This window comes from Myxococcus vastator (assembly GCF_010894475.1).
Taxonomy (GTDB): Bacteria; Myxococcota; Myxococcia; order Myxococcales; family Myxococcaceae; genus Myxococcus; species Myxococcus vastator.
Genome location: NZ_JAAIYB010000009.1, coordinates 1 through 49,139 on the forward strand (window position 1 = coordinate 1; position 49,139 = coordinate 49,139).

Annotated in this window: 22 protein-coding genes; 10 read left to right on the plus strand and 12 right to left on the minus strand. The window is 70.8% G+C overall.

Going from position 1 to position 49,139, the window contains the following annotated elements:
• Positions 1-76: 76 nt before the first annotated feature.
• Entirely contained in the window at positions 77-508 is a 432-nt protein-coding gene (locus G4D87_RS01885) for a PaaI family thioesterase (RefSeq protein ID WP_163777824.1), read from the plus strand.
• Here G4D87_RS01885 and coaBC read toward each other — a convergent pair.
• The 6 genes from coaBC to G4D87_RS01915 form a co-directional block, all read right to left on the minus strand.
• The gene (coaBC, locus tag G4D87_RS01890; RefSeq protein ID WP_163777827.1) at positions 505-1,725 is read right to left on the minus strand and encodes a bifunctional phosphopantothenoylcysteine decarboxylase/phosphopantothenate--cysteine ligase CoaBC; all 1,221 of its coding nucleotides are present in this window, start codon (positions 1,723-1,725) and stop codon (positions 505-507) included. The genes G4D87_RS01885 and coaBC overlap by 4 nt on opposite strands.
• A 51-nt stretch (positions 1,726-1,776) precedes the next feature.
• Positions 1,777-4,746, minus strand: a complete 2,970-nt coding sequence (locus G4D87_RS01895; RefSeq protein ID WP_163777830.1) for a carboxypeptidase regulatory-like domain-containing protein — start codon at positions 4,744-4,746, stop codon at positions 1,777-1,779.
• Positions 4,747-4,819: 73 nt separating this feature from the next.
• Positions 4,820-5,326 carry a hypothetical protein gene (locus G4D87_RS01900; RefSeq protein ID WP_163777833.1) on the minus strand — a complete coding sequence of 169 codons (507 nt, stop codon included), beginning with the start codon at positions 5,324-5,326 and terminating at the stop codon, positions 4,820-4,822.
• A 107-nt stretch (positions 5,327-5,433) separates the two neighbouring features.
• Positions 5,434-6,717, minus strand: a complete 1,284-nt coding sequence (locus G4D87_RS01905; RefSeq protein WP_163777883.1) for a Stp1/IreP family PP2C-type Ser/Thr phosphatase — start codon at positions 6,715-6,717, stop codon at positions 5,434-5,436.
• A 61-nt stretch (positions 6,718-6,778) separates the two neighbouring features.
• Positions 6,779-7,291, minus strand: a complete 513-nt coding sequence (locus G4D87_RS01910) for an FHA domain-containing protein (protein WP_163777836.1) — start codon at positions 7,289-7,291, stop codon at positions 6,779-6,781.
• Between the two features lie 46 nt (positions 7,292-7,337).
• Positions 7,338-7,943, minus strand: coding sequence for a hypothetical protein (locus tag G4D87_RS01915; protein WP_163777838.1), 606 nt, complete (start codon positions 7,941-7,943; stop codon positions 7,338-7,340).
• A gap of 145 nt (positions 7,944-8,088) precedes the next feature.
• Here G4D87_RS01915 and G4D87_RS01920 point away from each other — a divergent pair, with 145 nt between their 5' ends.
• Entirely contained in the window at positions 8,089-8,292 is a 204-nt protein-coding gene (locus G4D87_RS01920; RefSeq protein WP_163777841.1) for a hypothetical protein, read from the plus strand.
• Positions 8,293-8,305: 13 nt separating this feature from the next.
• Here the strand turns inward: G4D87_RS01920 and G4D87_RS01925 are convergent, their stop codons facing one another.
• Positions 8,306-9,250: an arginine deiminase family protein gene (locus G4D87_RS01925; RefSeq protein WP_163777843.1), complete on the minus strand. Its 945-nt coding sequence runs from the start codon at positions 9,248-9,250 to the stop codon at positions 8,306-8,308.
• A 196-nt stretch (positions 9,251-9,446) separates the two neighbouring features.
• On the opposite strand from G4D87_RS01925, the gene G4D87_RS01930 reads away from it, so the two are divergent.
• The 7 genes from G4D87_RS01930 to G4D87_RS01960 all read left to right on the plus strand — a co-directional run bounded on the left by G4D87_RS01930 (position 9,447) and on the right by G4D87_RS01960 (position 44,738).
• Positions 9,447-17,672 (plus strand): non-ribosomal peptide synthetase/type I polyketide synthase, encoded by an 8,226-nt coding sequence (locus G4D87_RS01930; protein WP_163777847.1) that lies wholly within the window; start codon positions 9,447-9,449, stop codon positions 17,670-17,672.
• Positions 17,669-21,109: a non-ribosomal peptide synthetase gene (locus G4D87_RS01935; protein ID WP_163777850.1), complete on the plus strand. Its 3,441-nt coding sequence runs from the start codon at positions 17,669-17,671 to the stop codon at positions 21,107-21,109. Before G4D87_RS01930 ends, G4D87_RS01935 begins: the two co-directional genes overlap by 4 nt.
• Positions 21,110-21,202: 93 nt before the next feature.
• Complete coding sequence (locus G4D87_RS01940) at positions 21,203-35,443, plus strand: non-ribosomal peptide synthetase (RefSeq protein ID WP_163777853.1); 14,241 nt, start codon at positions 21,203-21,205, stop codon at positions 35,441-35,443.
• Positions 35,436-39,596: a non-ribosomal peptide synthetase gene (locus G4D87_RS01945; RefSeq protein WP_163777856.1), complete on the plus strand. Its 4,161-nt coding sequence runs from the start codon at positions 35,436-35,438 to the stop codon at positions 39,594-39,596. The genes G4D87_RS01940 and G4D87_RS01945 overlap by 8 nt, the downstream gene beginning before the upstream one ends.
• A gap of 20 nt (positions 39,597-39,616) precedes the next feature.
• Complete coding sequence (locus G4D87_RS01950; protein ID WP_240357943.1) at positions 39,617-40,921, plus strand: MFS transporter; 1,305 nt, start codon at positions 39,617-39,619, stop codon at positions 40,919-40,921.
• 61 nt (positions 40,922-40,982) lie between these two features.
• Complete coding sequence (locus tag G4D87_RS01955) at positions 40,983-42,707, plus strand: fatty acyl-AMP ligase (protein ID WP_240357944.1); 1,725 nt, start codon at positions 40,983-40,985, stop codon at positions 42,705-42,707.
• Positions 42,708-42,917: 210 nt separating this feature from the next.
• Entirely contained in the window at positions 42,918-44,738 is a 1,821-nt protein-coding gene (locus G4D87_RS01960; RefSeq protein ID WP_163777865.1) for an AsmA family protein, read from the plus strand.
• A gap of 21 nt (positions 44,739-44,759) precedes the next feature.
• On the opposite strand, the gene G4D87_RS01965 is transcribed toward G4D87_RS01960, so the two are convergent.
• Positions 44,760-45,662, minus strand: coding sequence for a LysR family transcriptional regulator (locus tag G4D87_RS01965; RefSeq protein ID WP_163777868.1), 903 nt, complete (start codon positions 45,660-45,662; stop codon positions 44,760-44,762).
• A gap of 76 nt (positions 45,663-45,738) precedes the next feature.
• Here G4D87_RS01965 and G4D87_RS01970 point away from each other — a divergent pair, with 76 nt between their 5' ends.
• Positions 45,739-46,572: an NmrA family NAD(P)-binding protein gene (locus tag G4D87_RS01970; protein WP_163777871.1), complete on the plus strand. Its 834-nt coding sequence runs from the start codon at positions 45,739-45,741 to the stop codon at positions 46,570-46,572.
• A gap of 23 nt (positions 46,573-46,595) precedes the next feature.
• Here G4D87_RS01970 and G4D87_RS01975 read toward each other — a convergent pair whose 3' ends face one another.
• From G4D87_RS01975 to G4D87_RS01990, 4 genes are all read right to left on the minus strand, one after another.
• Positions 46,596-46,997, minus strand: a complete 402-nt coding sequence (locus tag G4D87_RS01975; RefSeq protein WP_163777874.1) for an arsenate reductase ArsC — start codon at positions 46,995-46,997, stop codon at positions 46,596-46,598.
• The gene (gene arsB / locus G4D87_RS01980) at positions 46,994-48,052 is read right to left on the minus strand and encodes an ACR3 family arsenite efflux transporter (RefSeq protein ID WP_163777877.1); all 1,059 of its coding nucleotides are present in this window, start codon (positions 48,050-48,052) and stop codon (positions 46,994-46,996) included. The genes G4D87_RS01975 and arsB overlap by 4 nt, the downstream gene beginning before the upstream one ends.
• A gap of 15 nt (positions 48,053-48,067) precedes the next feature.
• Complete coding sequence (locus G4D87_RS01985) at positions 48,068-48,433, minus strand: ArsR/SmtB family transcription factor (RefSeq protein WP_163777880.1); 366 nt, start codon at positions 48,431-48,433, stop codon at positions 48,068-48,070.
• Positions 48,434-48,519: 86 nt separating this feature from the next.
• Positions 48,520-49,139: chromate transporter (locus G4D87_RS01990; RefSeq protein ID WP_240357945.1), on the minus strand; the 620-nt coding region annotated here is incomplete at its 5' end.

Below are 49,139 nucleotides of genomic sequence, written 5' to 3' on the forward strand. Positions count from 1 at the left end.
CCCTGCTCCCCGTCTTCCGCCCCTGGCCCACGCTATCTTGCGCTCCGAACCCGGTGTCACGCAGCGAGGAGCCGCCATGGAGCACCAGAACCCGGATTACCGCCTGGACACGGAGGCCCTGTTCACCTCGGCCGCCTTCGTCATGGACCTGGGCATCCAGCCCGTGGACATCCGCCCCGGCGAGGTGGAGGCCCGGCTGGTGGTGCAGCCCCGCCACCTCCAGCAGGACGGCGTCATCCACGCCGGTGTCCAGGCGACGCTGGCGGACCATACGGCGGGCGCGGCGGCCTTCTCCGTGGTCCGCAAGGGCCAGCGGGTGTTGTCCACCAGCTTCACCGTCCACCTGCTCCAGACGGCGTCCGGTGAGGAGCTGCGGTGCAAGGCCCGGGTGCTGCGCGCCGGCCGCCGGCTCATCGTCACGGAGTCGGAGGTCCACGCCGTCTCCGGCGGCACGCCCCGGCTCGTGTCGAAGACCACCGTCACCCTCGCGGTGATGGAGCCCCGTTAGGACGGCGACACGAGCAGCAGCTGGATGAGGGCCCGCGCCACCTCGTGCTTGCTGCCCTGGAGTTCATGCTGCGCGCCCGAGCGCGTGAGCACCGTCACCCGGTTGGTGTCTGTTCCAAAGCCCGCCCCAGGGGCCGTCACGTCGTTGGCGACAATCGCGTCCAGCCCCTTGCGCTCCAGCTTGTCGCGCGCGTGCGCCACCACGTGCTCCGTCTCCGCAGCGAAGCCCACCAGCACCGGCCGCTTCGGCTGTCCCGCCACCTGGCGGGAGGCCTCCGCGAGCACGTCCGGCGTGCGCACGAGCGCCAGCGCCTCGGGCGAAGCCGAAGCGCCCTTCTTCACCTTCTGCGGCGCGCGCGTCTCCGGGCGCCAGTCGCTGACGGCGGCCGTGGCGATGAACGCATCCACTGCGCCCACCCGCGAGAGCACCTCGCGCGCCATGTCGTCCGCGCTCACCACGTCCACCACGTCCAGGCCGCCGCGCTCCACGGGGCCCACGGGGCCGAGCACCACCGTCACCTCGGCGCCCAGGCTCCGGGCCGCGTGCGCGAGCGCCATCCCCATCTTCCCCGTGGAGGGATTGGAGATGAACCGCACCGGGTCCAGGAACTCGCGCGTGGGGCCCGCCGTCAGCAGCACCCGCTTCCCCGCCAGCGGGCCGGCGCCGAAACGCGCCGCGACCGCCTGGACGATGGCCGGGACGTCCGCCAGCCGCCCCTCCCCCACGTCACCGCAGGCCAGCATCCCCGCGCCCGGGCCCACGCGCGAGAAGCGCGGGTAAGCCAGCAGGGCCGCCAGGTTCTCCTGCGTCAGGGGGTTGTCCCACATGGCCACGTTCATCGCCGGCGCCAGCACCACCGGCCCGCGGAAGGCGAGCAGGGACGTCGTCACGGCGTCGTTCCCCATGCCGGCGCGGATGCGGGCCAGCAGGTCTGCGGTGGCCGGCGCCACGACGAAGGCCTCGCCCCAGCGCGCCAGGTCCAGGTGGCCGAAGTTCCCCTCCTGGGCGGGGTCGAAGTAGTCGGTGAGCACAGGGTGCCCGCTGAGCGCCTGGAAGGTCAGCGGGGTGACGAACTGGCGCGCGGACTCCGTCATGGCCACCCGCACCTCGGCGCCCGCACGCGACAGTTCCCGCACCAGCTCGCAGGCCTTGTACGCCGCGATGCCGCCCCCCACGCCGACGACCACCCGGCGGCCTCTCAGTGTCGTCACGTCCATGCGGCTTCCTAATGCGCGGGGAGGCGGGCTCGCAACCGTCGCTGCAGGGCCTCAGTGCCCCCTCATCACGACGTCACCACTCGAAGGCACATCCACGACGCGGACCTCCGGTCCGCCCGGGGTCTCCACGTGGAAGTGGGCCCACACCAGCGTGTACCGCCCGGGTCGCAGGCCGCTCAGGCGGACCTGCTCCGACCGGGGCTGGTACACGAGCTGCGCCCAGCGCGAGCGCATCAACGCCGTCGCGGGAGGATTGCCTACCGCCCCCAGCTCTCCCGCGACGAGCCACAGCGCCCGGCCCCGCTCCGGCTTCACCTGGACGGACAGCGACGCGGTGCCCGGGGCCGGCCCCAGGTCCAGCGACATCTCCGAGCCGCCGACCTGCACCACCAGCGCCGGCTCGCCGGAGAACTCCCGGTTCGCGCCCAGCGCGAAGCGATAGTTGCCCGGGGAGACCTCCACGCTGTAGCCGCCATCCGGCCCGGTGACGATGGTGAGCGGCTCGCCGCGGTCCGCGTTGGCGGCCACGACCTCGACGCCCGCCGCGGGGCTCCCGTCCTGGCGGTACACCCGGCCGCTCAAGCGCGTGGCCTGCCGCAGCTTGAGCTCCACCGGCCCCCGTGCGCCCCGCTCCAACGACTGGGTGGCGCTCAGCCGCCCCTTGCGCGCCGTGAGCGAGTAACGCGTCACATAGGGCGGGCTGGCCACCGTGAAGGTGCCGTCCGGCCCGGAGAGCACGGAGTCGTCACAGACGTCGCACGACACCACGGCATCCGGCACGGGCCCACCGCCCTCGTCGACCACGCGGCCCGAGACACCCGGCAGCTTCTCCAGCACCAGGTCTCCCAGGTCGGGCGAGGCCGGGCGGTCCACCATCTGCGGCTCGTAGCCCGCCGCGTCCACCGACGCGATGACGCGGTCGCCCGCCGTGGGCAGCGGCAGCTCGAAGCGGCCATCCGGTGCATTCACGTCGTGCTCGTCCACGCGAAAGCGCCGCACCGGCTCGCCGTCGTCGCCCATGACACGCCCGCGAAAGACGTCGCGCTTCTTGAGCACCACTCGCACCGGTGGGCCACCGGCCTTGCCCTCTGCGCGCTCGACCTGGTCATAGCCCGGGTGCCGCACCTCCAAGCGGTACCCCCGGTCCGGCCGCAGCGCGCGGAACTCGAAACGGCCGCTCGCGTCAGACTGCACGGGCTCCGCGCCTCGGGGCACCACCACCAGCGTGGCGCCCGCCACCGGCGCGTTCTGCCCGTCCACCACCTCACCACTGAGCGGCGCGCCGGGCCTCAGCTCCGCCTCCAGCTTCAGCGACTGCCCATCCGTCAGCGTCACCTCCCGGCGCTCCGACGGCTGATAGTCGGGGTGGGACGCCATCATCGAATACGTGCCCGCGGGCATCCCGCGCATCGGGACCATGCCATCCGAGCCGGACGGCCGGTCACTCCGGAAGATGCCCTGCTGCTCCACCCACAGCAACACGTCCGCGCCTTCCACGCGGCGGCCCTCGGCGGAGACCGTCACCTCCAATGACGCGCGGGGCTCCAGCGCCAGTTGCACGTCGGTGGCCGGCGCCGTCACCTTGAGCTGCCCGCCGCCCCACTCCGAGTGGTGCGCATGCAGCTCGTACAGCCCCGGCGTGGGCACCTGCGCGATGAAGCGCCCCTCCGCGTCCGCCAGCGTCGACGCGCCCGTGGGCTGCACCAACACGGACACACCCGGCGCGGGCCGGCCGTAGACATCCAGCACCTGCCCGCTGATGACGGTGGCGCGCGCCATCTCCAGCTCGAGCGCCGTCTCCTGGGGCGTCACCTTCGCGGGCAGCTGCGCATCGCGGAAGCCCTCGGCCTGCCCGGTCAGCACATAGTTGCCCACGGCCAGGGGGCCCAGCGTCACCAGCGCGCCGGCGCCACCGCGCTCCTGCCAGACGACCTCCCCCGTCGGCATGCGCAGCAGCAGCTCAGGCTGAGGCACGGGCTGGCCCGCCTCGTCCACCACCGTGACGAGCAGACTCCCCGCTTCCTCCAGCGCCAGCGTCACCTGGGTGACGCGCTTGTCCAGCGTCAACACGCGGGGCACGGACGCCAGGCCCTTGGCCTCCGCGGTCACCACCAGTTCGTCCGGATACAAGCCGGTGAAGCGCACCGGAGCGCCATCCGTGCGCAGCTCCCGCGACAGGTGGTCCGCGCGCAGCCGCACCCGCGCGGCAGCGGGGGCGCCGTTCCGGGTGACGCGGACCTCCAGGGTGCGCTCGGGCATCAGCTTCAGGCGCACGGGCTGGGGCCCCGCCTCCACCTGGGACTCCACCGCGGGCAGGTACCCCTCCGCCGTGGCCAGCACATAGAAGGGCCCTTCGCCCAGGCCCGTCAGGGTGAAGCGGCCATCCGCGCCGCTCGTGGCCGCGAAGGGCAGCGGCGCCCGCCGCGACGTTCCGTGCACGTGTGCCCCCGCCAAGGGCCGGCCGGCTTCGTCCACCACCTGCCCCACCAGGGTGCGCAGCGGAGGCAGGTACAGCTCCACCGGGTCTCCTGGCGCGGCCCGCTCGCGAAGCGCGACGCCCAGCCCTGGCGCGCGGGCCCACACGGAGAAGGACACGCCGGCCAGCTGCTCGAAGCGGAAGCGCCCTTCCGCGTCCGTGTGGACCGTGGCTCTCGGCGTCAGGAAGCCCTGCTGCTGCTCGAAGAACGCCCGCGTGTGCAGCGCCGTCTCACGCGCCGGGCAGGACAGGAGCGCCTGGCCACACGCCTCACAATGGACGCCCAGGAGCGTCCGCTCCGCGCTGGCGGCCAGGAACACCTCCGCGCCCGCGACGGGACGGCCCGAGGCGTCCAGCACCCGTCCCGTGAGCGCCAGCCCCTCGCCCGCGGAGGAGGATACGTCCACGGCGGCGAACGCTGGCAGGGCCTTGCCGGTGGCAGTGTGCGTGTCGCGAGCGGCGGGCGCCGTCTCCGTGCCGGGCCACAGCCACACCCCTGCCGCGAGCAGGGCCGCCATCACGCCTATGACAATCCAGTTGCGCATGCGCAGACGGCGCGGACCTTAGCCCGGGGCCGGGCGCGGAACGGCCGATTCCCCCTGGAAATTCCGGACGCGTCTACAGCTTGTCTTCGAGGTCATCCAGGCGCTTCTCGACTCGCTCGAAGCGCTCGTGGGTCGAATCCGCCATGGAGACCAGCAGCCGGGCCATGCGGCCCGCGTGGGCCTCCATCCGGCTCAGGCGTCCCGACACGGAGCCCAGCCCTACTGTCATGGACTCGATGGTCGACATCATCGTCTCCATGTTGCCCATCATGGAGTCCATGTTCGACTGCATGGTCGTCATGTTCGACTGCATGGTCGTCATGTTCGACTGCATGGTCACCATGTTCGACTGCATGGTCACCATGTTCGACTGCATGGTCGCCATGTTCGCATGCATGGTCCCCATGTTCGCATGCATGGTCCCCATGTTCGACCGCATGGGCCCCATGCTGGCTCGCAGGGTCCCCATGCTCATCAAGATGCCTTCGACCTCCCCCTGCGTCGCCCTCAGCTCCTGGCGCAGCTCGGCCACCTCACCCAGGAACTTCACCACCACGTCGCCGCCCACCGCTCTCGCCATGCGTCGCCCTCCGACAACGGAACGGCGCGAACGTACCTGGGGCGTCTGACGTATATCGGACAGCGAACGAAGCTGCTTCGGGCGACGGGGAGCCATGGCGGTGGAGTCTACTCCTCTGCGAACGGCGCAATCGCCTGGGCCACGGCCAGCTCCTGCCGCGCCTCGCTGAGCTCCGAGTTGGTGGCGCGAAGCCGGTCGCTGAGCACCTGGACGAAGCTCCAGAGCATCTTCACCGCCAGGATGGACTCGCGCTTCATCAACCCCATCAGGTCCGGCCGCGAGATGACCATGGTGCGCGTGGGCTCGGTCGCTCGCACCGTCGCGGAGCGCGGCGCGTTGTCGATGAGCCCCATCTCTCCGAAGTGGCCACCCGCGCGCAATTCGGCGATCTCCACGCCGTTCTTCTCGATGGCCACCCGGCCCCGGATGACGACGAAGAGCTCCTCGCCCGGCTGCCCCTCCACCACGATTTCACGGCCCGCGGGATACGTGCGCGTGGTGGCGATGGACAGCACCGCCGTCTGCTCCTTGTAGGTGAGGTGACGGAAGAGAGGAATCTTGCGCAGCGCCTCCATGCGCGACTGCGCCTCGCTCGACTCCTCGTTGACGGTGGCGCCTTCACCCGCGACCTTCACCACCACCGCGGTGATGTTGTCCTTGCCACCGCGCTCGTTGGCGACGTCGATGAAGCGCTTGGGCAGGTCCGCGGGCGCGATGCCGGAGATGAGCGGAAGGACCTCCTCGTCCTCGACATAGCCGTGCAGGCCGTCCGAGCAGAGGATGAACATGTCCCCAGGCACCAGGTCCACGATGAGCGTGTCGACCTGGACGGACTCCTGGATGCCCACCGCGCGGGTAATCACGTTGCGGTACTGCGAGGTGGCGGCCTGGTCCTTGGTAATCGTGCCGGCCTTGAGCTGCGCGGCGACCAGCGTGTGGTCCTCCGTCAGCCGGTGACACTGGCCATGCCGCACCAGGTAGACACGGCTGTCACCCACGTGGCCGATGACGCCCTTGTTGCCGCCCACCGCGAGGCACACGAACGTCGTGCCCATGCCGCGCTTGGTCGCGTCCGACATCGCCGTCCGGTAGATGTCCGCGCACGCGCGCTGGACGGCCACCTCCACGAGCGCCGCCGCCGCGGAGCGACTGTCCGGCGTCGGGTTGTTGCCCAGGTCCTTCAACAAGTGGCGGTTGGCGGAGATGTGCTGCTTGACGACCTCCGTGGCGCGGTTGCTCGCGACCTCGCCGGCCGCGTGACCGCCCATGCCGTCGGCAACCACATAGAGGCCGAGTGGAGCATCCACCAACATCGCGTCTTCGTTGTGCTGCCGCTTGCGGCCGACGTCGGTCAGTCCAAAAGCTTCTGTGGTCAAGGCCACCGCGAACACTCCCGTGTGTGACAGAGGGCGACTCCGCACGTTACGCAGGCCCACGAAGACGTGGCAAGGCTCAGGGAGCCATCCTCACGGTCAGCATCCGCACAAAACCGCTGGCCGTGTAGAAAGCGACCTCCACCTGGCCGAAGCGCAGCCGGGCCCCATCCGCCACCGGAACCGCTCGCCGGGGCACCAGCCGGACGCCCCCCGCCCAGGAGCCATTCCTGGACCCGGCGTCCGTCAGCAGGAAGCCCGCAGCGCCTTCCTCCCGGCTGAACCAGGCGTGGAACCGGGACACGCTCCCGTCGTCCAGGACCACGTCGTTGTTGCCCGTCCGCCCCACGGTCATCCCCCGCCCGAAGGCGTTCGTCCGTGTCTTCACGACGGGAAACACCAACGGCCCGCTGGCCCCCAGCGTGGGGGCCCCCGCGTTCGTCACCGTCTTCAGACGGTACTCCTCCGCGTCCCCGCCGCAGCCTTCCTCCGCCACCGGAGTGAAGACGAGCAGCGCGGCGGGCAGGTTCCGCTCGAAGACTTCTCGGTTGCGGAGGTATCGCGAGACATGGGCGCTGAGCGGCTCGGGCATACGCGGCGTGTGAACAGGGGCTCCCGAGCCACACTCTACGCAAAGCCTAGCGCCAATCCACGAACAACCCGACCATCGGGCCACCTACGAAGAAACGGCCAAGGCTGCGGCGCTTGTAGCCAAAGGGCTCGGCATAACCCACAGCGAGCCCGCCGCCGACGGCCCCGAACTGGTAGCCCAGGTGGACGCGGCCCTCGATGAGGCCCGCGACGCGCCGGTCGTTCTCCAGCCCATCGTCGAAGTCCGCGCCATAGAAGACGGGACCGCCGGTGACCTGGAAGCCCCAGTGCACCTGGCCGGGCAGGTGGTTCCGGTAGCCCACGCCCACCTGCGGGCTGTGCTGGTAGAAGGAGCGCACCGCGTTCTGCGGCTTGCCCTCTTCGGCATCGGGGAACGCGAGCCCCCACGACAGGCTGCCCTCCAGCAGCAGGGCGAAGGCGTCCTTGCGGTCCTGATAGAAGGTGAACTGCCACTGCACCTTCGTCTGGGAGGCCACCAGTCCGCTCTGGGCGCTGACGCCCAGGAACACGCCGCGAGGCGCCCAGGCGGGCGTCGGAGAGCGGTGCTCCCGAGGCCGCTGCGGCTCCTGCGCGCCCGCGGAAGAGGCCAGACCCAGAACACCCACCAGCACAACGGGAAGCTTGCGGAGCATGGGAGCCACTTCCCGCCATGACGCGGCCCGCTTGTCAACGGACTGTTCATCTGGTTATGACACGCCTTGTTACCTTCGGATGGGCCCAGGCCGGGGAAGTCCTCCCGGAACCGCTCGCCGCGGGGCACAAGGAGCGGGACCCCGCATGCCAGTCGTGACAGTCCGGGCCGGAAACAAACAGCGCCCGGGTAGGTTCGACGTACTCGTCCGCAAGACCACGGAGAAGGTCTCCGACTTGCTTGAGGAGAGTGACCGGGTGCTCGTGGTCTACGAGCAGGGCTGCGCGAGCCTCTACTACGAGCAAGAAGGCGACATGACCCACCCGCCCGGGGTGAACCGCCCTTCCTGAGAGCGGGCCTTGGCTACACCGCGCGCCGGCGCAGGGGCATCGTGAGGCAGCGGACGCTGCCGTTGCCGCGCTCCAGCGCCTCGATGTCGACGCTCGCCACCTCGATGCCGGCCTCCTTCGCCAGAGGACGAAGGCCCACCGAGGCGCTCTCCGAGGCGAGAATCAGGTGGGGCCCCACGTAGATGAAGTTCGACATGAAGCCGCTCTCCCCTTTCGGCTCGAAGGGGATGACGCGGCGGCCCCGCTGGGTGAAGTAGCCGTCGAAGGGCTCCCAGTGCGGCGCCACGCCCTGCGTGAAGACCTGGATGGGCGTGTGGCGCAGGAAGGCGCGCGCCACCACCGCATGGGGCCCCAGCACGTTGAAGGCCAGGTCCAGGTGGATGATGCCCAGGCCCTCCGGGATGCGGACGACGGCGGCCTCGCGGAAGCCCGAACGCCACGCCAGCTCCAGGAAGGGCTGAAGCGCCCGCGCGTCGCTGCGCAGCCCCACGTTGACCAGCAGGCGCTCCGCGTCGAGCACGAAGACGTCCCCGAACTCGATGCGCGCGGACGTCGCGGCGTCGTCGCTCGACAGCTCCGGCTGGAGCTGTGACAGCGCGCGGTGCGCCACGTCGAACTCCGCCAGCCGCACGGGGAAGGCCGCCGTGCCCGTCACCAGCTGACGCCCGAGCACCGCCGCCGTGTCGCGGACGAACACCCGGTTCACCGTGGTGTCGCTCACCGCGCGCTCGCGCTCCGGGAGCAGCTCCCACAGGTCAATCGTCTGGCAGCCCAAGCGCGTCAGCGTGTCCCGCAGCCGGCCAAAGGCGTCCTCCGCCTCACCGCGCGTGACGGGCCGCATGAAGCCGACCGCCGCCGCCTCCTCCGCGCTGGTGACGTCCAGCGCCGCGGGCCGGAACACCGCCACGCAATCCAGCTGGCCTGATTCGGACCAGCACTCGAACTCGCTGAACGCCATCTGCAAGCACCTGTCGTCACAGCGGTGAGTCAGCCCGGACACCTGCCGCTGAGCCCCCACTTGGAAAGCGCCAACCCCCCTGCTTGAGCGCTGGCACCAGAAATTTACCTCAAAATTCCGTCAAGACTAGTCGGATCCAGAACGATTTCATAATAATCACGATCTGCAGGATTACACCCCCGGTCCGTGAGTTTCGATGAAACCATCTTCTGGTGTCTCACAGACCCCTGTGGATTCCCCTCTGGCCTCCGGTGTGTCCGGAGGCCGCACGCGCGATGAAATCGAGGCGTGGCTTCGGGCCTACGTGGCCGAGTCCGCCGAGCTCGCGCCCGAAGCGGTCGACCCCCAGGAACCCTTCGTTCGTTACGGGCTGACGTCGAAGGACGCGGTGTTCTTGTCGGGGGAGCTGGCGGACTGGCTGGGCCGCGACGTCTCGCCCACCATCCTGTGGGAGCACCCCACCATCGACGCGCTCAGCCAGGCGCTCGGACGTGGCACCGCGCCCGTGACGGACGCGCCCGCGACGCCCGTCACCGAGGCCGCGCGGGACGAAGCCATCGCGGTGGTGGCGCTGGGGTGCCGCTTCCCGGGAGCCCCGACGCCAGAGGCCTTCTGGGCGCTGCTCCAGCGTGGCGGAGATGCCATCACCGAAGTCCCCGCGGACCGTTGGGACGCGGCGAGCCTCTACTCGTCGGACCCGTCGACGCCCGCGACGATGAACACGCGATGGGGCGGCTTCCTCGAAGACGTCGGCGCGTTCGACCCGCTCTTCTTCGGCATCTCACCTCGCGAAGCCGTGCGGATGGATCCGCAGCAGCGCCTGCTCCTGGAAGTCGCGTGGGAGGCGCTGGAGCGCGCGGGACAGGCACCGCAAGGACTCCAGGGCAGCCGCACGGGCGTCTTCGTGGGCATCAGCACCAGCGACTACGCGCAGCGGCAGTTCGGCGACCGCTCCTTGCTGGATGCCTATGCGGGCACTGGCAACGCGCACAGCATCGCGGCCAACCGGCTGTCGTACGTCCTGGGCCTGCGGGGTCCGAGCATGGCCGTGGACACCGCGTGCTCGTCGTCGCTCGTCGCGGTGCACCTGGCCTGTCAGAGCCTCCGCGGCCACGAGTGCGACCTGGCGATGGCGGGCGGCGTCAACCTCATCCTGTCGCCCGAGCTCACCATCGCCTTCTCGCAGGCGGGGATGATGGCTGCGGATGGGCGCTGCAAGACGTTCGACGCAGCGGCCGACGGCTACGTGCGCTCCGAGGGCTGCGGCATCGTCGTCCTCCAGCGCCTGTCGGATGCGCTGGCCTCGGGCGCGCCCATCCTGGCCGTCATTCGCGGCTCGGCCGTGAATCATGACGGGCTCAGCAACGGCCTCACCGCGCCCAGCGGCGCAGCGCAGCAGGACGTCATCCAGCAGGCCCTCCGTCAGGCCCGCCTGTCGCCAGCGCAGCTTGGCTACATCGAAGCCCACGGCACGGGAACGCCGCTGGGCGACCCGATTGAGCTGGCGGCGCTGAGCGCCGTGCTCTCACCGGGGAGGACGGCCGAGCAGCGCTGCTTCATCGGCTCGGCGAAGAGCAACATCGGCCACCTGGAGGCGGCGGCCGGCATCGCGGGGTTGATGAAGACGGTGCTGGCCCTGAGCCACGGCGAGATTCCGCCGCAGGTCCACCTGCGCGAGCTCAACCCGCACATCGCCCTGGATGCGACCCGGTTCCCGATTCCCACGCGCCCGGAGCCGTGGCCCCAAGCGCCCGGCGCGCGCGTCGCGGGGGTCAGCGCCTTCGGCTTCGGTGGCACCAACGCCCACGTCATCCTGAGCGAGCCCCCGTCGCGCCCCGCGGATGCACCTCGCGTCCCCGAGCGCGGCAGCCAGGTCCTGACGCTGTCCGCCCGGAGCGATGCGGCCCTGCGGAGCCTGGCCCGGCGGTATCAGGAGCACCTCTCCCGGCCGGACGCCCCCGCGCTGGCGGATGTCTGCTTCACCGCGAACACCGGCCGCAATGCGTGGCCGCATCGGCTCGCGCTCACCGCGAGCTCACCTGGGGAGCTGGCGTCGCGGCTCGAAGCCTTCGCCCAGGGGCACGCCGTACCCGGGCTGCATCAGGGCGAGGTGCAGCGTGGCGCCGCGCCGCGAATCGTCTTCCTGTATCCCGGCCAGGGCACCCAGTACCCCGGCATGGGACGGCAACTGTTCGACAGCGCGCCCGTCTTCCGGGAAGCCCTGGAGCGCTGCGACGCGCTGCTCCGCCCACATCTGGAGGTCCCGCTGCTGTCGGTGCTGTTTCCGACGACGGACGCCACCGCGCAGCTCATCCACCAGACGCGCTACACCCAGCCGGCGCTGTTCGCGCTGGGCCATGCCCTCACGGAGCTGTGGCGTTCGTGGGGCGTGGTGCCAGACGCCGTCATGGGCCACAGCGTGGGCGAGTTCACGGCCGCGCACACGGCGGGCGCGCTCGGGCTGGAGGAGGCGCTGGCGCTGCTGGCCACGCGCAGCCGGCTCATCCAGGCCCTGCCCCAGAACGGCGCCATGGCGGCCGTCCTGACGGATGAAGCCACGGTGCGCATGGCACTGGAGGGCGAGCCCCTGGTGGACGTCGCCGCCATCAACGGGCCACGGCACGTCGTCATCTCCGGTGAGCGCGAAGCAGTCCACCGCATCACCACGGCGCTCCAGGCGCAAGGCATCGAGTCGCGACCGCTCACCGTCTCCCACGCGTTCCACTCGCCGCTGCTGGAGCCGATGCTGGATGGCTTCGAGCAGGTGGCCCGCATCCTGCCCGCCCACGCGCCGCGCCTCCCGCTCATCTCGAACCTCACGGGCGAGCGCATGTCCCAGGCCCCCGACGCCGCCTACTGGCGACGGCACGCGCGCGCGCCCGTGCAGTTCTTCAAGAGCCTCCAGGCGCTGACGCAGGCGGGCCCGGCGCTGTTCATCGAGCTGGGCCCGCACGACACGCTGCTCGGCATGGCGAAGCGCTGCGTGCCCGAGAGCGCGAGCCTGTGGCTGCCCAGCCTGCGGCGTCAGCAGGATGCCTGGGAGACGCTGCTTGGCAGCCTCGGCGCGCTGCACACGCGCGGCGTCACCATCCCATGGAGCGCCGTCGACGCGGACCACCCGCGCCGTCGTGTCCCGCTGCCCACCTACCCCTTCGAGCGTCAGAGGTACTTGCTGGACTCCACGCTCCCCTCTCCTGCCCACACCCCGACGATGATGCCCCAGACCTCCGCCGCAGCGCCCGCCGTGTCACGCAAGGAGCGCATCCTCACCGAGCTCCGCGCGGTCGTCGCCTTGCTGCTCCAGGCGCCTCCCGAGAAGCTCGACCCGCGCATGTCCTTCCTGGAGATGGGCGCCGACTCCCTCGTGTTGCTGGACGCCATCCGCAACGTGGAGAAGCGCTTCGGCGTGAAGCTGGCCATCCGTCAGCTCTTCGAGGAGCTGACGACGCTGGACGCCCTGGCGAGCCACCTCGACCAGACGCTGCCCGCGAGCTTCGCCCTGAGCCCCGCGCCAGCGGCGACGAGCGCGCCCGCGCCGCTCCCCGTGAGCGCGCCGGCCGCCACCGCGAACACGCTCGCCGCGCCTCCGGGGAGCGCCGTCGAGCAGCTCATCCAGCAGCAGTTGCAGCTCATGGCGCAGCAGCTCGCGCTCCTGGGCGGACGTCCCGCCGCGCCGCTGCCGCTCCCCGTCGCGACGCAGGAAGCCCCTGCCCCCAAGGCGGCGCTCGCGAACACCGCGAAGGCTGGAGGCGCGTCACCCTTTGGCGCGGGGCCGAAGTCCGGCGCGCCCGAGCGCGAGCTTCCCGCGGCGCAGCAGCGCCACCTGGACGCGTTCATCACGAAGTACACCGCGCGCACGAAGCGCTCGAAGGAAGCCGCCGTCCGCTACCGCGCGAAGTGGAGCGATGTCCGCTGGCTGATGAACTTCCGCGCCGAGCTGAAGGAGGTCTGCTACCCCATCGTCAGCGTGCGCTCGAAGGGCTCGCGCGTCTGGGACGCGGACGGCAACGAGTACATCGACTTCTCCATGGGCTTCGGGGTGCACCTGTTCGGTCACAACCCGCCCTTCATCATGGAGGCGCTGCGACAGCGGCTGGCGGAGGGCATGGAGCTGGGCCCCCAGTCGGACCTGGGCGGACAGGCCGCGGAGCTGCTCTGCGAGCTGACCGGGATGAAGCGCGTCACCTTCTGCAACTCCGGCACGGAGGCGGTGATGACGGCGCTCCGGCTGGCGCGCGCCGCGACGGGCCGCACCAAAATCGTGATGTTCACCGGCTCCTACCACGGCCACTCCGACGGCACGCTGGTGGTGGGGCGCATGGTCAACGGCGAGCCCCAGTCGCTGCCCATGGCCGCGGGCGTGTCTCCCAAGGTCGTCGAGGACGTCCTCGTGCTGCCCTACGGAGAAGACCGCACGCTGGAGCTCATCCGCGAGCACCTCCACGAGCTGGCGGGCGTCCTCGTGGAGCCGGTGCAGAGCCGCCGTCCCAATCTCCAGCCACGGGCCTTCCTCCAGGTGCTGCGAGCGATGACGCGTGAAGCAGGCGTGCCCCTCATCTTCGACGAAATCATCACCGGCTTCCGGCTCCATCCGGGTGGCGCCCAGGCCTGGTACGGCATCGAGGCGGACCTGGCCACTTACGGCAAGGTGCTCGGTGGCGGCATGGCCATTGGCGCCGTCGCGGACCGGGGTGGCTTCGTGGACCGCATCGACGGGGGCGACTGGAGCTACGGCGACGCGTCCTACCCCGCCGTCGAGACGACCTTCTCCGCGGGCACGTTCTGCAAGCACCCGCTGACCATGGCGACCACGGTGGCCACGCTGAGCCACCTCAAGGCCCAGGGGCCCGAGCTCCAGGAGAACCTGAGCCGCCGCGCCGCGGACCTGGTCGCGCGCCTCAATGACGTCTTCCAGCGCGAGCAGGCGCCCATCGAGGCGATCCACGGCGGCTCGGTGCTGCGCTTCTCCGCCGCGGGCAACACCAGCTACCTGTACCAGTCGCTGGAGATGGACCTGTTCTTCTGCCACCTCATCCAGCGCGGCATCTACATCTGGGAGGGGCGCACGTGCATGCTCTCCACCGCGCACTCGGACGAGGACCTCGACACCATCGTCCGCGCCGTCACCGAGACGGTGAGCGACATGCGCGCGGGCGGGTTCTGGCCACGCGCCACGCCGCCCGAGCCCACCCGCGTGGAAGCGCGCACGCTGCCGATGACGGAGGCACAGCGGCAGTTGTGGGTGCTCGCCCAGATGAACCCCGGCGGCTCCATCTCCTACAACCTGTCGATGAGCCTGCGGCTCGAAGGCGCGCTCCAGCGCGAGCTGCTCCAGCGCGCCATCCAGCACGTCGTCGACCGGCATGAGGCCTTGCGCATCCACGTCCACGAGTCCGGCGAGCAGCAGACCGCCGCCGCTTCGCTGCCGCTGCCCCTGACGCTGCACGACCTCTCCACCCTGCCCGCGCCAGAGCAGGCCGAGCGCCTCTCCGCCTGGTACGAGCAGGAGAGCAACACGCCGTTCGACCTGCACCGCGGTGCGCCCTTCCGCGTGAGTCTCTTGAAGCTGGGCGCGCAGGAGCACGTCTTCGTCCTCACCGCGCACCACGTCTTGGTGGACGGCTGGTCGCTGGGCGTCATCGTCCGCGAGCTCGCCGCGCGCTACACCGAGCTTCTGGGCGGCAAGCGCAGCGCGCCCCCGCCCGCGATGCAGTGGGGCGAGTACGTGCAGTGGCTCCAGCAGCAGACCGGAACCCAGGAGCAGACGGCCCATGAGCGCTTCTGGCTGAGCCGGCGCGTGGAGACGCTGCCCGCGCTGGAGCTGCCCATCGACCATGGCCGCCCCGCGCACCGCAGCTACCGGGGTGCCCGGGAGACGCTGCGGCTGGACCGCGCCACCACCCAGTCCCTGCGGGAGGCGGCGGCGCAGCAGCAGTCCACGCTCTTCATGCTGCTGCTCTCCGTCTACACCACGTTCCTCCACCGCCTGACGGGCCAGGATGACGTGCTGGTGGGCATTCCCACCGCGGGCCGGGGGATGGAGGGCAGCGAGGACCTGGTGGGCTACTGCTCGCACCTGCTGCCCATCGCGAGCCACGTCCAGGGCGAGCAGACGTTCTCCGAACACGTCCAGGGCCTCAAGCAGGTGCTCTGGGAGGCGTATGAGCACCAGGACTATCCCTTCGCCCTGCTCATCAAGCGCCTGGGACTGCCGCGCAGCACCAGCCACACGCCGCTCGTCAGCGCCACGTTCAACCTGGAGCGCCCGCTGGGGAACCTCCAGATGGACGGCCTGCGGACGCACTTCGTCCCGCAGCCCGTTCGCTACGCCGCCTTCGACCTGAGCCTGAACGTCATCGACGCCGAGGACGGGCTCGTCCTGGACTTCGACTACAACACCGACCTGTTCGAAGCGGCGACGCTGGCCCGCTGGGCCCAGGCCTTCCGCACGCTGCTGACGGGCGCGCTCAAGCAGCCGGAAGCGCGCGTGGCCGACCTGCCGATGCTCACCCCCGCCGAGCGCCGCAAGGTCCTGGTGGCGTGGAACCAGAATCAGGTGGGCTACCGGGAGGACCTGCTCACTCACCAGTTCATCGAACAGCAGGCCGCCGCGAGGCCCGGCGTGCACGCGGTGGAGCTGGACGGCCAGAGCATCACCTACGCCGACTTCAACCGGCGCGCGAACCAGCTCGCGCACCACCTGCGTGGACTGGGCGTCGGGCCGGGCATGCTCGTGGGCGCCTTCATCGACCGCTCGCCGGAGATGTTGGTGACGTTGCTGGCCATCCTCAAGGCCGGTGGCGCCTACGTGCCGCTGGACCCCGCGCACCCCGTGGAGCGGCTGCGCTTCCTGCTGGATGACGCGCGCGCGGCCGTGCTGGTGACGAAGCAGGCCCTCGCGGAGCGGCTGCCCGCGCACACCGCGAAGGTCGTCCACCTGGACACGGACGCCGTCACGCTGGCGTCCTGTCCCACGGAGAATCCGCCCAACACCGCGACGGCCACGGCCCCCGCCTACGTCATCTACACGTCCGGCTCCACGGGTGAGCCCAAGGGCGTCGTCATCAGCCACGGGCAGATGGCGGTGCACTTCCAGGACATGCAGCTCCACTTCGAGCTGACCGAGCGCGACCGCGTGTTGCAGTTCGCCTCGTTCAACTTCGACGCGTCCCTGGAGCAGATCCTCCCGACGCTCATGACGGGCGCCACGCTGGTCCTGCGCGGCAACCAGGTCTGGACGCCCGAGGAGCTGGCCCGCCGCGTCGTCGAGCAGCGGCTGTCGGTGATGAACTTCCCCACGGCGTACTGGCAGCAGCTCACGCAGAGCTGGGCCGAATCGCCGCCGGCCATCGGCGCCCATGACTTGCGGCTGGTCATCATCGGCGGTGACACCGTGCTGCCCAAGGTGCTGGAGCTGTGGCAGCAGGGCCCGCTGGGCAACGTGCGCACGCTCAATGCCTACGGCCCCACCGAGACGCTCATCACCGCGGCGACGTTCGACATCCCCAAGGGCTGGAGCGCCACGCGCGTCCCCATTGGCCGGCCGCTGTCGAACCGCCCCTGCTACGTGCTGGACCGGCACGGCGCGCCCGTGCCCATCGGCGTGGCGGGCGAGCTGCACATCGGCGGGCCGCTGGTCGCGGCGGGATACCTCAACCGCCCGGAGCTCACCGCGCAGCGCTTCGTGCCAGACCCGTTCAGCGACGACCCGGCGGCGCGCCTCTACCGGACCGGAGACCTGGTCCGCTACCGCCCCGACGGCGCGCTCGAGTTCCTGGGGCGCACCGACCACCAGGTGAAGGTGCGCGGCTTCCGCATCGAGCTGGGCGAAATCGAGTCCGCGCTGAGCGCGCACGAGCACGTCCAGGAGGTCGTCGTCACCGTCCGCGAGGAGCCGGGCGCGCTGGCCGGACATGACAAGCGGCTGGTGGCCTACGTGGTCCCCTCCGCGCAGGGCAGCGTGACGCCCGCCGCGCTCCGCCAGTTCCTGCTGGAGAAGCTGCCGGACTACATGGTCCCCGCCTTCTTCGTGCTCCTGGAGGCCCTGCCGCTCACGGCCAGCGGGAAGCTGGACCGCAAGGCGCTGCCCGCGCCCGACCCGGAGGCCAGCGCGCCCACGCGCCCCTTCGTCGCGCCGCGCACGCCCACCGAACAGACGCTGGCGGACGTGTGGATGAAGGCCCTGCGCCTGCCGCGCGTGGGCGTCCACGACGACTTCTTCGAGCTGGGCGGTGACTCGCTGCTGGCCACGCAGGTGGCCTCACGGCTGAGGGACGCGCTCAAGGTGGAGCTGCCGCTGGAGCGGCTCTTCAAGCAGACGACCATCGCCGGGCTCGCGGAGCACGTGGACACCGTCCTGTGGGCGTCGCGCGCGGTAGAAGACACCAGCAACGGCGCAAGCCGTGAAGAGGGGGAGCTGTGAACACGATTGATGGACTGTTGACCCGGCTGCGACAGCACGACGTGCGGCTATGGATGGAAGGCGAGCGCCTGCGCTTCAACGCCCCACCGGGCGTGATGACGCCCGACCTGCTCGGGGAGATGAAGTCCCGCAAGGAGGAGCTGGTCTCCTTCCTCCAGCAGGTGGGCCAGTCGCTCCAGAGCGCCGCGGACCTCATCCCCGCCGGCCCTCGCGATGGAGAACTGCCGCTGTCGTCCGGCCAGCAGCGCATGTGGTTCCTGGAGCAGTTCCAGGGGCCCAGCGGCGCGTACAACATGCCCGCCGCGTTGCGGCTCGAAGGCGCCCTGGACGTCGCCGCGCTCCAGCGGAGCCTGGACGAAATCGTCCGCCGCCACGAGGTGCTGCGCACGCGTTATGGCCAGCACCAGGGTCAGCCGTTTCAGCGCGTCTTGCCGCCCGCGTCCGTGACGATGCCCCAGGTGGACCTCCAGCACCTCCCCGCCGACGCGCGCCAGGCCGAGGTCCGGCGGCGCGCGACGGAGGAGGCCGGCCGGCCCTTCGACCTGTCGAAAGACCTGCCCCTGCGGATGTCCCTGCTGCGGTTGGACCCACGCGAGCACGTGCTGCTGCTCACGCTCCACCACGTCGCCTGCGACGGCTGGTCCCTGGGCGTCCTCATCCGCGAGCTGGCGGCGCTCTACCGCGCGTTCAGCACGGGCGAGCCCTCACCGCTGTCCGAGCTGGCCCTTCAGTACGGTGACTTCGCGCGCTGGCAGCAGGAGCGCGCCACCCGGGGTGACCTCCAGCCGCACCTCTCCTGGTGGCGCGACCACCTGGCCGGCGCCCCCGCGCTGCTGGAGCTGCCCACCGACCGGCCGCGCCCCGCGAACCAGCGCTTCCACGGCGCGACCCACCGCTTCACCGTGCCGCCGGAGCTGACCGCCCGGCTCAAGCAGCGGAGCCGCGAGGCGGAGGCCACGCTGTTCATGACGCTGCTGTCCGCGTTCGGCGTGCTCCTGTCGCGCAGCAGCCGGCAGGAGGACCTCGTCATCGGCACGCCCATCGCCAACCGGGTGCCCCAGACGGAGCCCCTCATCGGCCTCTTCGTCAACTCGCTGCCGCTGCGGCTCCAGGTGGACGGCGCGCGGCCGTTCTACGAGCTGCTGACCCGCGTGCGCCAGGACACGCTGAGCGCCTACGCGCACCAGACGCTGCCCTTCGAGCAACTCGTCGAAGCGCTCCAGCCCGCGCGCGACCCGAGCTACGCCCCGCTGTTCCAGGTGCTGTTCACGCTCCAGAATACGCCGTCCGAGGTCCTATCGCTGTCCGGCCTCACGCTGGAGCAGCTGGAGTTCGAGAGCGGCACCACGCAGTTCGACCTCTCCCTGTCGATGGCGGAGACGGCGCGAGGACTGGTCAGCGAGCTGAACTACAACACCGACCTGTTCGACGCGGCCACCGTCGAGCGGATGTCCGGGCACCTCCTCACGCTGCTCGCGGCCATCGCGGAGGACCCCACCCGGTCCGTGCGTGAGCTTCCCCTGCTGACCGGGCCCGAGCGCCTGCGCCTGCTGCGGGAGTGGAACGACACCGCGCGCGACCTGCCCCTGCCCGGCAGCCTCCACGGCCTCTTCGAACAGCAGGCCGCTCGCCGCCCGAACGCCACCGCCGTGCGCTTCGAGTCGCGCGCCCTGACGTACCGGGAGCTGGATGAACAGGCGAACCGGCTGGCGAACCACCTGCGCCAGCTCGGCGTGGAGCCGGGGCACCGCGTGGGCATCTTCCTGGAGCGCTCGGTGGAGCTGCTCGTGGGGCTGCTCGGCATCCTGAAGGCGGGCGCGGCGTATGTGCCGTTGGACCCGCTGTATCCGTCGGACCGGCTGGCGCACATCCTGGACGACAGCGGCGTCTCACTGCTGCTGACCGAGCCGGAGCTGGCCGCGCAGGTCCCCGCCTATCTCGGCAAGCGCATGGTGATGGCCGAGGCCTCCGGCGCATCCACGACGTCGCCCCAGGTGACGCTCGCGGGCACGAACCTGGCCTACGTGCTCTACACGTCCGGCTCCACGGGCCGTCCCAAGGGCGTGGCCGTGCCGCACGCCGCGGTCGTCAACTTCATGGCGTCCATGCAGCGGGCGCCTGGGATGACCGAACAGGACACGCTGTTCGCCGTGACGACGGTCGCCTTCGACATCTCCGTGCTGGAGCTGTTCCTGCCCCTGAGCGTGGGCGCCAGCGTCGTCATCGCCAGCCGCGAGACGGCCCTGGATGGCACCCGGCTGATGCGGGCGCTGGCGGAGAGCGGGGCCACGGTGATGCAGGCCACGCCGTCCACGTGGCGAATGCTGCTGACGCTGGGCTGGCAGGGCAGCCCCACGCTGAAGCTCCTCTGCGGTGGAGAGGCGATTCCTTCGGAGCTCGTCGAGCCGCTGTGCTCGCGTGGCGCGTCCCTGTGGAACATGTACGGCCCCACGGAGACGACCATCTGGTCCACCACCACGCGCCTGGAGCCGGGGCGCCGCATCACCCTGGGCCGCCCCATTGGCAACACGCAGGTGTACGTGCTGGACGCGGCCCTGCACCCGGTGCCCCTGGGCGTGACGGGCGCGCTGTACATCGGCGGACACGGCGTGGCGCAGGGCTATCTCCACCGTCCGGACCTGACGGCGGAGCGCTTCGTGCCAGACCCCTTCGGCCAGGTGCCGGGCGGCCGGCTCTACGACACGGGCGACCTGGTGCGCGCGCTGCCGGACGGCACGCTGGAGTACCTGGGCCGCGGCGATGGACAGGTGAAGCTGCGCGGCTTCCGCATCGAGCTGGGGGAGATTGAAGCCCGGCTGGCGCAGGTGCCGGGCGTCCTGGAGGCCGCCGTCAAGCTGTGGGACGTGTCGGGCCACGCGGAGCTGGTCGCCTACGTGCGCTCCGGCGCCGAGGCCGCGGCCGAAGCCTTGTCGATTCGCCAGCACCTGGCCGCCCACTTGCCGGCGTACATGCTGCCGAGCCACTTCGTCACGCTGGAGTCCTTCCCCCGGACGGCCAACGGCAAGCTGGACCGCAAGTCGCTCCCCGCGCCGTCGGCGAACCCGCGCGCCTCGGCGGCCTACGAGGCGCCGCGCACGCCCACGGAGGTCCAGCTCGCGGCCATCTGGCGCGACGTCCTGGCGGTGGATCAGGTCGGCGCGCGCGACAACTTCTTCGACCTGGGGGGCCAGTCGATGAAGGCCGTCCAGGTGGTGGCGCGCATCCAGGAGTCCTGGAAGGTGGAGGTGTCCCTCCGCGTCCTCTTCGAGCACCCCACGCTCGACGCCCTGGCGAAGCACCTGGAGACGCTCCAGCAACCCGGTGCGCCCGCCGCGCCTCCGCCGCTGGTGGCTCGGCCACGACAGGCCCGCCGCGTCCAGGCCGCGACGCGCGCCGAGCTGAACCTCCCTGACTCGACTTCCTCGAAGAAGGAGTAGCGCCCCGGGTCCACGCCACGACTGGCGTGGCCCGCTTCGCCGCTGCCCCGTTCCTCGCCCTCACCTTTTCCGCCGGCCGGTTCTTACTCAGACATGAGCGCTGAATCCTTTGTCTTTCCTGTCTCCTTCGCACAGCAGCGGCTGTGGTTCCTCCACCTGATGCAGCCGGAGAACCCGAGCTACCACATCGCTGGCGCGGTCCGGCTGGGCGGCACGCTCGACACGGCCGCGCTCCAGCGCGCCTTCGACGTCCTGGTGGAACGGCACGAATCGCTCCGCACCACCTTCGCGCAGGAGGAGGGCCAGCCGGTCCAGGTCGTCGCGCCCGAAGGCACCGCGTCCTTCGCCGTCACCGACCTGTCATCACTGCCCCCAGCCGGGCGGGAGGCGGAAGCACGGCGGCTGGCCACCGAGGAGATTCGCCAGCCCTTCGACTTGATGAAGGGCCCGCTGCTGCGCACGCGGCTGCTGCGGCTGGCGGACACCGACCATGTCCTGGTGCTGACGATGCACCACATCATCTCGGACGGTGCGTCGCTGGGCATCCTCATCCACGAGATGACGCAGCTCTACGGCGCGTTCATCGCCCAGCGCGAGCCGGAGCTGCCCGAGCTGCCTATCCAGTACGCGGACTTCGCCGAGTGGCAGCGCGAGTGGATGGCGACGGAGGGCGCGCTCGACGCGCACGTGACGTACTGGAAGCAGCAGCTCGCGGGCGCCCCCGTGTTGCAGCTCCCCACGGACCGTCCACGCCCGGCCATCCAGACGCAGCGCGGAGACGCCCTGCCCCTGCACCTGCCGACGGCGCTGGTGAAGGCGCTCCAGCAGGTGGGCCAGCGTGAGAACGCCACCCTCTTCATGACGGTGCTGGCCGCGTTCCAGGCCTTGCTGTCGCGCTACACGCACCAGACGGACATCCTGGTCGGCGCGCCGCAGAACAGCCGCAACCGGGTCCAGACGGAGGGCCTCATCGGCTTCTTCGTCAACACGCTGGTGCTGCGCGCGGACCTGTCCGGCAACCCGTCCTTCCGAGAGCTGCTCCAGCGCGTGCGGGAGGCGACGCTGGGCGCGTATGCGCACCAGGACATCCCGTTCGAGAAGCTGGTGGAGGCGGTGCAGCCCGCCCGCAACCTGGCCTACACGCCGCTGTTCCAGGCCGCGTTCAACTTCCAGGGCATGGCTGGCCAGGCGCTGGCCCTGCCCGGCGTCACCATCCAGCCACTGGACCTGCAGCCGGGGACGTCGAAGTTCGACGTGACGCTGGACCTCCAGGAGACCGCGGACGGCCTGCGGGGCTTCATCGAGTACAACAGCGACCTCTTCGACCGCGCGACCCTGGAGCGCTTCGTGGGGCACTTCCAGACGCTGCTCGCGGGTGTCGCGGCCAACGCGGAGCTGCGCCTGGACGCGCTGCCGCTGCTCACGTCGCCCGAGCGGCGTCAGCTCCTCGAGGTCTGGCCCGCGCTGAAGTCCTTCCCGGGCTCGGACACGCTGCACGGCCGCTTCGAGGCCCAGGTGCGCCAGCGCCCCGACGCCATCGCCGTGGTCGCCGACGGAGAGCGCCTCACCTACGCGGAGCTGGACCGGCGGGCCAACCGGTTGGCCCATGCGCTGATTTCGCGCGGCGTCCAGCCCGAGGGCCTGGTGGGCCTGTGCGTGGAGCGCTCCTTGGCCACGGTGGTGGGCATCCTCGGCATCCTGAAGGCGGGCGCCGCCTACGTGCCGCTCGACCCGACCTATCCCGCGGACCGGCTGGCCTTCATGGTGGCGGACAGCCGGATGTCGCTGGTGGTGACGCAGCGGCCCCTCATCGAGCGGCTGCCCGCCGAGGGCGCGGCGCTGCTCATCCTGGATGAAGCCGCCGAGGAGCTCGCGCGGCAGCCTGCCCACGCCCCTGGACTCGCGACGACGCGGGAACAGCTCGCGTACGTCATCTACACCTCGGGCTCCACCGGCCTGCCGAAGGGCTCCCTGCTCCCGCACGGCAACGTGATGCGCCTGTTCGAGGCGACGGAGCACTGGTTCCACTTCAACGAGCACGACGCGTGGACGCTGTTCCACTCGTACGCGTTCGACTTCTCCGTCTGGGAGCTCTGGGGCGCCCTGCTCCACGGCGGCCGGGTGGTGGTGGTGCCGTATCTCGTCTCGCGCTCGCCAGATGCCTTCTTCCGGCTGCTGAGCGATGAGCGCGTCACGGTGCTGAACCAGACGCCCGCGGCCTTCCGTCAGCTCATCCAGGCCGAGGAGCGCCTGGGCGCCCAGGCGCCGCCCCTGTCGCTGCGCTACGTCGTCTTCGGCGGCGAGGCCCTGGAGCCGGCCACCCTGGTGCCCTGGTTCCGCAAGCACGGGGACGCCCAGCCTCGGCTCATCAACATGTACGGCATCACCGAGACGACGGTGCACGTCACCTACCGTCCCATGGACGCCGCCGAGGCGGAGCGCACGCAGCAGAGCCCCATTGGCGTCGCGATTCCCGACCTCCAGCTCTACGTGCTGGACGCGCGGCTGGAGCCAGCGCCCATTGGCGTGGCGGGTGAAATCTTCGTCGGTGGCGCGGGCCTCGCCCGTGGCTACCTGGGCCGGCCGCAGCTCACGGCGGAGCGCTTCGTCCCCCACCCGTTCAGCCGCGAGCCCGGTGCCCGGCTCTACCGCACGGGAGACCTGGCGCGCTTCACCGCGGACGGGCAGCTCGAGTACCTGGGCCGCATCGACCACCAGGTGAAGATTCGTGGCTTCCGCATCGAGCTGGGCGAAATCCAGACGGTGCTCAGCCTGCACCCGGCGGTGCGCGAGGCGCTGGTGCTCGTGCGTGAGAGCTCGCCCGGGAACAAGTCCCTGGTGGCCTACGTCGCGTCGGCCGAGCTGCCTCCGCCCAGCGTCAACGAGCTGCGACAGCACCTGCTCGGCAAGCTGCCGGACTACATGGTCCCCAGCGCCTTCGTGATGATGGAGCGCTTCCCGCTCACCGCGAACGGCAAGGTGGACCGCAAGGCCCTGCCGGAGCCCGACGGCGCGCGCGCGGACCTGGCTGGCCAGTACGTCGCGCCCCGGACGAAGGTGGAGGAGGCCCTGTGCGCCATCTGGGCCCAGGTGCTGGAAGTCCCTCGCGTGGGCATCCACGACAACTTCTTCGCGCTGGGTGGCGACTCCATCCTGAGCATCCAGGTGCTCACGCTGGCGCAGAAGCAGGACATCCGCTTCTCGTTGCAGCAGCTCTTCCAGCACCAGACGGTGGCGGAGCTGGCGGAGGCCGCTGGGGAGGCGGAGCCGGCGCGTGAGGTCTTCCCGCGCACCGAGCCCTTCAGCCTCATCTCCGCCGAGGACCGGGCGAAGGTGCCCGCGAGCGTGGAGGACGCCTACCCGCTGGCCCGCATCCAGGCCGGCATGCTCTTCCACATGGAGCTGGCGCCCACCTCGAACATCTACCACAACACCGACAGCTTCCATCTGCGCCTGAAGGCACCGTTCGACGCCGCGCGCTTCGTGGAAGCCGTGCAGGTGGTGACGGCACGTCAGCCCGTGCTGCGCACGGCGTTCGACATGACGTCGTACAGCGAGCCGTTGCAGTTGGTGCACCGCCAGGCCCACCTCTCCGTCGAGGTCACCGACGTCCGCCACCTGTCCACCGAGGCGCAGGACGCCGAGGTCCGCAAGCTGCTGGAGGACGAGAAGCAGCGGCACTTCGACCTCGCGTGCCCTCCGCTGCTGCGCTTCTTCGTGCACATCCGTGGGGAACGGGACTTCCAGTTCACGCTCACGGAGTGCCACGCCATCATCGACGGCTGGAGCCTCCACTCCACGCTGGTGGAGATGTTCAACCACTACTACGCGCTGGTGAACCACCAGGAGCCGCCGCGCTTCGAGCTGCTGAGCATCACCTACCGCGACTTCGTGGCCATGGAGCGGCAGGCCCTCGCGTCCGAGGACCACCAGCGCTACTGGCGCGAGCTGCTGCAGGACGGACAGGTCATGCGCGTGCCGCGCTGGCGCCGTCCGCTGGCGGAGGGTGAGCCGCGCATCGCCACGGTGAAGGTGCCCATCTCGCCCGAGGTGGGAGAGGGCCTGAACGCCCTGACGCGCAGCGCGGGCGTGCCCTTCAAGAGCATCCTGCTCGCATCGCACCTCAAGGTGATGAGCGTGCTGAGCGGCCAGGAGGACGTCATCACCGGCACGGGCGTCAACAGCCGCCCCGAGGAAGGTGATGGCTCGAAGCTGCGCGGCATCTTCCTCAACACGGTGCCCTTCCGCCTGAAGCTGGCCCCGGGCAGCTGGCTGTCGCTGGTCCGCGCCGCCTTCGACGCGGAGCGAGGGCTCTACCCGTACCGCCGCTACCCCATGGCGGAGATTCAGCGGCAGTGGGGCCGCGAGACGCTCTACGAAGTCATGTTCAACTACATGCACTTCCACGTCCTCCACGACATCGCGGGCACGCTCGCGGAGCTGGAGGCGCTGAGCACCATCCGCTCCGAGGGCACCAACGTCACCCTCGCCGTCCACTTCCAGACCGAGCCCCACACGCAGGAGCTCACGCTGGAGCTGGACTACAACGCCGTCGAGCTGGAGCACGCCCAGGTGGAGCAGATTGGCGCGTGCTTCGCGCGCGTCCTCCACGCGCTGGCCTTCGAGTCCGAGGCCCCGCACCACACCTCCAGCCCGCTGCCCGCCGACGTGCAGCGCCGGATGCTGGTGGAGTGGAACGACACCGCCGCCGCGCTGCCCGTGGAGCCCACGTTCCAGGCGCTCTTCGAGGCTCGCGCCGCCGCCACGCCGGACGCGCTCGCGGTGGTCGATGGCGAGCGGACGATGACGTATGGCGAGTTGGACATGCGCGCCAATCAGCTCGCGCATCAGTTGCTGTCGCTGGGCGTGGGCCCGGAGCGCGTGGTGGCGCTGGGACTGGACCGCTCCCTCGAGCTGGCCACCAGCTTGCTGGCCACGCTCAAGGCCGGCGCGGCCTATCTACCGTTGGACCCGAGCTATCCCGCCGAGCGGCTGGCGTACATGCTGTCCGACTCGCGCGCCGCGGTGCTGCTCACCACGCAGGCGCATGAGGCCACCTTCGAGGCCTCCAGCGTGCCCCGGCTCCTGGTGGAGCAGGAAGCGGCCCGGCTGGCGACGTTGCCCTCGAGTGCACCGGCCGCGACCGCCTCCGGCGACTCGCTGGCCTACGTCATCTACACCTCGGGCTCCACGGGCCTGCCCAAGGGCACGCTGCTCACGCAGCGCGGCCTGCTCAACTACCTGACGTGGGCCCAGGACGCCTACGCGGTGAAGCCGGGCCAGGGCTCGCTGGTCCACACGTCCATCGCGTTCGACGCGACCATCACCAGCCTCCTCACGCCGCTGCTCGCCGGAGCGACGGTCCACCTGGTGCCTTCGGGACGCGAGGTGGAAGCACTCGCGCTCGCGCTTCAGCAGCCGCGGGGGCATGACCTGGTCAAGCTCACGCCGGCCCACCTCCAGGTGCTGGCCGGGCTGCTGGCGCCAGACGCCCTGTCGAACCTGACGGGCACCTTCGTCGTGGGTGGCGAGGCCCTGCCGCCCACCACCGTGGCCTTCTGGCGGAAGCACGCGCCCCGGGTCCGGCTCATCAACGAGTACGGCCCCACGGAGACGGTGGTCGGCTGCTCCATCCACGACGTCAGCGCGGGCGAGCTGCCCGACGGCATCGTCCCCATCGGCCGGCCCATCGCCAACACGGCGCTCTACGTGCTGGACGCGCGCATGCAGCCGGTGCCCGTGGGTGTCTCGGGCGAGCTCTACATCGGCGGCACCGGCGTGGCGCGCGGCTACCTGGGCCGCCCTGCCCTCACCGCCGAGCGCTTCGTGCCGGACCCGTTCGGCCACAAGCCGGGACAGCGCCTCTACCGCACGGGCGACCAGGCCCGCTTCCTGCCGGACGGCGCGCTGGAGTTCCTGGGCCGCCGCGATGGGCAGGTGAAGCTGCGCGGCTACCGCATCGAGCTGGGCGAAATCGAGGCCACCGTCCGTCAGCACGCGTCCGTGCGGGACGCCGTCGTCATCGTGCGCGAGGATGTCCCCGGCGACCAGCGGCTGGCCGCCTACGTCGTCCCGCACGAGGGCACGGCGGCGGATACGGCCGGGCTGCGCGCCTTCCTCCAGCAGCGGCTGCCCGAGCACATGGTGCCCGCCGCCCTGGTCGCGCTGGAGGCCCTGCCACTCACGGCCAACGGCAAGGTGGACCGCAAGGCCCTCCCCGTCCCCGACGGCCTGCTGTCCACGGAGTCCCGCGCGGCGCCGCGAAACGGCACCGAGGAGCTGATGGCCAGCATCTGGTCGGACGTGCTGCGCACGAACCGGGCTGGCATCCACGACCACTTCTTCGACCTGGGTGGCCACTCGCTGCTGGCCACGCGCGTGGTGTCGCGAATTCGCGAGGCCTTCGGCGTGGAGCTGCCCATCGCGGCGCTCTTCGAGGCGCCCACCATCGCAACGCTGTCGGAGCGCGTCCAGGTGCTCCAGGCGCAGCAGACCGGGGAAGCACCGCCCCCGCCGCTGGTGCCCTACTCTCGCGATGGCGAGCTGCCCCTGTCCTTCGCGCAGCAGCGCCTCTGGTTCCTGTACCAGATGGAGCCCGACAGCCCCTTCTACAACATGCCCGCCGTCATCCGGCTGACGGGCGCGTTGGACCCGGACACCGTGCAGCGCTGCATGGAGGCGCTCATCCGTCGCCACGAGTCGCTGCGCACGACGTTCCGGATGAACGGCCAGACGCCCGTCCAGGTCATCCACCCGCCCGCGGCGCCGAAGGTGGAGACCGCCGACCTGCGCGGCCTTCCGCCCGAGCGCCGGGAAGTCGAAGCGCGCCGCCTGTCCGACGAAGAGGCGCGCCGCCCCTTCGACCTGACGACGGGCCCGCTCTGCCGGATGGGGCTCATCCAGCTCGATGACCAGGAACACCTGCTGCTGCTGACCCTGCACCACATCATCGCCGACGGCTGGTCGCTGTCCGTGCTGGTCCGCGAGGTCGCCGAGCTCTACGGCGCCCTGTCCGCGGGCCAGCCGCCACCGCTGGCCGCCCTGCCCGTCCAGTACGCGGACTACGCGAAGTGGCAGCGGGAGTGGCTGTCGGGCCCCGTGCTGGAGCGGCAGCTCGACTACTGGAAGCAGCGGCTCACCGGGGCGCCGCCCCATCTGGACCTGCCCACGGACCGTCCACGGCCTCCGGTGCAGAGCTTCCGCGGCGCCACGCACCGGGGTGTGCTGCTGCCCGTGGAGGCGGCCAAGGCGTTGCAGGCGCTCTGCCGGAAGGAGAGCGTCACCCCGTTCATGGCGGTGATGGCGGCCTTCCAGACGCTGATGCACCGCTACACCGGCGAGACGGACATCGTCGTCGGCACGGACATCGCCAACCGCAACCGCTCCGGCACCGAAGGGCTCATCGGCTTCTTCATCAACCAGCTCGTCATGCGGGGCGACCTGCGCGGGGACCCCAGCTTCCGCGCGCTGCTGGCGCAGACGCGGCGGGTGGCGCTGGATGCCTACGCGCACCAGGACCTCCCCTTCGAGGAGCTGGTGAAGGCGCTCAACCCGGAGCGCGACCTCAGCTACTCGCCGCTGTTCCAGGTGAAGCTCATCCTCCAGAACGCGCCGTCCTCCGACCTGCACCTGGACGGGCTGACGCTGCGCGAGGAGACCAGCACCACCGGCGCCGCCAAGTTCGACATGACGTGGGTGGCCACGGAGACCGAGCAGGGCCTGGAGTGCCTGTGCGAGTACAGCACCGACCTGTTCGACGCGGCCACCATCGACCGGATGATGGGCAACCTGCGCGAGCTGCTCCTGGGCGCCATGGCCGTTCCAGAAGAGCGCGTCTCGCGCCTCCCGCTGCTGTCCCAGCCGGAGCGTCAGCAGTCGCTGCTGGCGTGGAACGACACCGCCACACCCCGAAGCCCGGGCGTCTGCGCGCATCACCTCTTCGAGCAGCAGGCGGCGCGGACGCCCGACGCGGTGGCCGTGTCCTTCGAGGGACAGCAGCTCACCTACCGCGAGCTGGACGCGCGGGCGAACCAGCTCGCCTGGCACCTGAAGGCGTCCGGCGTGGGGCCCGAGGTCCGCGTGGGCCTGTGCGTGGACCGCTCGCTGGAGCTGGTGGTGGGCATCCTCGGCATCCTCAAGGCCGGAGGCGCGTGGCTGCCGCTGGACCCGTCCTATCCGGTGGAGCGGCTGACGCTGATGATGCGCGACGCGGCCATCCCGGTGCTCGTCACGCAGGAGCACCTGGCGGATGAGCTCCCCGCGCTCGGGTTGCTGGTCTGCCTGGACACGGACTGGCCGCTCATCGCCAGCCAGCCGCAAACGCCGCCCGCGGTGGAGCTGTCCGAGGACAACCTCGCGTACATCATCTTCACGTCGGGCTCGACGGGGCGGCCCAAGGGCACGCTGCTGCCCCACCGGGGCCTGTGCAACACGGCGCTGGCCGCCATCCAGGCCCACCGCGTCCACGAGAAGAGCCGCGTGCTGCAGTTCGCCGCCTTCGGCTTCGACGCCTCGGTGTGCGAGGTGTTCTCCACGCTGCTCGCGGGCGCGCGGCTCTGCCTCGCGCCCCGGGACGCCATCATGCCCGGCGCGCCGCTCCAGGGCCTGCTGACCGCGCAGGAGATAACCGGCGTCACGCTGACGCCGTCGGTGCTGGCGCAGCTGGAGCCGGAGGCGTTGCCGAAGCTGGAGTCCGTCGTCTCCGCGGGCGAGGCCTGCTCGCCGGAGCTGGCGCGCCGGTGGCTGAAGTCCCGCCGCTTCATCAACGCCTACGGCCCCACCGAGGCGACCATCTGCGCGGCGGTGGACGAGGCCGTGGACCCCGACCGGCTGGGCATCGGCCGCGCGTGGGCCAACGTCCGGCTCTACGTGCTGGATGGCCAGCTGCAGCCGGTGCCCGTGGGCGTGCCGGGTGAGCTGTTCATCGGCGGCGTGGGCGTCGCGCGTGGCTACCTGGGCCGGCCGGACCTGAGCGCCGAGCGCTTCGTTCCGGACCCGTTCGCGGTGGAGCCCGGAGGACGGCTGTACCGGACGGGAGACCGGGTGCGCTGGCTGGCCGAAGGACGGCTGGAGTTCCTGGGCCGCCTGGACCACCAGGTGAAGCTGCGCGGCTTCCGCATCGAGCTGGGCGAAATCGAAGCGGCGCTGGCCGGGCACCCGGAGGTACAGGACGCCGCGGTGCTGGTGCGGGAGGAGACACCGGGCCGCAAGCAACTGGTGGCCTACGTCGTCGCCGACGATGTGGAGCAGCCGCCCGAGCAGGACGCCCTGCGCCGGGCCCTGGAGTCGCGCCTGCCCGAATACATGGTTCCGTCCGCCTTCATCATGCTGAAGGCCATGCCGCTGACGCCCAGCGGCAAGGTGGACCGCAAGGCCCTGCCCTCGCTGGCGCAGGAGCACGTGAAGCGCGAGCACGTCCACGTCGCGCCCCGCGACCCGGTGGAGCAGGCGCTGGCGGACATCTGGGCGAAGGTGCTGTCCCGCGAGCGCGTCAGCATCCACGACAACTTCTTCGAGCTGGGTGGCGACTCCATCATCAGCATCCAGGTCATCGCGCGGGCGCTGGAGGCCGGGCTGCACATCAGCCCGCGTCAGTTCTTCCAGTACCAGACCATCGCCGCCCTGGCCCCGCACGTGGGTCAGGCCCAGGTCGTGGAGAGCGAGCAGGGACCGGTGACGGGCGCCGTCCCGCTCACGCCCATCCAGCACTGGTTCTTCGAGTGGCAGCTCCCGCACCTCCATCACTACAATCAGTCGCTGCTGCTGGGCCTGCGTCAGCCCGTCGCCACGTCCGTGCTCCAGGACGCGCTGCGGGCCCTGGTCGCGCACCACGACGCGCTCCGCCTGCGCTTCGAGCGGACCCCCGACGGCTGGCGTCAGGAGAGCCTGGGGCTCGACAGCACCGTGACGCTGCGCGAGGTGGACCTGTCCGGCCTGGACGAGGCCGCGCAGCGCGCCGCCTTGGAGGAAGAGGGCCTGCGCGCCCAGGCGGGCTTCCGGCTGGAGGAGGCGCCGCTGGTCGCGGCCGTGCGCTTCCACCTGGGGCCCCAGCGTGGCGACCGGCTGCTGCTCGGCATCCACCACCTCGCGGTGGACGCCGTGTCCTGGCGCGTCCTGCTCATGGACCTGGAGACGGCGTGTCAGCAGCTCAGCCAGGGGCAGCCGGTGGCGCTGCCTCCGAAGACGACCTCCTTCCAGGCCTGGGCGCGCCGCCTGGAGTCCTTCGCGGCCAGCGCGGAGCTGGAACACGAAGCCGACTACTGGCTGAGCCAGGGTGAAGACACGGCGCCGCTCCCCGTGGACACCGCGGACGGCGACAACACCCTGGCGTCCGCGCGCACGCTGACGGTGGCGCTGGAGGCCGAGGAGACCCGGCTGCTGCTTCAGGAGGTGCCGACAGCCTGGCGTGCCCGCATCGACGAGGTGTTGCTGACGGCGCTCGCGCAGGCACTCTCCACCTGGACAGGACAGCGTCGACTGCGCGTCCAGTTGGAAGGCCATGGCCGCGAGGACCTGTTCGACGGCGTGGACCTCAGCCGCACCGTGGGCTGGTTCACCAGCGCCTACCCGGTGACGCTGGAGCTGCCTCGGGATGGCAGCGTGGGTGACGAGCTCCGCGCCGTGCGTGATTCGCTGCGGCAGGTGCCGCGCAAGGGCCTGGGCTACGGCCTCGTGCGCTACCTGCGCCAGGACGAGCGAGGCGCCCGGCTCCGTGCGCGGCCGGAAGCGCCGGTGGCCTTCAACTACCTGGGCCAGCTCGACTCGGCGCTGCCCACGTCGTCGCTGCTGGCGCCCGCGGATGAGTCCTTCGGCGCGCAGCAGGGGGCGCTCGGTCAGCGGCGGCAGGTGCTGGAGGTGAATGCCCACGTCTTCGGCGGCAAGCTGGAGGTGTCCTTCACCTACAGCGAGGCGCTGCACCAGCGCACCACGGTGGGCGCGCTGGCCCAGGGCTACCTCCGAGCGCTCCGGTCCCTGGTGGACCAGCGGCGCGGCGAGGACGCGGCGCGGTTCTCCCCGGTGGACTTCCCGCTGGCGAAGGTGACTCAGGCCACGCTGAACGGCCTGATGCAGTCACACCCGGGAATGGAGGACCTCTACCCGCTGTCGCCCATGCAGCAGGGCATGCTCTTCCACGCCATGCTCGACCCGGACTCGGGGATGTACTTCGAGCGCGCGGCGTGGACGCTGGACGCGGACCTCGACCGCGAGGCGCTGCGCGAGGCCTGGCAGCAGGTGATGGCGCGCTATCCCATCCTCCGCACCAGCTTCGTGGGTGAGGAGCTGGAAGCGCCGCTCCAGCTCGTGAACCGCAAGGCCGTGCTGCCGTGGGAAGAGCAGGACTGGAGCCACCTGTCCGAGCCGGAGCAGCAGACCCGGCTGTCGGCCTGGATGGACGCGGACCGGGCCCGGGGCTTCAACTTGAAGCGGGCGCCGCTGATGCGCGTGGGCGTCCTGCGCCTGGGCGTTCGGACGTGGCGCGTGGTGTGGAGCTTCCACCACCTGCTGCTGGACGGCTGGAGCGTGGGCCGCGTCCTCAACGAGATGCTGGCCCTCTACGACGCGCAGCTCCGTCAGCAGCCGGTGCGTCTGGAGCAGCCGCCTGCGTTCCGCGACTACATCGCCTGGCTCCAGGGCCGGGAGATTTCGCAGGCGGAGTCCTGGTGGAAGGAAGCACTGCAAGGCTTCGGAGAGCCCACGCCCCTCCCCGGTGAGACAGGGGGCCAGGCGCGCACCGCGCCGCAGGTCATGGGCGAGCGCAAGGTCCACCTGTCCGCCGAGTTGACGGAGCAACTCCGCGCCTTCTCGCGGCGGCACCAGGTGACGCTCAGCACGCTGGTCCAAGCGGCCTGGGCCCTGGTGCTCGGACGTCACGCGGGACAGGACGACGTCGTCTTCGGCGTCACCGTCGCGGGCCGTCCGCCGGAGCTGCCGGGCGTGGAGCAGATGGTGGGCCTGTTCATCAACACGCTGCCGGCCCGCGTGTCGCTGCCGGCCCAGCGCAAGGTGGTGGACTGGCTGAAGGCGCTCCAGGCGTGGCAGGTGGAGCGGGCGCCGTTCGAGTACGCGCCGCTGGTCAAGGTCCAGGGCTGGAGCCCCGTGCCGCGTGGCACCCCGCTCTTCGAGAGCCTCGTCGTCTTCGAGAACTACCCCGTGGAGGACTCGGTGCGGCAGGGCGCGGGCGCGCTGGAGGTGCGCGACGTCACCGCCCAGGAGCGCACCAACTATCCGCTGACGCTCTCCGCCCACGCGGACAAGGAGCTGATGCTGAACCTGGACTTCGAGTCCCCGCGCCTCGGCGCGGACGCCATGGAGCGGCTGCTGGAGCAGCTCCAGACGGTCCTGGTGGGCATCCTCGGCGCGGAGGACCAGCACCTGTGCGAGCTGTCGCTGCTCACGCGGGAGGCCCGTCGAGAGGTGCTGGTCGACTGGAACGACACGCACGTCCCCGGGCTGGGCGCCTGCCTGCACGAGCTCTTCGAGGCGCAGGCCCAGCGGACGCCGGACGCCGTCGCCGTGGTCGCGCCGGAGGCGGGCTCGCTCACGTATGGGCAGCTCGACGCGAAGGCGAACCAGCTCGCGCACCACCTGCGCGCTCGGGGCATTGGCCCCGAGGTGCTGGTGGGCGTGTGCCTGGAGCGGACGCCGGAGCTGCTGGTGGCGCTGCTGGGCATCCTCAAGGCGGGCGGCGCCTACGTCCCGCTCGACCCCACCTACCCGGCCGAGCGACTGGCCCGCATGGCCTCCGAGGCCCGGCTCTCCCTGCTGCTCACCCAGCAGTCCCTGGTGGAGACCTTCACCAATCCCGAAGTGTCGCTCTACCTGCTGGACACGGAGGCACCGGCGCGCGCCGCGCTGCCCACCCAGGCTCCGACGCGGCTCACCACGCTGGACGGGCTGGCCTACGTCGTCTTCACCTCCGGCTCCACGGGCACGCCCAAGGGCGTGATGATTTCGCACCGGAGCTGGACCAACGCGTACCTCGGCTGGGAGCGGAGCTACGGGTTGCGGGAGCACTGCCGCGCCCACCTGCAGATGGCCAGCTTCTCCTTCGACGTGTTCGCGGGAGACCTGTCCCGGGCGCTGTGCTCGGGCGGCAAGCTGGTGCTCTGCCCGCGGGAGTGGCTGCTCGAACCGCCCCGGCTGCTCGCCCTGATGAAGGAGCAGGCCGTGGACTGCGCCGAGTTCGTCCCCGCCGTGCTGCGCGGGCTGCTCCAGCACCTGGAGGAGACGGGCCAGACGCTGGACTTCATGCGCGTCCTCGTGGCCGGCTCCGACGCCTGGTACGTGAACGAGTACCACCGCCTCCAGGCCGTCATCGGCGACGACACGCGGCTCATCAACTCGTATGGCGTCAGCGAGGCGACCATCGACAGCACCTGGTACGAGAGCAGCGACCTGGGCCTGAGCGACACGCAACTGGTGCCCATTGGCCGTCCCTTCGCCAACAACCGCCTCTACGTGCTGGACGCGCATCAGCAGCCAGTGCCCGCCGGCATCCCGGGTGAGCTCTTCATCGGCGGCGAGGGCGTGGCGCGCGGCTACTGCCACCGCCCCGACCTGAGCGCGGAGCGCTTCGTCCCCGACCCGTTCGCCACCGAGCCCGGCGCGCGGCTCTACCGCACCGGAGACCGGGCGCGGTACCTGCCAGGAGGCGACCTGGAGTTCCTCGGCCGGGCGGACACGCAGGTGAAGCTGCGCGGCTTCCGCGTCGAGCTGGGAGAAATCGAGTCCGCGCTGGGCAAGCACCCAGCCGTCCAGGGCGCGGTGGTGCTGCTGCGCGAGGACCCGGGGACGCCCCGCCGGCTCGTCGCCTACGTGGTGGGCTCGGACATCAGCGACACGGCGGTGCTCCGCGACCACCTGCGAGAGCGGCTGCCCGACTACATGGTGCCTGCCGTCTTCGTCCGCCTGGAGGCCATCCCCTTGAGCCCGAATGGCAAGGTGGACCGCAAGGCCTTCCCCGCGCCGGACGCGACCCAGCGCACGGGCGAGCAGCGGCTGGTCGAGCCCCGCTCGGAGACGGAGTCGAGCATGCTCTCGCTCTGGAAGGACGTGCTGGGCCAGGCGTCGCTGGGCGTCACGGACGACTTCTTCGACGTGGGCGGGCACTCGCTGCTGGCCACGCAGATCATCTCGCGCACCAACGCGATGTTCCAGGTGACGCTGCCGCTGCGCGCCCTCTTCGAGCACCCCACCATCGCGGGGCTGGCGGAGCAGGTGGTGCTCGCGCAGTTGGAAGGCGTGGACGAGGCCGCGCTGGCCGCGGCCATGGAGGACGTCGGCGACCTGTCGGACGCGGACCTGGAGAAGCTCCTGGAGGGGACGAATGAGTGAGCTGCTCAAGAAGCTCGCGAACCTCTCCCCGGAGAAGCGCGATGCGGTGCTCAAGAAGCTGCGGCAGCAGAACGTGGTCGCGGCGCCGAAGGAGGAGGCGCGCGCGCCTGGAATCCCGCGCGCCTCACGCGAGCAGCCGCTGCCGCTCTCCTTCCCCCAGCGCCGGCTCTGGTTCCTGGACCAGTTCGAGCCAGGGACGCCCGCCTACAACATCCCGGAGTTCGTGCGCCTCACCGGGCCGCTCCACGTCCCCTCGCTGGAGCGCGCGCTGAACGAGGTCATCCGGCGCCATGAGGCGCTGCGCACGACCTTTGTCGCGAAGGACGGCGAGCCCCAGCAGCGCATCCTCCCGGAGCTGACGCTGTCGCTGGGCGTGCTGGACCTGAGCTACCTGCCAGGCAGCAAGCGCGAGCCCCTGTGCGAGGAGCTGGCGCTCCAGCTCGCGGGGACGTCCTTCGACCTCGCGGCGGGGCCGCTGCTCCACGCGAGGCTGGTGCGCATGGGCGACGAGGACCACGTCCTCCTGCTCGTCGTGCACCACATCGTGTCGGATGGCTGGTCCACCGGCATCTTCGTCCAGGAGCTGACGGCGCTCTATGCCGCCTTCTCCCAGGACAAGCCGTCACCGCTGCCGGAGCTCCCGCTCCAGTACGCGGACTTCGCGGCCTGGCAGCAGCAGTGGATGCAGGGCGACGTGCTGGCGTCGCAGCTCGACTACTGGCGGCGGCAGCTCGAAGGGAGCGACAGCGCGCTCAAGCTGCCCACCGACAGGCCGCGCCCGCGCGTGCGCACCTACGCGGGCGGCAAGCGGAGCTTCCAGGTGGACCCGGCGGTGGCCCAGCAACTGAAGACGCTGGGGACGCAGGAGAAGGCGTCGCTCTACATGGTGCTGCTGGCGGCGCTCCAGACGCTGCTGCACCGCTACACGCGCGAGCCGCGCATCAGCGTCGGCACGTACATCGCGAACCGGAACCGGACGGAGGTGGAGCCGCTCATCGGCTTCTTCCTCAACACGCTCGTCATGCGCACGGGGCTCGAAGGCAACCCCACCTTCCGGGAGCTGCTGCGGCGCGTGGTGGACGTGACGCTGGGGGCCTACGGGCACCAGGACATCCCCTTCGAGAAGCTGCTGGAGGAGCTGGCGCCGTCGCGAGACACCAGCCAGTCCCCCTTCTTCCAGGTGATGCTGGTGCTCCAGAACACGCCCACGCCGCCCGCCGAGCTGGACGCGCTGCGGATGGAGTCCTTCAGCGTCTCGGGTGAAGCCTTCGCGCAGTTCGACCTGACGCTGTGGTTCTCCGAGGAGGCCGGGGGCCTGCAAGGCATCTGGGAATACAACCGGGACCTCTTCGACGCCTCCACCGTCGAGCGGATGGTCGCCCACTTCCAGACGCTGCTCGCGGGCATCGCCGCGAACCCGGCGCAGCGGCTCATCGAGCTGCCGCTGCTCCCGGCGAATGAGCGTCAGCGCATCCTGCATGACTGGAACCAGGCCCGGCTCGACGTCCCCCCGGGCACGTGCCTCCATCACCTCATCGAGGCGCACGCGGCGCGCACGCCCGACGCCATCGCCGTCACGGACTCCGAGCGCCGGCTCACCTACGCGCAGCTCAACGCGAAGGCCAACCAACTGGCGCACCACCTGCGCGCCGTGGGCGTGGGGCCCGAGCGAATCACGGGCGTCTTCCTGGACCGCTCCGTGGACATGGTGGTCGCGGTGCTCGCCGTGCTCAAGGCGGGCGGCGCCTACGTGCCGTTGGATCCGTCATATCCCCCGGAGCGCACGGCGCTGATGCTCGCGGACAGCCGGCCCGCGGTGCTCGTCACCCGCCAGGGACTGGCGTCCCTCCTGTCCGCGCCGCTGCCGCCCGTGGTGGACCTCGACACGGCCGCGGACGCTATCGCCGCCCAGCCCACGACGACGCCCGAGGGCGGCGGGAGCCCCGAGCACCTCGCCTACGTCGTCTACACGTCAGGCTCCACGGGCCGCCCCAAGGGCGTGATGATTTCGCACCGGAGCTTCGCCAACGCCTACCTCGCCTGGGAGCGCGACTACCGGCTGCCCGAGCTGCGCGCCCACCTCCAGATGGCGAGCTTCTCCTTCGACGTGTTCTCCGGCGACCTCGCCCGGGCGCTCGGCTCCGGGAAGACGCTGGTCCTCTGCCCGCGTGAATGGCTGCTCGAGCCCGAGAAGCTCTACGGGTTGATGCAGCGCGAGCAGGTGGACAGCGGCGAGTTCGTCCCCGCCGTCGCCCGCCTGCTGATGGGGCACCTCCAGGAGCACCAGCTCCGGCTGGACTTCATGCGCCTGCTCATCGTCGGCTCGGACACCTGGGACATGCGCGAGTACCACCAACTCCGCGGCCTGTGCGGCCCGGACACGCGGCTGGTGAGCTCCTACGGCCTGAGCGAAGCCACCATCGACAGCACGTACTTCGAGCAGCCGGAGCCCACGCCCAGCGAGCAGACCGTCCCCATTGGCCGGCCCTTCGCCAACTCGCGGATGTACCTGCTGGACAGCGCGATGCAGCCAGTGCCCATCGGCATTCCAGGGGAGCTCTTCGTGGGCGGCGACGGGCTCGCGCGTGGCTACTGGGGCCAGGCGCACCTGACCGCCGAGCGATTCGTGCCCAACCCCTTCAGCGCCACGCCGGGCGCGCGCCTGTACCGCACGGGCGACCTGGCCCGATACACGGAGGACGGCACCCTCGCCTTCATCGGCCGCAACGACACGCAGGTGAAGCTTCGCGGCCACCGCATCGAGCTGGATGAAATCAAGGCGAAGCTGCTGGAGCACCCGGCGGTCCAGGCCGTGGAGCTGCTCGTCCACGAGGACGCGGGCAACAAGCAGCTCGTCGCCTACCTCACGCTCACGGCGCCGGACGTGGCCACGGCCGAGGACTTGCGGCAGCACCTCAAGAAGCACCTGCCGCCGTACATGGTGCCCGCCGCCTTCGTCATCCTGGCCGCCTTCCCCCTGACGCCCAACGGCAAGGTGGACCGCAAGGCCCTGCCCGCGCCGGAGAGCGTCCGCCGCGACGCGCAGGAAGGCTTCGTCGCCCCACGCGACGAGGTGGAGACCCGGCTCGCGGCCATCTGGGAGGAGCTGCTGGCGGTGCGCCCCATCGGCGCGCACGACAACTTCTTCGACCAGGGTGGCCATTCATTGCTGGCCGTCCGGCTGATGGTGCGCATCCGCGAGCAGTTCGGCCGGGCCCTTCCGCTGTCGGTCCTCTTCCAGAACCCCGCGCTGGAGCAGCTCGCCAAGGCGCTTCACGAAGAGGCGGCGCCCGCCCCGTGGTCGCCGCTGGTGACGCTCCAGCCGGGGGCCAATCGCCCCGCCCTGTTCTGCGTCCCGGGCGCCGGTGGCAACGCCGTCTACCTCCGCGAGCTGGCCCAGGCCCTGGGCCCCACCCTGCCGGTGCACGCCTTCCAGGCCCGCGGGCTGGATGGACGCGCACAGCCGCACCGCTCCGTCGAGGAGATGGCCGCGTGCTACGTCGAGGCGCTCAAGCAGGTACAGCCTCAGGGGCCCTACCACCTGCTGGGCCACTCCTTCGGAAGCTGGGTCGCCTTCGAGATGGCGCAGCAGCTCCGGAAGCAGGGCGAGTCGATTGCCTTCCTGGGCATCCTCAACACCACCGTCCCGGTGAACGAGGCACCGCCGAGCGAGGCGCCCCCGTTCGACGACGCGGACTGGATGGCCTCCGTCGCGAGCACGGCGGGCCGCCTCTACGGCGTGGACCTGGGCATCTCCGCCGAGACACTCCGGCCGCTGTCCGCCGAAGCGCGCCGCGAGCACCTGACGCGCAGGCTGGTCCAGGCGGGCCTCCTCCCCGACGGCGCGGACAGCCAGCAGGTCCAGGGCTTCATCGAGGTCTACAAGGCCGCGTACGCGATTGACTACGTCCCCCGGGACACGCTCCCCGTCCCCGTCGCCCTCTTCCGGGCCCAGGAGCGGCACGAGGAAGACGGCATCGTCCCCGAGTCCTTCACGGACGACCCGAGCTGGGGCTGGGGCCACCACGCCTCCGCGGCCATCACCCCCGTGACGGTTCCGGGCGACCACATGACGATGCTGGCCGCGCCTCACGTCCAGGTGCTGGCGGAGCACGTGCGCCAGGGCCTCCTGCGCGCCGGGGCCCTTCGATGACGGCGGCGCCGGCCTTCCCCATGAAGACCGCCGTCTCCATCTGGCTGGGACAGGTCCTGTCGCTGCTGGGCTCGGGGCTGACGAGCTTCGCGCTCGGCGTCTGGACGTACAAGACGACGGGCGACGTGACGCAGTACGCGCTGGTCATGCTCTCCGCGACGCTGCCCGCCATCCTGCTCGGGCCCGTGGCCGGAGCGCTGGTGGACCGCTGGAACCGCCGCTGGGTGATGGTGCTCAGCGACACGGCCGCGGGCCTGTCGAGCCTCGTGCTGGCGCTGCTGCTGTTCAACGGGCTGCTGCAGCCCTGGCATGCCTACGTCACGACCGCCGTGGTGTCGGTGGCCAGCGCGTTCCAGCAGCCCGCCTTCGCCGTGCTCGTCTCCACGGTGGTGCCGCCACGGCACCTGGGACGGGCCAACGGCCTGGTGCAGATCGGGCTCGCGTTCTCCCAGTTGGTGGCGCCCCTGTTGAGCGCCACGTTGCTGGAGCTCATCGAGCTCAAGGGCATCCTGCTCATCGACGCGACGACGCTGGTGCTCGGCACGCTGCCCCTGCTCCTGGCGCGCATCCCCCGGGAACACCTCGTGTCTCCGTCCGGCGAGGAGCGGCCATCGCTGCTGGAGGCCATCCGGGCCGGCGGCGCCTACCTGCGCGCCACGCCGGGCCTGCTGGCGCTCATTGGCTTCCTCGCGGCCAGCAACTTCCTGACGGGCACGGTCGAAGTGCTCGTCACGCCGCTGGTCCTGTCCTTCGCGGACGTGCGGACGCTGGGCGCGCTCACCACGGCGGGTGGCGTTGGCATGCTGGTGGGAAGCCTGGTCATCAGCGCCTGGGGTGGGCCCAGGCGGCTGGTGCATGGCGTGCTCGGGTTCCAGCTCACCTGTGGCCTCGCGCTCATCAGCGTCGGGCTGGCCACCACCGTCCCCGTCCTGGCCGGGGTCGCCTTCGCGTTCTTCTTCGGCCTGCCCATCATCAATGGCTCCAGCCAGGCCCTGCTCCAGCGCATCGTGCCCCTGGCGCTGCGCGGCCGGGTCTTCGCCTTCACCGGAACCATCACCGGGGCCATGTTGCCGCTGGCGTACACCCTGGCCGGACCGCTGGCGGACCACGTCTTCGAGCCCGCCATGGCCCCGGGGGGAAGGCTCGTCCCCCTGCTGGGTGCGTTCGTCGGCGAGGGCCCGGGCCGAGGCATCGCCGTGATGTTCCTCATCGCGGGCGCGCTCGGCATCCTCATGACGCTGCTGTCCACGCTCTACCGCCCACTGCGCGAGCTGGAGGCGCCCCCGCCGCAGGCGCCCTCCGCCGAACCCGCGGTGAGCCCCTGAAGCCTCCCCACTTCCCACGACTCTCCCAAGGAGCCCCGCCGTGCCGAGTCCCAGCCGTTCCGTGCAGACCCTGACCGACCTGCTGCGCTGGCGCGCCTCGAATCAGAACGAGGCCCGCGCGTATACCTATCTCCAGGATGTCGAAGGCCAGGAGACCACCTGGACCTATGGCGAGTTGGATCGCCACGCCCGCGCCATCGCCGCGGCGCTTCAGGAGCACAAGGGCGCTGGCGAGCGCGCGCTGCTGCTGTATCCCCCTGGGCTGGACTACATTGCGGCGTTCTTTGGCAGCCTGTACGCGGGCGTCGCCGCGGTCCCCGCCTATCCGCCCGTGCAGCTCCAGGCCGTCAACCGCATCCTCGCCATCCTCCAGGACGCGAAGCCGCGCTTCGCGCTCACCACGCGCGAAATCCTGGAGAGCGTGAACGCGCTGGCCGACGCCTACCCCGTCCTGAAGGAGATCCGCTGGATCGCCACGGACGCGCTGGAGGAGGGACTGGAGGATGGCTGGAAGCGCCCCGCCATCACCGGCGACTCGCTGGCCTTCCTCCAGTACACGTCAGGCTCCACGTCGACGCCCAAGGGCGTGATGGTGCTGCACCGGAACCTGATGTCGAACGAGGAGATGATTCGCCAGGGCTTCAGCCACGACGAGCAGAACACCATGTGCGGCTGGCTGCCGCTGTACCACGACATGGGGCTCATCGGCATCGTGCTCCAGCCGATGTACCTGGGCACGCACTCCGTCGTGATGTCGCCCTGGTCCTTCCTCCAGCGCCCCATCCGCTGGCTGTCCGCCATCACGAAGTACCGCGTGACGACGAGCGGCGGCCCCAACTTCGGCTATGCGCTCTGCACGCGGAAGGTGAAGCCGGAGCAGCTCGCCACGCTGGACCTGAGCTCATGGCGCGTCGCCTTCAATGGCGCGGAGCCCGTGCGCGCCGACACGCTGGCGCACTTCGCGGACACCTTCGCGGCTGCGGGCTTCCGCCGGGAGGCCCTCTATCCCTGCTATGGGCTCGCGGAGGCGACGCTCTTCGTGTCGGGTGGCATCAGCAGCGAGCTGCCGCGCCACCTCACCGTGGAGTCGGAGGCGCTTGAGCAGCACCGCGCAGTGTTGACGCAGCCGGGCCCGTCCGCGCGGACGCTCGTCAGCTCCGGGCGGAGCTGGGGTGACAGCCTCATCCGCATCGTGAATCCGGAGACGCTGGTGGCGTGCGCTCCGGGTGAGGTGGGTGAAATCTGGACGGCCGGCCCCCACGTCACCCACGGCTACTGGGGACGTGAGGAGACGAACGCGGAGACCTTCCAGGCGCGCATCCAGGGCAGCGAGGAAGGGCCCTTCCTCCGCACCGGCGACCTGGGCTTCATGATTGACGGCGAGCTGTATGTCACCGGCCGCATCAAGGACCTCATCATCGTCGATGGCCGTAACCACTACCCGCAGGACCTCGAGCTGACGGCGGAGGGCCAGCACCCGGCGCTCCGGCCTGGCTGCTCGGTGGCGTTCTCCGTGGACCATCCGGAGGGCGAGCGACTGGTGGTGCTGGTGGAGGTCAGCGCCCGCTTCGCGCCCTCCGAACAGGGCGATGGCGTCCAGGCCCTGGACGCGAGCGCGCTCCAGAAGAGCATCCGGCAGGCCGTGGCCGCCGCGCACTCCGTGGAGGTCCACGAGGTCGTCCTGCTCCAGCAGGGCGAGGTCCTCAAGACGTCCAGCGGCAAGGTCCAGCGGCGCGCCTGCCGGGCGAAGTACGTGGAGGGCAGCCTCCAGCGCTGGGAAGCGTAGTCCGTCTCGAGCCCTTCCCAGTCCAGGACCAGGAACTCTGGCATCGGCTCACCCGCGGACACTCGGGGAGCGAATCAGGCGCGCGGGACTGCTGGTGCCTTGTGCGCGCGCCGCGGCTGAGGCATCCGGAGGGAGGCGGGAGACAGCACCCGCGCCTTCCGGGAGCGGCCCGCGCCGCTCCTGCTGGACATCCCACCGGGTACCCGCGACATGACGCTCCTCCCGCCGCCAGAGGTCCAGGACACCGCCCCTCGCAGGAAACGGTGGCCGCGCGCCGCGGCCTGGACGCTGGGCGCGCTCCTGGTGCTGGAGGTCTCCCTCAACGTGGCGCTCAACCTGGGCGCCGTCCAGGCCATCATGCGCCGGTCCACCAGCCGGACCGAGCTCGCCTGGAAGCGCGCCTGGTGGCTCTGGCCCTTCGGACAGCTGCACCTCCGCGACTTCACGCTGACCCAGCAGAATCAGCACCAGTGGTGGCAGGTGAACCTGGACACGTTGGAAGCCAGCGTGTCGCTGACCGCCCTGCTGCGCAAACGCGTGGACGTGAAGCACATCGACGGACATGGCGCGCGCTTCCGGATTGAGCCTTCGTTCGGCATCGAGAAGGAGCCCCCACCGGGACCGGACTACCGCCCGTGGGTCATCCAACTGGCGGATGTCACGGTCCACGAGGTCCGCGAGCTGGACTTCGGCCGGGTCCGCTTCGTGGGGGACCTGGACGTGCAGGGCTCGCTGGACATCAAGGGCCGGGAGCGCGTCCACGTCGAGACGCCTTCGATTCGCGTGGTCTCCGGCGCCATGGAGGTCGACCAGAAGCCCGTCACCCGGTTCGAGCGGCTGGAGGCGAAGGCAGCGCTCGAGGTGCCCTTCACGGACGAGAAGGGCTGGGACCTCTCACGGGCGCTCAGCGCGCAGGTGACGAGCCAGCTGGAGCTGCTCCCGCTGGACTGGCTGAACGCGCACCTGGGGTCCGACAACGCCGTCTCCCTGAGCGGGGGCGCGGGCAAGGTGGACCTGGACCTCCACCTCAAAGACGGCGCGCTGGCGGAGGACAGCCGGATTGACGTCCAGGGCCAGACGTTGAACGTGCGGGCAGGCCCCATCCGAGCGCGGGCGCCCTGGGCCCTCAAGGCCTCACTGACTTCGGAGCGCCCGGACATGCGGAGAGGAACAGCCACGCTCACCTTCGCGCCCGTGCGGGTGTCCGGTCCCGAAGGCACGGGGGCAGAGATCCCTGAAATCACCCTCACCGTCCTCGCGCGTCGCGTCGCGGAGCAGTCGGACTGGGAGCTGGAGCCAGACCTCCGCGTGGCCCGGAGCCGGCCGTTGGACCTGAGGATGCTCAACCCCTGGCTGGCGCGGACGATTGAAATCGACTCCGGCTCCATGACGGTGCAGAGCCGGGAGCGGGCGAAGTCCGCGAAGGCGCGGGACTCGCTGCGGCTGAGCGTGGACTCCGACCTGGTCTCCGGGCGAATGGGGAACGTCAAGGTCCTGCTGCGCGCCGAGGCGGACGTGGACGCGCGGAACCTGTCGTGGGACTCGAAGTCACTGTCCCTGACGGGGACGACGCTCCGGCTGACGAACGTGTCCACGAATGGCCCCGTGCCCATCCGGGCCTGGAGCGGCGTCTTCACCCTGCCCCAGGCCCGGCTGTCCCTGTCCCCGACGGTGCTGTCGGCGCGCTTCGCCAGCAAGCTCACGGACACGCAGCCCGTCGCCGCGCTGCTCACGTCCGCCAAGAATCTGCCGCGCTTCGTGACGTCCCTGCTCAACATCCGGGACGTCTCGGTGACGGGCCAGGTGCAGATTGACGAGGACGGGCTCCAACTGCGCGAGCTGAAGGCGGACGGAGAGGGCTTCTCCCTGCGAGGCCACCTGGACCTCGCGCAGGGCGAGCTGAAGGGCGCGCTCCTGGCGACCCTGGGCGCCCTCACCGGAGGAATCGAGTTCAAGCCTGGCGGCCAGGACCTGCACCTGCTGAACGCGAAGCAGTGGTTCGCGAAGCAGCCCGAGCCGCCGCTCCGGTAGGCGCCATCTACGCGCCCCGAATCAGACGGAGATGCCGGGCTGCTGCCGCAGGTACGTGCGGATGGCGTCGATGGCGTGTCGCACCTTGGCCGGCTGTCCCGAGCGCCGCGGCGTGACGGCCCAGAGCTGCAAGGGGGAGAGGCGCCATTCGGGCAAGAGCACTTCGAGCCGTCCCTGTCGCAGCTCGTCTTCCACGTCGGCCAGGATGCAGCGCGTGATGCCCAGCCCCGCCGCGCACATCTGGTGGAGGGTGAGCTGGTTGTTGCTGGAGACCCGCGGCGTCACCTGGACAGGACGGCTCGTTCCGGCAGGGCCCTGGAGGTCGAAGGACAGGGTTCGGCCGTCCGCCACGGCCGCGAGCCACTCGTGTCCAGGCAGGTCCTCGAGCGTGCGTGGCCGCCCCGCCTTCTTCAGATAGCCCGGGGCGGCACACAGCCCCAGGTGAAGGTGACAGAGCGGCTGCGCCACCCAGGAGGAGTCCTTCATCCGGCCCGCACGGAGCGCCAGGTCGATGCGTTCATCGATGAGGTCGACCAGGCCATCATCCGCTTCGAGGCGAAGCTTCAGGGACGCGTGTCTGGCGAGCAGCGGCTCCAGCGCGGGCGCCACATAGCGCGCCAGGCCGAGCGGCAGGGAGATGCGCAGCTCACCCGCGGGCATGTCCCTCGCGAGCGAGAGCTGCTCACGGGCCCGCTCCGCCACCTCCACCATCTCACGGCAGTGGGCGGCGAACCGCGCACCGGCATCCGTGAGCGACAGCTTGCGGTTCGAGCGCCGCACCAGGATGACGCCGAAGGACTCCTCCAGGATGCGGAGCTGCTGGCTCACCGCGGAGGTGCTGATGCGGAGGTGCCGGGCCGCCGCGCTCAGCGAGCCCGCGCGGGCAATCTCAGCGAAGAGCGCCATTCGCTTCAGGTCGTCCATGTTGAAGCGCAGCTTAAAGTTGATTCAGAGAGCCAGTCACTGCCGGCGTGCGCCTCACCGCCGTACCGTGACGGCCATGACACCTCAACGCATCGCAGTCTTTGGAGCGACCGGCACCGTAGGTTCGCTCCTGGTGGATGTCCTCGTGAAGCAGGGGCACCACGTCCGGGCGCTGTCCCGCAAGGCCACCGCCCTCTCCGGCGCCGAGGCCGTGCGCTTCGACTTCGCCCAGCCTGGCGAGCTCGGCGCCGTGCTGGAGGGGATGGACGCGGCCCATGTCCTCATGCCGGCGGACAACCTGAGCGTCATCGAATACCTCGCTCCCGTCATCCGCGCGGCGGCCGAGCGGGGCGTGAAGGTGGTGTTCCAGTCCGTCATGGGCGTGGAGGCGAATGAGGCAGACCCGTATCGACAGGTCGAGCTCCAGTTGGAGCGCTCAGGCGTCCCCTACGTCATCCTCCGGCCCAACTGGTTCTCCGACAACTTCCACCTCATGTGGAGCCATGACGTCCGCGCGGGACGGCTGATGCTCCCGGCGGGCGCCGGTGAGACGAGCTTCATTGATGCGCGCGACATCGCGGACGCCGCCGCCGTGGCGCTCACGACGAACCGGTTCGACGGGCAGGCCTTCACGCTCACGGGCCCCAGGGCGCTCAGCTTCAGCGAGGCCGCGGCCGTCGTGGCACGCGTGACGGGCCGGCCGCTCGAATACGTCGCGATTTCGGAGGGCGCCTTCATCCAGCGCATGTGCGACGCCGGCTTCGACGTCCCGTACGCGGAGATGCTCGCCGCGCTCTGCGCCGCCGTGCGTGAACAGTGGACCGCGGCCACCACGGACAGCGTCCAGGTGCTGACAGGCCACGCGGCGCGCTCGTTCGAGCAATACGCCCAGGAGCGCCTGAAGCTGTAGTTCGCGCGGGCCCAGGGCCCGCCCTACCCGGCCCAGCCTTCCTGCTTCAGTAACGCCAGGACGCGGGCGCGCACGTCATCGCGAATCTCACGCACGCGCTCCACCGGCTTGCCCTTGGGGTCCTCCAGCGGCCAGTCGCCGCGCTTCAGCCCCGGCACATAGGGGCACGCATCGCCGCACCCCATGGTGATGAGCCATTGAGCGCCCTGGGCCAGCTCGTCCGTGAGGCGCTGGGGCCTGGCCGCGGACAGGTCGATGCCCACCTCGGCCATGGCGGCCTGGACCTCGGGGTGGACGCGCTCCCCGGGCTGCGTCCCGGCGGACACGGCGCGCGCGCGGGCCGGGTCCGCCAGCGCGTTGAAGAAGGCCGCCGCCATCTGCGAGCGGCCGGCGTTGTGCACGCAGGCGAAGATGACCGTGTTCATGGGAAGAGCCGGCGCTTGAGCCAGAGCGACAGGTAGACGAGCGCGATGAGCGCGGGCACCTCGATGAGCGGCCCCACCACGCCAGCCAGCGCCTCGCCGGAGGCCATGCCGAAGACGCCCACCGCCACCGCGATGGCCAGCTCGAAGTTGTTCCCCGCCGCCGTGAAGGACAGCGACGCCGTCTCCTCGTAGCTGAAGCCCAGCTTGCGCGAGAGGAAGAAGGCGCTGGTGAACATGATGGCGAAGTAGACAATCAGCGGGAGGGAGATGCGCACCACGTCCAGCGGCAGGCGGGTGATCTTCTCCCCCTGCATCGCGAACATGAGGACGATGGTGTAGAGCAGGCCGATGAGCGCGGTGGGCCCCAGGCGCGGCAGGAAGCGCTGCTCGTACCAGGCCTCGCCCTTGAGCCGCGTCAAGCCGATGCGCGTCAGCGCGCCAGCCACCAGGGGCACGCCCAGGAAGATGAGCACGCTCTTGGCGATGCTCCACATGGACACGTCGAACGCGGTCACCTCCGCGCCGAGCCAACCCGGGATGACCGTGAGGAAGAGCCAGCCCAGCACCGAGTAGAAGAGAATCTGGAACACAGAGTTGAGGGCCACCAGCACGGCGGCGACCTCGTTGCTGCCACACGCGAGCATGTTCCAGATGAGCACCATGGCGATGCAGCGGGCCAATCCGATGAGCACCAGGCCGTTGCGGTACTCCGGCAGGTCCGGCAGGAAGAGCCACGCCAGCGCGAACATCAGCACCGGCCCCACCACCCAGTTGAGCACCAGCGAGGTGGTGAAGAGCTTGCCGCGCGTGCGCAGCCGGCCCAGCTCGCCGTAGCGCACCTTCGCCAGCACCGGGTACATCATCCACAGCAGGCCGATGGCGATGGGCAGCGACACGGTGTCCAGCTTCACCGTGTCCAGCCGGGCGCCCAGGTCCGGGAAGGCCCTGCCCAGGCTGATGCCCAGGCCCATGGCGGCGAAGATCCACACCGGCAGGAGCCGGTCGATGACAGAGAGCTTCTTGACGATGCTGGAGGAAGGAGCGGCGGCGTTCATGGACAGGCTCTTGGACTACTTGCAGGCGTTGGGGCCGCGGCTCTCGAGGAGGCGTGCCACGTCCTCGCGGAGCACGTCGCGCTTGGAGAAGGCGGCGACCAGGGCCTTGAGCTGCGCCTTGCACACCTCGTCCAGCTGCGGGGCCAGCCGGTAGTAGACCCAGCTCGCGTCGCGGCGAGCCTCGACGATGCCGGCGTTCTTCAGCACCGCGAGCTGGCGGGAGGTATTCGACTGCGTCAGCGCGAGCGCGGACTCGAAGTGGCAGACACACAGCTCCCCGTGGCTGAGGAGCGCGACGATGCGCAGGCGCGTCTCGTCTCCCAGCGCCTTGAAGAGGCGGGAGGCGGAGCGGACATCCAGGGACGTGATGGCGGCTGGCATGACGAAATCACAATATTGAAATGTCGTGGTTCCGCAAGCCCGGCTCCCGTGACGGTTGTGTGACGGCCCCCCCGGTGTTCGCGGATTCAAGCGCTCGATGTCCAGAGCAGCAGCCCGGTGAGCGCGCCGCCCAGGACCAGCCAGGCGGAGTTGAGCCGGAAGCGCGCCAGCAGCACCGCGCTCAGGAGCGCCAGGCCCACCGTCCAGGCGTCCACCAGCGCCGAGCGGCCCAGTTGCCACGTCACCACCGCCATCAGCGCGAGCGAGGCCACGTTGACGCCGTCCAGTACGGCCCCCGCCACCCATGAGCGGCGCAGGCGCGGCACCAGCGGCCCACTCACCGCGACGAAGAAGAAGGCCGGCAGGAAGATGCCCACGGTGGCCACCACCGCCCCCACGCTGCCTCCCAGGAGGTAGCCGATGAACGTCGCCGTCGTGAAGACGGGGCCAGGGGTCACCTGCCCCACTGCCACGGCGTCGAGCAACTGCGCCTGCGTCAGCCAGCCCCACCGCTCCACCAGGTCCGCGCGCAGGAAGGCCAGCAGCACGTAGCCGCTCCCGAAGAGGACCGCGCCTACCTTCACGAAGAAGAGGAACAGCCCGCCCAGACTGAAGGGCACGGCGCCCGCCGCACCGACCGCCAGCCCGTGGAGGGCCAGGGGCATCCCCAGCGTCATCGCCCCAGGCCCCTGCCGTGTCCCAGGGG

Coding starts and splice junctions, on each gene's coding strand:
- G4D87_RS01885 (WP_163777824.1), top strand. CDS start 77: ATGGAGCACCAGAACCCGGATTACCGCCTGGACACGGAGGCCCTGTTC.
- coaBC (WP_163777827.1), bottom strand. CDS start 1,725: ATGGACGTGACGACACTGAGAGGCCGCCGGGTGGTCGTCGGCGTGGGG.
- G4D87_RS01895 (WP_163777830.1), bottom strand. CDS start 4,746: ATGCGCAACTGGATTGTCATAGGCGTGATGGCGGCCCTGCTCGCGGCA.
- G4D87_RS01900 (WP_163777833.1), bottom strand. CDS start 5,326: ATGGCGAGAGCGGTGGGCGGCGACGTGGTGGTGAAGTTCCTGGGTGAG.
- G4D87_RS01910 (WP_163777836.1), bottom strand. CDS start 7,291: ATGCCCGAGCCGCTCAGCGCCCATGTCTCGCGATACCTCCGCAACCGA.
- G4D87_RS01915 (WP_163777838.1), bottom strand. CDS start 7,943: ATGCTCCGCAAGCTTCCCGTTGTGCTGGTGGGTGTTCTGGGTCTGGCC.
- G4D87_RS01920 (WP_163777841.1), top strand. CDS start 8,089: ATGCCAGTCGTGACAGTCCGGGCCGGAAACAAACAGCGCCCGGGTAGG.
- G4D87_RS01925 (WP_163777843.1), bottom strand. CDS start 9,250: ATGGCGTTCAGCGAGTTCGAGTGCTGGTCCGAATCAGGCCAGCTGGAT.
- G4D87_RS01930 (WP_163777847.1), top strand. CDS start 9,447: ATGAAACCATCTTCTGGTGTCTCACAGACCCCTGTGGATTCCCCTCTG.
- G4D87_RS01940 (WP_163777853.1), top strand. CDS start 21,203: ATGAGCGCTGAATCCTTTGTCTTTCCTGTCTCCTTCGCACAGCAGCGG.
- G4D87_RS01945 (WP_163777856.1), top strand. CDS start 35,436: ATGAGTGAGCTGCTCAAGAAGCTCGCGAACCTCTCCCCGGAGAAGCGC.
- G4D87_RS01950 (WP_240357943.1), top strand. CDS start 39,617: ATGAAGACCGCCGTCTCCATCTGGCTGGGACAGGTCCTGTCGCTGCTG.
- G4D87_RS01960 (WP_163777865.1), top strand. CDS start 42,918: ATGACGCTCCTCCCGCCGCCAGAGGTCCAGGACACCGCCCCTCGCAGG.
- G4D87_RS01965 (WP_163777868.1), bottom strand. CDS start 45,662: ATGGACGACCTGAAGCGAATGGCGCTCTTCGCTGAGATTGCCCGCGCG.
- G4D87_RS01970 (WP_163777871.1), top strand. CDS start 45,739: ATGACACCTCAACGCATCGCAGTCTTTGGAGCGACCGGCACCGTAGGT.
- G4D87_RS01975 (WP_163777874.1), bottom strand. CDS start 46,997: ATGAACACGGTCATCTTCGCCTGCGTGCACAACGCCGGCCGCTCGCAG.
- arsB (WP_163777877.1), bottom strand. CDS start 48,052: ATGAACGCCGCCGCTCCTTCCTCCAGCATCGTCAAGAAGCTCTCTGTC.
- G4D87_RS01985 (WP_163777880.1), bottom strand. CDS start 48,433: ATGCCAGCCGCCATCACGTCCCTGGATGTCCGCTCCGCCTCCCGCCTC.